Genomic DNA, 57671 nt, shown 5'->3' with positions numbered 1-57671 from the left:
ACTGTGTCTTAATTATTGAACTCTAACGGAAAAAATAAAAACCGACAATGTACCCAAATGAATTTCTGCTTCTTGTGCGGCTTTTACACTTACATCTAGCAGTAATTAAAGAATGTCATTCACTTTTTCCTGCGAAAATAATTGGAGGAGAACCTCATCAACATTATAAATATGTTTACACATTGGAATCCCTTGCTGGACTATGTCGTTGGTCCGAGAAGTTCATCCAATTTTTCCTGAATGCTTTCATTTTTTCTACAAATAAATCTTGGAGCTAAGCTGTGCAATGAAATGTGTCTGGTACATATGGTTCTAGAGTAGATTGTTCTAATAGGTTATAGAGATCCTTGGTTTGTTCTGGGCGTGGAGAAAGAAAAAGCCAATGTGGTCAGTTGCAGCTTTTAGAATTTCTTTGTACAAATATCTAGTCTTATTGATTTAATTCTTTACCACACATCATATAAAGAGTATAATCTGTATTCGAACAAATGTTCTTATGAGGGTGTGAGGAAATGAGATTTAGTGTAAATCGAGAGAATGAAAAATTAGCAATAGTTCTTAGTGAAGCTTTTCAAGACCAGAAATTTGTTATTCTAAAGATATATGATGAAAACGGTGACAGGCAAATTACGGGTCTAGTCACTACAATTGATCAAGAATTTAGAAGATTAAAGGTATCTCACGAAGAGGGGATCGATTGGATTCGACTTGATGATCTACTCAGTGCTGAGATTGTAGTAAACTGCAGAGGAAGCTTCAATTAACATTTTCCGTTAAATGAAGCTTTTTGTTATTGTAACGGCAAGGATCTGAGATTAGATTATGCTTTGTAGAAATAAAAACCACGGGCACTTGTTCGGAGCGAAAGGAGCAATCGATCTTGGTTTTAACAATAATAATATTCATCATCGCGGGGCTCGCAGAAATTGGTGGCGGTTATATGGTATGGCTGTGGCTCCGTGAATCCAAACCTCTGTGGTACGGCATGGTAGGAGGTATAATACTCGTCATTTACGGCATTATTCCAACACTACAAAGTTTTCCATCGTTTGGTCGTGTTTACGCGGCATATGGCGGTGTATTTATTGTCATGGCAGTCCTGTGGGGATGGTTCGTAGATAAAAAAACACCTGATATGTACGATTGGATCGGTGCTGCTGTTTGCGTTACCGGTGTCTCCATTATGCTCTGGGCTCCTAGAGGTTAATACTTCGATTGTACTAAGAATAATAGCAACCGCCTTGCGAAAATCGTAAGGCGGTTTTTCTCTTAGTATGAAGTCCCGATGTCAGTTTTTTAGCGGTTTAGCAGGAGGATCGCAAGAATTTGTTAATGAGGTGAAGAAATATCAGGTCTATAGTGGAAATGAGATCATCGTGATTTAAGATCATGTGTTTCATTTTGGGAGGAGGCTTATAAAGATGTGGAAATATGCAATCGAAGATGCAGTGCGCATTACGAAAGAGAATATCGAACGGTTTGGGAATCAATTTCCTCATGTTAGCAATAACACCAGCAGGCAATATGAAGTGAACGATAATAATGAATGGACGAACGGCTTCTGGTCAGGGATGCTGTGGCTCTGCTATGAATATTCGGGAGATAGCGCTTTTCGCGAGGCGGCGGTTCGTACGGTAGATAGTTTTCGTCATCGAATGGAGAATAACATTGCTCTCGATCACCACGATATCGGTTTTCTATATTCGCTGTCTTCAAAAGCACAATGGATCGTGGAGAAGGATGAAGACGCCAAACGTATGACCCTTGAAGCAGCTGATGTTCTAATGAAACGCTGGAGAGAGAATACACAGATTCTGCAGGCGTGGGGTCCTCAGGATGACCCTACGAATGGCGGGCGTATGATCATTGATTGTATGATGAATTTACCTTTATTACATTGGGCCTATCTGCACACAGGTAAAGAACGGTACCATGAAGTCGCATTGAAACATACGGAGATGAGCAGACGATTCCTCATTCGAGGTGATGATTCTTCGTACCATACGTTCTACATGGATCAACATACAGGTGATTCAGAGCGTGGAGGAACGGGGCAAGGTTACCAAGATGGATCAACATGGACAAGGGGGCAAGCCTGGGGTATCTATGGATTTGCGCTAGCCTATCGGTATCTGAAACGTCCTGAATTTTTGGAAACGGCCAAACGGTTAGCCTTATATTTTGCAGCTAGATTGCCTGAGGATAGTGTTGTTTATTGGGACTTTGATGTGCTTCAGCTACCAGAGACCAAGAGAGACAGCTCCGCATCGGCCATTGCAGCAGCAGGCATGCTTGAAATCCTCTCGTTTCTGCAAGAGGGGGATCCTGTCCATGAAATTCTGCTAAATGCAGTACATGAATCAATGAAATCACTGATAGATAACTACGCCACAATTGGTGAGAGTAACGCGCAGGGATTACTGAACCGAGGCTCGTATGCGGTAAGAAGTAATGTTTCGCCAGACGACTATGTCATCTGGGGGGATTATTTCTATTTGGAAGCCTTACTCCGATTGGAAAAAGGCATTTCTGGCTACTGGTATGAGCGATAAAGACAAGGAGGTGTCTGTTGTGAAGAATAGTAACTTGATACCAGAACAATCACCGCTTTTTGCGCCCTGGATGGACCCTTTGACAGGCATTACGAGTTATCTGTTGAAGGAGCATCATGCTCCCTTTCAGCAAGCTTTTTATTTTACCAATTCAAATGTAACCGCTGATGGTACTTATATCTGGTTTTATGCTTCTTACCCACCTTCACCTGGGCAATGTTTAGGCGCCATAGATTTGGTCAAAGGGGAGGTTCGTATTTATCCAGAGACGCGATTTGTTTCGGAATCTCCGTGTATCGATCCAGAAACTGGTGAAGTGTATTGGGCGATGGATGCCAATATATACCGAAGAGGCCCCGAAGCGGAAGATAAGCCACAATTGTTGGGCTATTTTCCCAAATCGACTTTTGGCAGCAGCATCCGCAGAATCACGACACATCTCACACGCTCCGCAGATAGCAAATCGCTGAATCTCGATGTAATTGCAGGAGACACGTGGCATCTGAGTACGATGGATATTGAGACAGGTAAGCTGGATCTGTGGCAATCTTTCTCCGAGTGTTATAAACATGCTAAATTCAGCCCTGTAGATTCGGATATGATCATGATCGCACAAGATCATTGGGAAGATATCAAAACGGGTGAGTCTTTCGGCTACAAGAACCGGATTTGGCTTATTCGCAAAGGTGAGAAGGCACAGCCCCTATTTAAGGATGATGTAGGCAAAAATGTACACAGACATTGCCACGAATGGTGGGCTCATGATGGAAAGGGTGTCTGGTTTGTGGACTATGACCATGGTACGGAATATTACAATTTAACGACTGGTGAGCATGTTAATATATGGCCGAACGGAACCTGTCATTCCCATTCTTCGACAGATGATAAATATCTGACAGGGGATATCGGGACTTATCAGTGGGAAGAGAGCCCTGTTAGAGTCGCTTTTTATAATACGTTAACGAAAAAAGAAATCGCTATTGTAAGTCACATGCCAGCACCACCTGAAGTCACGAAGCGGGGTTTCTTTCATGCGCATCCCCATCCACAATTTGTATTAAATGATACGTACATTGCTTATACAACGACGGTCAGGGGAACTTTGGATTATGCTATGGTACCCGTAGCGGATCTGATTGCAAGAACTTTATAACGGTGCTGCTGGTTCAGCATCAGCTAAGGAAGCCTTTCATACCAACCGGTATGGGAGGTTTTTTTTGTCATTAGGGGCAGAAGTAAGATGAGGGTTAAAAACTACCTAGTTGTGCTGATTTCCCAGTAAAAATCAAGAATTTACAAGCTTATAACAAGGAATTGCAAGATTGTTTTAATGCTTTCAAAACCTGGTGGGGGTAAAGTAAGGGTGCACAGAGATGGCAACTAGAGAAAATAGATAGGAGCGTGAGAACATTTGAAACTTGCTGCTAAATTACCTAAGCATATGCAGGTTAAGCCAGAACGAAGATCGCTTACTAGGCGTATTTGGAGCCCCATTCGTCAGGATCTCTTTTTATACCTTCTGATTTTACCAGGGGTCTTGTACTTTTTGATTTTCAAGTATGTGCCCATGTGGGGGGTGCTGATTTCCTTTCAGAATTATTCTCCTTTCACAGGCTTACTTCATAGTGAATGGGTAGGCCTTGAACACTTTCAGCGTTTCTTCTCTAACGATGATTTCGGAATTCTTTTTAGAAATACAATGGCGATTAACTTACTAAGCTTAATCTTTTTCTTTCCACTACCGATTCTTGTTTCCCTCCTCTTAAATGAGCTAAAGGTGGAATGGTTTAAGAAAACACTTCAATCCATTATATACTTACCTCATTTTCTGTCGTGGGTCATTATAGTCGGGCTTAGTTTTCTCATGCTGTCCAAGGATCAGGGAATTATTAATCAAGTCTTGGTGAGCTTGGGTTACAACAAAGTGGATTTTCTAACGGAGCCGAAATTTTTCTGGGGACTGCTAACACTGCAATCGATATGGAAAGAACTTGGCTGGGGAACGGTTATTTTTCTGGCGGCTATGTCAGGTGTGGATCCTCAACTCTATGAGGCTGCGCGAATGGACGGCGCCGGGCGGTTTCGGCAGATGTGGAATGTGACGCTTCCTGGGATTCGGAATGTCATCATTATTTTATTGATTCTACGAATTGGCCATATCATGGACGTAGGTTTCGAGCAAGTGTACTTGATGATGAATGGTGCAGTAGCGAGTGTTGCGGATGTCTTTGATACTTATGTATATCGCGTAGGCATACAGCAAGGAGATTTTAGCTACAGTACGGCTGTAGGGTTATTCAAATCTGTTGTGGGTTTACTCCTTGTTATTGGGGCGAATCGGCTTGCCAAAAAATTTGGGGAGGAGGGCATCTACTAAATGGTCAGCGATAAAATGTTTCGAATTTTCAATGTTGTGGTGCTTTCCCTCCTAGGTGTATTGTGTTTGTTTCCGTTCTACTATGTGTTTGTCGTCTCGTTCGCGACACCGTCTGAATTCAGGGGGGGAGGGTTAATTTTATTCCCTCATAAATGGACATTGGTATCATATCAGTACATTCTGGCTACCAAAACCTTTATGAAATCGGCTGGCGTCAGCTTATTCTTAGCCATCGTTGGAACGGCAGCGAGCTTGGTAGTAACCTCATCGCTTGCTTATGGGTTATCACGCAAACGATTGAAAGGAAGAAGGGCGATCCTGCTGCTCATTATGCTGACAACCTTATTCAATCCAGGAATTATTCCTGGTTACTTGGTAGTCAAGGAACTTGGCATGATCAACAGTTTATCATCCCTTATTATCCCTGTTCTCACTAGCGGGTGGTATGTGCTGCTCATGAAAGGCTTCTTTGATTCGATCCCACCAAGCTTGGAAGAATCGGCTAAGATTGACGGCTGCAATGATATCAGTGTTTGGTTCCGAATTATTTTACCGCTATCCATGTCTTCACTTGCGGCATTTGGCTTATTTTATGCAGTAGGTTACTGGAATACCTTTTTCACAGCTGTCTTGTATATTAACGATACGGAAAAATGGCCGTTGCAAATATTTTTGCAAAATTTATTGATTGATTCGTCCACCTCACTCGGTGTTGATTCGATTGTTGATCTCAATCTGCAAAATATTCCGCCGGAAACGAAAAAGATGGCAGCCATCGTACTATCAACGCTGCCCATTCTCTTGGTGTACCCATTCCTTCAAAAGCACTTTGCAAAAGGTACCATGGTTGGTTCTGTGAAGGAATGATAACATATGTATATGAAAACAGGGAGGAAAACACATGTCTAGACTAAAAAAATGGTCGCTTCCGCTTACCTTAACGGTTGCTACTGCCTTGGTTGTATCCGGCTGTGGAAGTGAAAGCTCAGCAGGAAGCAGTACGACGCCTGGGGCCTCAACAAGCCCAAAAGGGGATGTAAAGCCCACAGAAATCAGCATCATGTCGATCTACTATCAGAAGGAACCGCCGGCAGCTGACAATCCAGTGATTAAGGAGCTAGAGAAACGGACGAATACCAAGCTGAAGTTCACTTGGGTTACACCGAACAGCTTTACGGATAAGGCGAATGTTACGCTTGCTTCCGGTGATTTGCCCGACTTGATGCTGGTGACTGATATTGGTGGGGCTACCTACCGCAATATGGCTAAGCAAGGGGGATTCTGGGATTTGACAGAGATGATCAAGAGCTATCCAAATCTAATGAAATTCCCGGACATAACCTTCCTCAATAACAAAATTGAAGGCAAGCTCTATGGCGTGCCAAGGGTTAGAGCAACAGATGGAAATGCGCAGCCGCTGATTCGAGCTGATTGGCTTCAAGCTGTTAACATGAAGATGCCGGAAACAACGGATGACTTGTATAATGTTCTGAAAGCGTTTAAGACTAGCGCGCCAGATGGTCAAAAGGACACTATTGGCATGTCAGGTTATGTGAATGCGAATGACATGGGACAATTCGGGTTCATTGAGAATGCATTCACAGGCGTAGGTGGTAAATATAAAGCTGTCAACGGCAAGCTTGAGAATGTGTTGTACCTTCCAGAGATGAAGAAATCGCTAGAGTGGTTTCAGAACGCATATAAGGATGGATTAATTCCACAGGATTTCGCACTATTGAAGCATAATCAGGCGAAGGATTTAGTGTATGCAGGTAAAGCGGGAATTTTCCCAGATAAACCGAATCAAGGTTCACTGAATAACAAGCAAGTGACAGAAATTAATCCAAAGGCTAAACCGGATTTCGTTTGGATGCCGTATCTGACAGGTCCAACGGGTAAATTTGCTTTCAAAGGAAACGGACACTTCGGTGTATTCGTTATACCTAAGAAAGTACCGGAAGATAAAGTGAAGAAGTTGCTAGCCTTCCTTGATTATGGAGCAACGGATGACGGCTATGAGCTCACTAATTACGGGATTAAGGATGTACATTTCACGAAGCAAGATACTAATTACGTCTTGACGGATACAGCTAAAAATGATCCAAGCTTTCAATTTTTGCAAAATATTTTCTCGAAATATGATAAATACGCAAATGTATCCACCGTTGGTTTAACACCTGAACAGACCGCTCGGGATAAGAAGCTTATTGATCAAGCTGCAGAGGTGAGCATTCCGAATCCAACAGATGGTCTTGTTTCCGAAACAGCGACCAAAATGGGCAGCGACTACGATAAGAAAATTCAAGATATGAAAACCAAGGTCATCATGGGTAAATCCTCTATGGCAGATTGGGACAAATTTGTAAACGAGTTGAAGGCAGATACGAATTATCAAAAGATACTAGATGAATACAACGCAGAGTATCAAAAAAGAACAGGAGCTAAGTAATCGGCATAATGCCATGATATAAAGATTACCCTCATCGGTCTGCCCCTGACTAATGAGGGTAATTTCCTTTTAAGGGAAGGCTGAGTATAATGGGTGCTATGGGGGGATTAGAGTGAAAGGCATACGTTCAGTCTTCAAAATTAAGCAAAACTGGCTTCTAAAAGGTAACTATTTTCGAAAAAGTCTCATCTTGGTTTTACTAATTACGAGTATTCCATCTGCTTTAATAGCATTAAGTAATTATATAATTGGTACCGGACAAATCGAGAAGGAAGTATTTAAGCAGCATAAGCTTAAAATTGAACAGTTTTCCAATTCGTTGAGCGAGCAATTTAATCAGATTGAACTGGTGATGAGCCGATGGTCGACCAATTCTATGTTTGGTGATCAGCTTGAAAAATTGGTTTTTATTAACCAAATTCCGCAAACACAGGATTTAATGCAGGCTTTGCTCGTTGTTGGCGGATCTAATTCCTTGATTGATGACGCCCAATTATTTCTGGCACGACAGAAAGCTGTGCTTGGTTGGGACGGAATTCATTATGTAGAAGAGGGACAGCTGCACCGCTATCAGACCATCATGCAGAATCCGAAAGGAATCGTTTGGGAATATGGTATGCCCGATTTCTCAGCAAGAAACAGCACTCACAAGGCATCTATTATACTAAAGCTTCCTTGGCAGTCACCGGAACCATTTGGCGCTTTCGTGCTTCATTTAAGCGAAACCGCTTTGGCAGAAACGATGAATCATTTTGTGACAGATGGGCAAGGCACTGCGCTTCTCATGCGTCCTTCCGGGGATTGGGTGGTCGAACCGGATGAACGCAAGATGAACTTTCAAGATAAGGTCAGAGCTCAAATTTTAGAGCGGGTCGGGCAAGATGCGGCTTCTTTTCAAATAAAATGGCAAGGCGGCACCTATGTTGTTTCTTCGGGGCAAGTCGCAGCTACGGGTTGGATTTTCGCAACAGCCAGTCCCTTGACAGAACTTACGAAACCCGTGGTGCTAACGTCCAAATTGATTCTTGGAGCAGGAGTCCTGGGGATTCTTGCTTCTTTGATACTAGCCTGGTATGCCTCCAATCGGTTATATCGGCCAATCAAGCGATTGGTTTCTGTATTCCAAGCCAATCGGCATGATGTGGATACGAATGTGAAGCATGAGATGGAATTCATCGAGGAATCTTGGGCGTATTTAACGGAAGAAAGTCAGACACTTCAACATAAGCTGACGGAATCGCTTCCACTATTAAGGGAGAGTTTCCTACTTCAGCTTGTCCAGGGGCATCTCTATGCACTGCGGGAAAGTGAATTAAAGATGCGTATGCAGCAATTGGGTTGGCAGGCAGATGATCGAATCTTCTCGCTGCTGTTTATCCGACTTTCAGGGTTAGGCGGGGAATCGGGCCGTTTCCAGGAAAATGATACACAGCTCATTACCTTTGCGGCAGCAAATATCATTGAAGAAATATCAGGGGGATTGGCTTACCCATCGTATACAATTAATTTCCAAGATCTCTCGGTTGGACTATTGAGTTTCTATCCCCAGGAGCGATCCCACCAAGATATTCGCAATGAGCTATTTGGGCTATCTAAGGAACTTATGGCTATGTTGCACAAAGTATTAGGGATGAATGTTACGGTAATCGTCGGAAAGCTGGTTCATCAAGCTAGTAGTATTCCTGGCATTCTGGAAGGAGCTAGAGGGGCTGCACGATTCAGAGATCCTCAAGAAGATAGGCAAATTATCGATATGGAGGAAGTGACTTCCGCGCAATTGCCCCAAACCTTTTACCCCTTCTCGGAGGAAAAAGAACTGCTTCAAGTGATGAGGCTCGGCATGGAAGAGGAAGCGTATAGCCGACTAGATGCTTTTTTGGAGGAACTGGCGCATAAAGCAGACAGAGAAATGATGATTCAGCAGTCCATCTTTCAACTGGTAGCTAGTATGCGACATATGTTCATAGAAACGGGTTTTCTTCAACATCCTGTATTTACGGAAGCTAATCTGTTGGAAGAACTATTCATGCAGAGAGAACCTTCCGTTCTGAAGAAATGGATTAAGCTCAAAATCATAGCGCCCTATTTGGAAGAGTTTCATACTCAGCAAAATGGTAGAGCTAAGCAACTCATCGGACAAGTTATTGCCTTATTGAACGAGCAATACATGAAAGATTTATCTTTGGATGAATGTGCACAAATTTTCGCGACCAATCCTTTTTCGCTAAGTCGTTCTTTTAAACAAATCACAGGTATTAATTATGTTGATTACATAGCCAAGCTGCGGATAGATAAGGCGAAAGAGCTTCTCAGTACGACGTATCTAAAAGTAAGTGACATTGCGGAACGAGTCGGCTATCAGCACTCGTATTTTAATAAAATTTTCAAAGGCAGCGAAGGCATTACGCCTACGCAATATCGGGAAAAGTTCAAAAAATAATGAACAAATGGGAGGCTATTGTACCATGCTTCGATTATTTCAAACCCATCAGATTCGTCCAGTCACTGACTTGGAGGGAACCTGGGATTTTGCCACTGTGGATGCGGACATACATACTGTGGAGAAATACCCTTACAAACTGGCTGTTCCTGGTTGTTGGGAGATGCATCCCGATCTTCTAACTTACCGCGGTCGCGGTGTGTACCGGAAGAAGATTCGAATCGAGCGTCCAACTTCGCTGCGCTTGGAATTCAAAGGGGTTAGTCATACAGCAAAGGTCTATTTCGATGGTCATTTAATTGCTGAGCATTACAATGCTTACACAGCTTTCACTGCCAAAGTGGGGCATGTGTCTCCTGGCGAGCATGAGCTGACAGTATGGGTCGACAATTCATTCGGTGAGCATTCTGCCCTGCATATTCCAAATGACTATTATACGTATGGGGGAATAATTAGGCCCGTAGCGCTCGAAGAAATCGGTGATATCTATATCGAAAATATACGGCTAACGCCAATCCTTGCAGGAAATGATTGGCAAGGAGAAGTGCGCGCTACCCTCTGCAATGATTCTAACCATAGGCAGTCCATTGAATTGCGAGGAAAGTTGGCAGACAATCTTATTTCATTTGGCAGCATCGAACTGAAGCCTAATGAGACTAAGGTTGTTACTCAGACATTTCGTTTCCAGGATGTCCAGCCATGGTCAGCTAGCTCGCCTAAGCTTTATGAATTGCGGATGGAGCTATATCTGAATGGAACTGATCAGCCGATTGATGATCTCATAGAACGAGTTGGTTTCCGTGTTATCGAAACCGAAGATGGCTTCGTACGCGTAAATGGGGAAGCCATCGTCATGAAGGGCTTTAATCGGCATGAGGATCATCCATTGGTCGGCGCAGCTTTTCCGTTAGCGCTCATGGTTCAGGATCTCGATCTCATGCAGGATATGGGTGCAAATGCGGTACGTACAAGCCATTACCCGAATGATGAACGCTTTCTGGATCTTTGCGACGAGAGAGGCATTTATGTGTGGGAAGAGAATCATGCACGGGGTCTCAGCTTAGTGCAGATGCAGAATCCTCATTTTATCAAGCAATGTGAGGATGTTAACCGAGAAATGGTGGAGCAGCATGCGAATCACCCCTCTATTATTATCTGGGCTATACTGAATGAGTGTGCGAGTGATACAGTAGAGGGACGAGTACATTATAAGCGGCAATTGGAGCAGATTCGTTCCATGGATCAGAGTCGTCCATTGACCTTTGCATCCCACCATCGCGATCGAGAACTCTGTTTTGATTTGGCTGATATTGTTTCCTTCAATTTATATCCACTCTGGTATGGTAATGAAAATCCAGGCGAGCTCTGCGATGCAGCTAGAGGATGGGCGGATGCCGCTGGTGGCTTAGGAAAGCCTATGATCATGAGTGAATTTGGAGGGGATGGCTTCTACGGCCACCGCAGTCCAGCGAAAGTGAAAGGTTCGGAGGAGCGGCAAGCGGATATTATTGAGCAAAATCTAGCAGCATATACGTCCCGTCCGTATCTCTCGGGCATGTTTATCTGGCAATTTTGTGATTGCAGGGTAGTAGAAGCACTAGGTTGGCTAATGACGAGGTCAGGCACCAAGAACAGCAAAGGCATTGTGGACGAATATCGTCGTCCTAAGCTAGCGTACTCCATTGTGCAAAAATATTATAAGAACAAGTGAGGTAGACGATGTTACGAATCGGGCTTATCGGTACGGGTGGGTTCAGTAAGATGCACACGGGAATTCTATCTGGGATGAATGACGTGCAGGTGGTGGCGGTATGCGGGACGAGTCTAACAAAGACAGAAGCATTTGCAGCGGCATATGGAATTCCATCCAGCTATGAAAGCTTAGATAAAATGTTGGATGGAGAACGCTTGGATGCCGTATACATCTTAGTACCACCTATGTCACATGGCGAATATGAAATGAAGCTCATTGAGAGAGGTATTCCTTTCTTTGTTGAAAAACCGCTAGGTCTGAATACAGACCAGCCAGAGCAGATTCGAAATGAGATAAGGAAAAAATCATTGATTACATCCGTAGGTTATCATTTCCGTTATACAGATACCGTAATTCTAATGAAACAACTGTTGAAAGAGCAGTCCATCGGTATGTTGACTGGTTATTGGATGGGGAGTATGCCACAGGTTGCCTGGTGGCGAGACCAAAGTAGATCAGGTGGTCAATTTATTGAACAAAGTACACATTTGGTTGATATTATGCGTTATTGCGTAGGGGAAATTGATGAAATCTACGCGATGTATAGCCATCAAGTGATGCATAAGCAATTTGAAGGTGTTACAGTGCCTGACGTGGGGACGGTTACTCTTAAATTTAAGAGCGGAGTCATTGCGAATATTTCGAATACATGCGTACTGCCTAATGGTGTTGGGAAGACGGGGATTACCTGCTTCACGCAACAAGGTATACTGGAGTGGGATTCGGAAAAATTGACAAGGATTGAAGCGCATGAAACCACGATTAAGAGCAAAAAGGTTAACCCTTATCTAGCAGAGAATGAAGCCTTTATTTATGCGCTGAAAACGGGTGATACGGGACTTATTCTTTCGGACTACGAGGATGCCTTCAAGACACAGCAGGTGACGGTTGCTGCTTTGGAGTCGGCAAAATCGGGATTGCCAATTCGCTTAACATGAAAACAGCTGACCCTTTTGTTAGTAACAAGGGTCAGCTGTTTTTTAATTTTACAACCTTATGGCCATTTGTGTTCCAGCAGCTTCAGGTGTAAGCACGATACCAATGGAAGAATCGGTCCAAGAAGCACCTTCTACTGTAGTGAGTTGATGTATGCCTCTTAGCACGATAGTGTAAGGTTTTGATGATTCACCTTGAATGGCAATGTGAATGAGATCCTCATGTCGAGTAGCTTGAACACTTAACTGTAATTTCGTGTGAGTATCATATACCTGTGATTCCGCAGCAGCGCCATCCTCTAACTCAAATAAATGAAGTGAAACACCGTCTACATAATCATAATCGGGCTTTTGATCATTAGCTCCAATGGCCAGCAGCGTATTGGGTTTAACCAACAAGGGAATGGACAGGTAGCCATGTGTTTCTTGGTACCATTTACCGCCTTCAACGACACGCTCACTGAAGAAATCACTCCACCGTCCTTCAGGAACATAGTACTGAACATACCCTTGTTCATTAAAGATAGGGGCAACGAGTAAACTGTCACCGAGCATGTATTGCGTATCCAAGTGATGCGTAGTCGGATCCGCAGGGAAATCCAATACCATGGCTCGCATCATGGGAATCCCGATTTCTGTCGACTGTATGGCACTTCCAAACAGATAGGGCATTAAAGTGCTTTTTAGCTTTGTAAAATAGCGGAGCACATCTACTGCCTCTTCATCAAACAGCCATGGTACACGATAGGATTCATTACCGTGGAGGCGACTATGAGAAGATAATAGACCAAAGGCTACCCAGCGTTTGTAGATATCTGGCGGTGCAGTTTTCTCAAAGCCACTAATATCATGGCTCCAGAAACCGAAGCCGGATAAGCCCAGGGAAAGTCCACCGCGAAGTGATTCCGCCATGGAGTCGTAATTGGCAGAGCAGTCACCGCCCCAATGAACTGGAAATTGTTGTCCTCCTGCTGTAGCGGAGCGGGCAAATAACATCGCTTCGTTCTTACCTAGCTTTTCCTCTAACACTTCAAATACGGCTTTATTGTAAAGGAATGTGTAGTAGTTATGCATTTTATACGGATCGGAACCATCATAATATTTGACATCTGTTGGGATCCGCTCGCCAAAATCTGTTTTGAAGCAATCCACTCCCATATCTACAAGCCGTCTTAAATGACTCTTGTACCATTCTGTCGCATCTGGATTTGTAAAATCGACGAGACCCATACCTGCTTGCCAAAGATCCCATTGCCAAACGTGATCATCCAGCGTTTTAACCAAATAACCCTTCTCCATACCTTCTTTAAAAAGCGGTGACTTCTGACCGATGTACGAATTAATCCAAACACAAATTTTAAGTCCCTTGTCTTTCAGCCGTTTGAGCATGCCAACTGGATCTGGGAACATATCTGCATCCCACTCAAAGTTGGTCCATTGATATTCTTTCATCCAAAAACAATCAAAATGGAAGACATGTAACGGAAGGTCACGCTCGAACATACCGTTAATAAAACTATTGACTGTTGCTTCGTCATAATCCGTTGTGAAAGAGGTCGTTAGCCATAGTCCGAAGGACCACGCGGGTGGCAGCGCAGGTTTACCGGTAAGCTTCGTGTAATTATTCAAAACATCTTTAAGCGTCCTACCGCCTATGATGAAATACTCCAGTGTTTCACCAGGTACGCTGAACTGGACTTTAGATACAACTTCAGAGCCGACTTCGAACGAGACATGCTCAGGATGGTTAACGAACACACCATACCCTTTGCTGGATAAGTAGAAGGGAACATTTTTGTAGGATTGCTCCGAACTCGTGCCGCCATCTTCGTTCCAAATATCTATGGTTTGTCCGTTCTTCACGAGATTCGTAAAGCGCTCGCCAAGTCCGTAGATATGCTCACCAATGCCTAATTCAAGCTGTTCACGAACAAATACTTCTTTGTTATCTGTTGTAATATGACCTGCACCTTTGCTGTTAGTGCCTGTTAGCCGACGATCTTCAAAAAAGAATTCAGTCCCCCATGCACTATGGTTGTTAACTTTCACGCTTAGGTTACCAGATGATAAAGTCACATGGTCGCTGCTATTTTGGATAGAAAGAGGCGTATGTGGATTGGCAAAGAGTGTAAAGGCAGGTCCTGTCGAAACCCTCCCAGCATGATGAGTCCAGCTTACCCGAATAATATCAGGCAGGGGAGAACTCAATTCACAGGTTAACATCGCACCATTTAGCGTATCTCCTTTTCGCTGGATTTTTCGTGTGGCTGTATAGACAGTCAGCTTATCTTCATCTTGATGAATATCGCGAACATCGATCGGATTTTGAACGTTATATCCTTCCTTTGCCATCCAATAACCATTTGAAAATTTCATTGCCAACATCCTCTCAACATTTATAATATAAGTATATTGATATGAATAATTGTTTTCTTTCGTTATTTTATTAATAAATATCAGTATTTTGACATTTTATTCAAAGTTGTTCATTAAGGAGAAGACCGTCATGCAGCATGCTAATTTAAAAGAAGACCGCATACACGGTGATCCGCTGTACCCAATACGCGTGTACGAAATCTGCTGCCAACCAGGAGAAGAACTCCTTGAGCTCCATTGGCATGATGAGTTAGAGTTTCTTATGGTAACCAAAGGCAAAGCGGTATTCCGTGTTTCAATGGATGACTATGCCTTGGAAACCGGCGAAGCGATTTTTGTAAATACAGAAGAGCTGCATTCCGGTCAAATTGTGGCTGATGAGCCTTGTTCCTTCACGGCTGTGGTGTTTCACGCGGATGTCCTAGGAGGCGGGCAATTCGACATTGTCCGTGAGAAATATATAATCCCATTGCTTCACCAGAATTTTGCTATTCCTGTTCACATCACTCGGTGTACCGAAGGGGAACGGGAACTGTTGGCGTTGTTACTTCAGGTGTTTCAGTTAAATGTGAGCGAAGACCCCTTGTATGAATTGTCGACAAAAGGATTACTGCAAATGATCATTTCAAAGCTTATCCTGCTAGGGGGACCAGCCTTTCGTGAACTTCCGTTATCGGTTAATCCTACGCACATAGATCGATTAAAAATAATCATTGCACATATGCAAGAGAATTTTAGTCTTCCTATTCGTTTGGAGGAGTTAGCAGCGTTAGTCTCATTTAGTGAGTCCTATTTCTGCCGATATTTCAAGAGCTTCACAGGAAAAAGTCCACTGGAGTACTTAAATTATCTGCGCGTGCAACGAGCGGCAATTCAACTCCGGGATACCGATCGTAAAATTACAGAGATTTCGTTGGATGTCGGATTCAATACCTTAAGTTATTTTATTGGTGTATTTAAAAAGCATTTTGGTCAGACTCCTTCTGAATATAGGAAAAAGGATAGAAAAGAGGAGAAGGAATCCACTAGAAAAGTATCCCTTTGATACATACTCATTAGCAACGTTCTTGATCTGGAGGTTAGGTTCCTCAAAAGAATTTCCACCAGAGAAATAGAACGGAAATCTCGTTAAGCTAATGGGTAGATTAGTTCGGTACTATATCTTGTATAACGATGTACTATGTATTATATTAAGTTTAGATCATCAACTCGGAGGTGAGTATGTCATGGACAAAGAAATGATGAAAGGAAGTATTGATATTTTACTGTTAGCAGAGTTAAATAGAGGCGATTCTTATGGATATGAAATCGTTAAAAACTTAAAACAAAGAAGTAACAATTTGTATGATATGAGTGAAGGGACATTATACCCTGCTTTAAAACGTTTGGAGGGAAAGGACTTTGTGGTTTCATATTGGGGAGAATCTAATGATGGGGGGAGAAGAAAGTATTATCGCATTACGGAAAGCGGCAAAACCGAACTTAATCGGAAACTTAGGTATTGGAACGAACTTAACATTATGATATTAAATGTTACGAAGGGGGCATTATGAGTCATATCCAACGGTATTTACAACAGGTTTCTTCAGATCTTAATTGTAATACAAGGGTAAAGGAAGAACTCATTGAGGAGTTTCAAGAGCACTTGATGTTATTAAAAAAAGAATACATAAACAAAGGAATTCCAGAGGATATTTCTGAAAAATGTGCTGTTTTTGACTTTGGAGATTATAAATTATTGCAAAAGAAATTAAATCAGACACTAAATCCTTTTAGAGGAATTATAAAAACTATGCAATGGTTATTATTTATTGCATATATATGGTTCGCATCAATGACTCTTTTTATAGGCAAATTTGATAATTTATCGTATTTAAACAATGCAGATAGGGGAGTTACGTTAAGGTTCGATTGGGGAATTTATACAGACTATAACGTAATTCCATTTAAAGATATAAAACGAGAAATCGTTCAATCGGTATTTTGGGTCGCCAATAGAAATGCTTTTGATATTACCTTTTTTAGAACTGCATTAGGTGTTGCTTTACTGTTTATTCTTTTCAGCATTATTATTCAGATATTATTTAACGTCAACACTTTAAAGAGAATAATATTTTTTTCTGTTGTTACGGGTATAATTATTGAATTGGTTCAGTACATCACAAATACTGGAGTATTAAATGTGAATGATATTTTATTTTATGTTGCTGGTTCAGTTTTTGGCTGGTTAATAAATACTTCAATAAGAAAAATAAACGTTCCACGATTAAGAAAAATCAAAGCCTGATTGTTGAAATAACTTGGAACGATAGTGAAATAAGTAGGAGCAGATTGCCTCGACCGGCAACTGTTTTTTTTTTCTATATGAATTAACAGAAAGTTGACAGTTAATCATGGGATTAACTTAATTAGAAGGATGATCACCATGCATGAGCTGACCGAATATACAGTATAAAGAAATCCTTGAGGTGTTTTTTGATGCTGTTTTCTGTAATGCAACTTATTGGCGGCGTTATTCTTTCTTTAGGTTGGATTCCTCAAATAATTCAAATTTTGAAAACTAAATCAGTTTCAGACTTAAGTTTAAAAGCATACTTACTTATGTTTTTAGGAATTAGCCTAATGGAGGTTTATGCTATTAGTTTGGCTGTCACTGGTGCTGGCTTAGCTTTTTTGGTAACAAACACGCTATCTTTATGTGTTGTGTTATTCGTTATCACTTTAATTTTACGGTATCGATAACTCTTAATGAATCGACGTGGGTTCTATTATACTACCGAGAACAATTTAAGAAGGCAACTGACCCATTGGATCGGCTGCCTTCTTAAGTAATTGGAATCTCACTTGGAAGTATTTCAGTGATTGGGGTTGTCTGAAAAAATAGTCTCTAACCTAGAGTTGCTACAAGCTTTCCCAAAATTACTTCTAAGCATTTTAAGGAAAAAGGAATGCAAGCAGAAATTGTTAAACTAAATAGCGGACTAGAATTAGCTCTCCTTTCTGGCTTAGTTGATTACATTGTTGAAGCAGTATACGAAGGTACAATTTCGAAGTTTAATTTTATTGAAATAGAGAAAGTATGTAATATTTCTTGTCGTTTTATTGCAAATAGAGTAAGTTTTCATATAAACAATATTCATGTAGAAAAAATTTGTGAAAATATATACCGTCATTCGTTAAACTCTAACGGGTAACGTTAATTCAATAAAAATTAGCAAGGCTGCCGGCAAATTTGATCCGGCAGCCTTGTTGTTGTTAACAGGCAGATTTGTTTCATTCCCTACGATTAAAACATGGTATTATATGGATATCAATTTGAAGTGTGGAGGACTAAACAAGGAACTGGGGGAGATCGGTAATGATAAATAAAGCACGTCTTTTTAATATAATAGTTCCATTCTTCATTGCGATAGTAACTATTTCCATTGTAGTTGCAGGCATTATTTTATTAAATACGGAGGGAACTACACATAAGTTTTTATTGCCAAAAGGGTTTACGGGATGGGTTGAGGTTACATACGAACAACCTGGTTCTCCTGCTTTAAAAAAAGAGGACCATACTTTTATCTATGAGGTCCCACCTTCTGGAAAACTAATGACAACAAGCAAAAATGTTTCAGGAACAATGGTGTTAAGTTATGTTGAGCAAGATGGTCGGCTAATTGAGTTACCAAATGATGTGCCAATGATCCATGGGCAGGGCACATCAGGGGGCGGGCAGGGTGTATCCCATGGACAAATTGAAAAGTTCCCTGAAAAACTCACTTTTTTTGTAGGAACCGAAGAACAATGGCGAGCGGCGATGGAAAACAACCAGTTTCATGAATAGAAGAAGGCCTAGCATATCGCAGCGGCTGGCAAATTTAACTGTGATAAAACGCTTATATTAGAATGGAACATCAGTTTGCTATGCTAACGGGACACGATATTTCAATAACGCAGCCTGCTGGAGTGCAGAAATCACGTGTCTTGAACTATCCCGAGAAACGGCGACTTGCTAGCCGTTAAAAAAATCATACAAGGGGTGGCGAATATGAGGAAGAAATATCTTTGGGTCATTTTTTCAGTATTGCTCATTATTTATATAGTGTTTTTTCCATCAGCAACCGCAGAATTAGCAGTTCGTAAAGATTTATTTTTTACTTTCCATCCAATAAAGGCATTCAGCAATTCAATTTATGAAGGAAAAATTAAAAATGATGCAAGATATGGCGACTTATACGAAGTAGAAGGGATTAATTCTTCTTTTATATATGTAAAGAAAAGTGCACTAGGTTGGAGAGTAACTTCTAATGGGTCAGCTCCCTAAACTCACAGTGAAGAATGATTACGCTAACTATTTTTATTATAAACATAGCCTTAATAACTGTAGGAATAACTATTATTCATCGATTGAGTCAGCCTCTAATAACTGTTATTTGGGTGTTGATTTTACTATCAACTTTGGTAGTTACCATTTTGATTTACCCTCAAGAATATGGTCCAAGTGTGATTAGTCAATTGTGGAGTATGATGCCCTTCGTGCGTTGATCTCTAAAGGGACACGTTTGTTCAATACATAGCAATGGGAGGCTTCCGGCACGATCGGCAGCCTTTCGCTCACCTAAAGGGCAGGAAAGCTCCAGTATTCAAGTCCTGCCGTGAGGTATTGCGAAAAGAACAAAACTAATCATCGCGAAGAAGACGCCGGGGAGGATGCCCGGCGTCTTTCTTTTTGAACCCTAGTACGTGCGTGTTCTCCGTTAGCCTTAACCTTGTGCCGCATCCATGTTCATGTAGTTAATAGCCCACAGATGGCCGTCCAAGTCCACGAAACCCCAATGATACATGGACCCATAATCTTCAGGTTCCGCATGCAATTTCCCGCCCAAGGAGACCGCGGTATTCACAATTTCATCGACCTTTTCCCGGCTCTCGAAGGCCAATGCGATCGTCATCTGCGCGTACTTGCTCGTATCGACGGATTCCTTCTCCGTGAGCGTATTAAAGAATGCTTGATTGATCAGCATGACTTGCAGGTTGTCGCCGATCACGATGGCTACCGAATTCTCGTTATCGGGGAATTGCGGGTTGAGCTCGAATCCGAGTCCGGTGAAGAACGCTTTCGATTGTTCTACGTTTTTTACAGGCAGGTTGAAGCTCGTGAATGCGGATGTTAATGCCATTTTCAAAACACCTCTTCGTCAAATTAGTTTGTGTTCATTTATGCCTTCGTTTAAATAGACGACAGCCGATCCGGGAATTCATCGGTTTCATGGATTCGGAAGGCCGTAAATTCTGAAAAATAACTTTCAGTATTAGGTTAAATGTCTTTTCATGCGTACATTTCTCCTGTTCTCTTCACTAATCGTACGTTTTGCTTATCTACAGTTCGTCGAGAGTCCGAGTCTCTAGGAACACCAGACACGCATGATCACGAAGGGCGTATCCATCCAGCCCATCCTCGGCAATATTTAAGATTCGGCAGGACAGCAGATCGCATATTCGATCTCAACTCAGTCTCTTAATTTTACTTTCAAAAAAGGCTTTGAGCAAGAAGCGGCGGAGACGCTGGGTGCAAAACTCGTGCAGCTGTTAAACGAAAAAGGCGAAGTGAATTCCAAGCCGTTGACGAGTTAGGAAGTTATCAAGGCTATGGACATCAAAGGCAGATCGCATCTCCCATTCCAATAACGACAGATCAAATCGGGACTGGTAAAAGAAGAAATCGCCTATCTTAGCGAGCACCGCGACGAATATCCGGACATGGAGATCGTTGATGAGCGCATCCGCCAATACAGAGTAATAGTTGAAGAGAAAAAACATAACTTCTCTCAAATTAAATGTGATATTATACAAAATAATCCATTTAAATTTAATGAATTAGGACGTAATACACTTACTTGAAGATACATTCAAAACTAGGATCGGAGGTACAGCATTTTTGAAAACAGATAAGCTAATTAAAGATTTTGGTGAGGTTAATATATCAAGAGCATTAGTAGAGGATTTACCAAATGTATTGAGATTATGGCTAGAAGCAGCAGAATGGCTGTCGAATAAGGGGATTTACCAATGGAAACCAAATTCTTTTACTCAGGATAATGTACAAGAACATTTTCGAAAAACTGAACTGTATGTGGCAAAATTGAATGATGTATTATTAGGGAGTTTTTCAATTCAATGGTCTGACGAATTCATTTGGCAGGATTGTAACGATGATAACTCAGGCTACATCCATAAGTTAGTAGTAGGGAGAGAATATAAAGGGTGGAATTTAGGAATTGATTTACTTGCTATCGCTGAGGAGTACATAAAACTTGCTGGGAAAAAATCAGCGAAGCTTGATTGTATGGCAGATAATGATCGACTTAATAATTTTTATTTGGACGCAGGGTACAACTTAATCTCAAGGATTGATAGAAAGAATTGGAGTGCAAGTTTATTTGAGAAAATTTTAACATAAAGAGAAATCACGTACTTAACTAACGAATAACTAGTAGAACGAATTCAAATTAGAATTAAAATTGTGTGAAATTATGGAATTTTTATGGATAGTGAACGTCTAAAGGATTAGTAGTAATTATAGGAAGATGTTTCATTAATATTGTGTTGGGTTGGTGATTAACCTCTTCTTCAATCTTCAAATGCGCAATCCAGTTTAGTGTTTTGCAAAGTTATTACTATAACCACTTTCAAGAGTTTTAACGATTTAACTATTCTTTGTAGATTTCGCGACTTCCAGATTATTTGCAAGTTGAATTTTTTGTCGAAGGATTAAGGCTGGAAATGTCGAATGAGATAAGCATAAACGAATAAATGGAGATCTCATGAAATCAATTCAGAGTAATGACATTTCAGCTTTCACCCTTTTTACGATGCCTGCGAATCGTTCGCAGCAGCGGTTTGCTCTTCTCATAGGAGCTATAATCGCACTCATTACGCTGTTGTCTGTGCCTTTCGCACAAATTGAAATGCCGAGACTTAACACGACTTTACCAACTTTGCTTGGGGCGATGTTCTGCTTCGAGATGTTTACAGTCTTCATCCTTTATAATCAGTTTCGGATTGGTCGGTCACCTCAGATTCTGGTCTTATGTGCGGGCTATTTCTATTCCGCTCTTATGACATTAGCCTATATGTTAACTTTCCCCGGCTATTTTCCTCCGAACATCTACCGCCCCGGGACTCAGACAGCGGAGTATTTATATGCGCTCTGGCATGCCGGGTTTCCTGTTGCCATCCTTGTATTTACCGCAATGTCAAAGCGGTATGCACATGCAAAACTGAGTAGAATGCAGTCGCTGTTGGCGACGATAATTGTGTGCCTAGGTGTCATAGGTATTGTTGTCCTCTTCGTTTATGGAACGACGGTCTACGAACGAGAACTGCCCCTTCTCATGTCTTTCGGTTATGTGACACGGTTATTCAATTACGGAATTGCCCTTCCGATTCTGTTGCTTAGCTTAGCTGCTCTAATATGTTATTATCGGCTAACCCGCGGGAATACCGTCACTTCGATCTGGCTTTGCGTTGCCTTGTTTGCGAACATGTTAGATGTGGCTATCACATTGTGCGGAGGGAATCGCTTCAGTTTGGGATGGTACATATCCAAGTTTGACTCGTTTATTTTTGCCAATATTGTTCTAGCTGGATTGATCTATGAATTTACCCAAATGTATGTCAAGATGACTAATCTGTATGATGAGAGTCGAAGAGATCAGCGGACAATTGCGGAGAAAAAGAAAATTATTGAACGTATGCTTACATCCAGTGATGAAGCCATCGCGATGTGTGACAGTCATGGGATGATTGTGTTTGCCAATGGCAGATTCGAGGAGTTGTTCGGAAGGGCGCTGTCCGAGGGTGAGTCACTCGCTTCCTATTGCGAGGGCATGAAGTTGTTCAATGGGGGATCGCTTGACGGATTGATTCGTAAGTATTTTGAACAACAGCAATCTGCATTTAGGGAGATGGTTTCTCTCTATGGGGCGCAGGATGAGATACGACACTATGAATGCTATGTGAATCCAATTGCCAGCGAGGATGGGGACGCTTCATATGGACATTTGTTTGTCTTTGGTAATCGGACGGAAGCTGTTCGCAAGGCGCATTATGATGAGTTAACAGGCTTGCCAAACCGCCGTTATGTGCAGGAGTGGTTGGAACGCCGCGCTACACCGCAGGAGTCCAACGACTTGGACATTTATGGATTGCTCTTCTTAGACCTAGACGGGTTCAAACAGGTGAATGATACGTATGGGCACGAAATCGGAGATAGGCTGCTCAAAGAGATAGCACTTGTTCTCAATCGATGTATGAACGAGCAGAGTACTGGAGCCCGTTGGGCAGGCGATGAATTCGTGATCATGGTTGAACAAGTAAGGGATGCCAAACAATTAGAAAAGATCGCCGGAAATGTCATAGCCGCTGTTCGGCAGATCAAGGAGATAGATGGCTTGCCTATCCATATTTCTGGCAGCATCGGAATTGCGATTGCTCCCCAGAATGGAGTGTCTGATGCCAAAACACTGCTTCAACACGCGGATGAAGCAATGTACAAGGCAAAATCGAGTGGTAAGAACTGTTATTGTTTATATGGGAAGAGTTCAATTGTTTCATAAATCCATAAATGGTTTGTTCCAGAATTTATAAGAAAACAGGATTTATGTACGTGAATGTATGAATATACAAAAAAATGCCAAGACGGATTTCAATAGTCTTGGCATATTTTTTTTGAGGTGGAGTATATGGATGTATCGTCCATTTTGTTCCGTAACTGAGTCTGTTGAAGGTTATTTCTATAAATCACTAATATGACATTATTAATACTTATTACAAAGAAAAGATAAGCGATTAAGAGTGAGTAATGTTATGGGAAAATGACGAAAATGTGCACATTTATTATATAAATTCAATTAATCTTTAGTGAATTTTATGCAAGGAGGATAATGAATGGAGCTATCTGAAGAAATACTAAATTCATTTCATCTTAGTGGGGATATTGTTCCATTGAGTGGTGGACAAAATACGTCAGTAAGAGTTCGTAATGCTGTATTAAAACCTGTGGATGATATAAATCTTTCCGAATGGATGCTAAATATTATTTATCATATAACCCCTCAAGGTTATAGGGTATCAAAACCTATTAGAAGTAAATATGGGACTTTTGTAAGTAGAGGATGGGCTTGCACTCAGTATGAGGTTGGTAAGGATGTAATAGGACGAATAGAAGAAAAACTTAGGGTATCGAGGATGTTTCACCGTGATCTTTCTACCATTCATTTTTCGGACTTCCCTTATACTGATAATCCTTGGACCAAGGGTCACCGTATAGCATGGCAAATAGATGAATTACCAGTGGAATTTCCAAAAGAAGCACGAGAAATAATTAATGATTTGCTTAGAAGGGTAAGCCTAAAAGAGCGCTATAAGGTCCAGATAGTACATGGCGATTTGTCAGGAAACATTCTTTTTGACCAAGCTTTGAGTCCTTTAGTAATTGATTTTTCACCAACAGTTGCCCCTATAGAATATTCAGAAGCCATTTTAGTTTGTGATTGTATAGCATGGCAAGGAAGCAATGTATCTGAGATAGACCTGCTTCCAGATAATGAACTATATAAAGAAATGATTATACGAGCTATTGTTTTCCGTTTAGCGGTTTCCGCTATATTTTCAAAAGGTAATAACAAGGTTTTTTCCCAAGAGTATCAGGCATACAAACCAATAATAAAGTATATAACGTAGCAGTCTTTTTGAAGTAACAGGCAGGATACTTGCAAGAACATGCAGAATTGAAACATGTAATTTATGGATGAGAAGTGCTAGTTGAATGTATTAAGTAGGTGGCAGAGTGGGAGTATTCGATTTTCTAAAAAAACAAAAAAATTCGGAGCTGGAAGTAAGAAACGTAGATCTACATGATATTGAGAATTTTTCATCGTTGCAAGAATTATTAGAGCGATATAGTGGTATTGCTCTCGAGAAACAACTAGCAATTAACGATTCAATCGGCAACCTTGATTGGAATGTTGATATGCGTGCAGGAACAGCGACTTTTGGTAATGATTTAACTTTCCCTATTCAAATGTTGGGTAGTGTTTCGCATCAATCAAACACTTGGTTATGGGCTTGGGGAAACGATCAAGCACAGATTTCCTCAGATAGTTTGACACAAGCCATGCAATTGAAAGCTTATGGCATAAAGAACAACATTCCTGAACTGAGAGAAAAAACAATCTCTGCGACCGATAATGAAGGACATGTAATTGCATGTATTGCTTCTGGAATGTTTAAAAAACGTTTTTATTATGCTGGCAACTATGGTGTAGGTACAGCATTTTTTACTATTGATATAGCAGAAGAGGGGTTATTGGAAAAACCCGAATCGGTTTTAACTGTATTTCCTCAACTGATTACGGCATTTGAACTCAATCACAGAAAAGCATTACTCTTTTATCTGAAAGACAAAGGGTTTAATGTTTCTGAATCGCATGACAGTTTAACGGGTGTTTCTGCTAAGCTAATGGTTACAGCACATTTCGATGAGCTGAACCGAATGACCAACCTAGAGGCAACTAATAAATAAAAGTGTTGGTCATTGGGCTAACGGATAACTATACCATAATAAACAGGGAGCAAACTGCCATGACAGTTGCTCCCTGATTTCATTCAAGCAGTATCCTATGAGATCGGTAAACTGCAATTAGAGGGCTGGGAATTGGCGAAAATGAATGAACGATCTGGTCTATACTATTCGTTATTCCTGTTCCTATATGCTTTCGGGCTTATCCCATAAGTCTTTTTAAATAATCGACTATAATACGATAAGCTTGAAAGGCCTGTTGTGAATGCAATTTCTTGTATAGGTTGGTCAGTGCTACACAGCAATTCTAACGAGCGTTCTAACCGAATTTGATTCATCCGGTCCATGATGGTATGACCGCTTAGTTTCTTGTATTTTCGAGCCAAGTGACCATAGCTCATATGCAGGGATGCAGCCAGTCGATGAACGTCCACCTCATAGCTTTGATCATCATTTAAATAGATTTCAACTTTACGGAGCAAGGAATAATCAGAATTGGATTCGGTTTCAATCCAGTGTTTTCTTTCTGGTGACAGCTCTGTTATAGCGAAAATGACTTGCACGACTTGCAGCAATGTGGCAACGGAGGGGCCATACTTTTTGGCATTTTCAAAGGATGACGCAAGTAGTTGACCGAGCCCGAACTCATCAGCGTAGACCCCAGGCTTCCAAGTCGATAGGACGTTAAGTTGTTCGAAGGTTGACAACGTTTCTTCCGAGCTAATCGTTGTGCCACGATCCACCTTCCACCTCAAGCATACGCCTGTATGCGGATCATCGGGTTCATAGGCATGCGCATGTTCCATTCCCGGAGGGATGAGGAAAAACTCACCTGCGTGAATATCCAACATCGATCCCCCGAAGCTCGTTTTCATGTGTCCCTTAAACACATAGTTAAGCTCATACCATGTGTGTAGGTGTGCTGGACACTGAGCGAAACCAGCAGGTACTTCTAGTAAAAGATCAATGATTTCAATGACAGCATCATTGAGCATGATGTTTCCACTAAGCATGGTTTGATAAGGGGGGATGTCGGGTAATGGACTTTCTTGCGGATTCAATGGACTCATTAGGATCACCTATATCGATAGTTAAGAAGTATGCTCTTAGTATAGCACAGCCCTCTTGGCATGTTATTTTTGTTCAAAAACATGTGATTTCAGTGAATATACGCTGAGGTGAGATTTTGAGAAAATGGATGCAGATGATATCGATTCATGACCAAAGAGGAGAGATTATTTTGCGGAAATTCCATTTGTTAAGCAATGCTCATTTGGATCCTGTATGGCAATGGGAGTGGGAAGAAGGAGCTGCAGCTGCGGTATCCACCTTCCGGGCTGCGGCAGCATTTTGTGATGAATATGAAGGGTATATATTCAATCATAATGAAGCCTTGCTGTACAAATGGATCGAGGAGTACGAGCCTTCGCTGTTCATGAAAATCCAGGGACTTGTTCAAGCCGGTAAATGGCACATCATGGGAGGATGGTATTTACAACCGGATTGCAATATGCCTTCCGGGGAGTCGGTGGTCAGACAAATTTTGCTTGGAAAGACTTATTTCAAAGACAAATTTGGTGTAATACCAACCACAGCGATCAATTTTGACGCCTTCGGGCACTCTAGGGGGCTTGTACAGATCATGCGAAAAGCTGGTTTCGATTCCTATTTATTTATGCGTCCTGAGGATAGAGTAGCGGGCCCTGCACAAGAGTTCGTTTGGGTTGGTTTCGATGGCTCTGAAGTACTTGCCCATCAAATACAAGACGGATATAACACGCTGCTTGGTCAAGCGCATATCAAGGTGGAAGAGAGAATCAATAAGCAGACAACTCAGGATGTTGAGCTAGTGCTTTGGGGCGTCGGCAATCACGGTGGAGGGCCATCTCGTTTAGATCTAAACCATATTGGCGCCTTGATTGAATCAACGCAGGGAAAAGATGAGGTCTTACATTCAACGCCAGAGGCTTATTTTGCGGATCTCGCAAAGAATGCGGATGCTCTGCCACGCCATAGGGATGATCTGAATCCACGTTTTGTGGGATGCTACACCTCGATGATTCGAATCAAGCAAAAGCATCGTCAGCTTGAGAATGAGCTGTATCAAACAGAAAAAATGCTGTCATCCGCTGGTATCCAAGGTTACCTTCGCTATCCCAAAGAAGAGTTGAACGATGCGTTACATGATCTAATGATGGCTGAATTCCATGATATTTTACCAGGAACCTCTATACAGCCCGCGGAAGAAGCTTCCCTTCGCTTAATTGATCATGGTTTGGAAATTGTCTCAAGGTTGAAAGCACGAGCCTTCTTCGCATTATCGAGCGGTCAACGAGTGGCAGCTGAAGGCGAGTATCCAATTCTCGTTTATAACCCGCATCCTTATCCTGTTCGTGGTGTTTTTGAATGTGAATTTATGCTTGCAGATCAGAATTGGAAAAATGAATTCTCGATGCCTATCGTCTTTCAGGATGGTGTGCGCCTGCCATCTCAAGCTGAGAAGGAACATAGCAATATCAATTTGGATTGGCGCAAAAGGGTAGTGTTTGAAGCGCAATTAATACCATCTTCCATGAATCGATTCAATTGCCGAATGGAGTTGCTGCCTTCGAAGCCTAAACCGCAGGTAGATCTTGAAGATGGTAATATTCATTTCCGATCTCATGCCTTACATGTGGTGATTAATACACAAACTGGACTTATTGATCAGTATGTTGTAGGTGGTATTCCTTATCTAAAAGGGGGGGCATTCCAACCCTTGGTCATTGCCGATAATGGGGATCCTTGGAGAATGGATAAGGATGGATTTGAGAAGGTAAAAGGGCGTTTTCGACTCATGCTGCCGGAAGAGGGGACAGCCTTCTCGGGTATTAACGAAGGGATTCTTCCTTCAGTTAGAGTCATTGAAGACGGTGAAGTTCGTACTGTCATTGAATCCCTATTGATGTATGAACATTCGGTGGTCATCATCACGTATAAACTACCCAAGAGAGGGACGGAAATAGAGATTCATGTTCGTGTATATTGGCAAGAGAAGGATACCATGCTGAAGCTCGCCATTCCAACCGTATTGAAAGAAAGCAGTTATGCAGGGCAGACGGTCTACGGCGTGCAATCACTTGCGACGGATGGAACGGAAGTTGTTGCACAAAAATGGACAGCACTTATGTCCGAGACTGACGCTGTTACATTAATTAATGATGGGATTTATGGATCAGATAGTTCGAATGGTGTCATGAGACCTTCCTTATTACGAGGGGCAGCTTACACAGCACATCCAATTCTTGAGCGACCTTTGATGCCAACGGATCGTTTCTCTCCACGCATTGATCAGGGCGAACGTATTTTTAGATTCTGGTTGAACGCAGGTTCGAGGGTGGAGAGACTTGCACATATTGACCGTGAGGCGCTGCAATGGAATGAGAATCCATATGCACTTTCGTTCTTCCCCCATGGTGAGGGGCAAATACCTGCAGCTGCTATCCAACTAGAAGATGATGTGATCCAACTGACAGGATTTAAGCGTGCCGAAAATAGTGAAGACTCTTATATCTTGCGTTTTTTTGAGCCAACTGGGCTAGCTAGATCAACTGTGGTTAAGATTCCGAGCATGGACATCGAACTGCCCATTGGTTTCAATGGTTTTGAACTAAAGACATACAAGTTAGATAAGCAAATGAGAACTTTACTCGAATGTGAACTCATGGAAGGGTAAGTGAGATTTATTTTACCTGCCTGCAGCCTTACGATAACTCGTAGGGCTTTTTGTATGTAAGGAGTGACGAGGGCATTTCCAAGTACCATATTTATAGGAAATGACTTATATTAGAGTGTACATTCGAGCAGAGAACAACTACATTTAGATGACATTCTATAGAAAAAATTGAATTGAACATGTACATCTCAGTAATTTCAATGATGCTGTTTCACCAGAAATTGATGTATACTTGGTGAAGATATGCTTGTATAAAGGAGAACATAAATGTATGAAGATCAAATCTCTTTTAGGAGCAAAAGCTTACTTTATTAAAATGGTGCTATGGATAAGTGCGGCAATTCTGCTTCTTGTTGTTGTTCTTTCCTTTGTTGTTTATATCAATTCACAAAATCTCTTGGTCAAAAATGAATATGCATCCAATCAAAAAATACTGTATCAAGTCAAGTATAATATGTCGTTCATGGATCAAACGATTTCCAATTTATCGAAGTTTCTTTACTTAAATAGCGATGTAACCGCTATCATGTATGCGAAGCAGGAAGATATGATTGCAGTGTCAAGCCACTTATCGAAAGTCGTGAGTTCTGTCACTTCAGCAAATCCTTATATTCATTCCATTGGCATTTATAATCGGAATTTGGATCAATCCTATAGTTCGGGCTTTCCATTGTTTTTTAAAGATCAGATGCTCTACGATTTTATTAATTCGAATCAAGCCCTGCCAAAGTTAAAGCCGATATTTCGCGATATCAAAAAACTGGTAAACGGGGTAACCGAGCCCGAGTATGTATTCTCCTATTTCATATACGAAACTACAGCGAGTGAAGCTAAGCCGGACGGCGTTGTCGTCATTAACGTTAAACCGCAGTGGTTGCTAGAGAATATTAATCAAATTAATATGATTGATAAGAAAAAAGGCGATAATGTATTCATTTTGGACCAGTATGGTAAGTACTTGGATGATGGCACCAATGACCCGACGATTAAGGAGTGGCTGAAAAGTGACTTTTTGGGGTATAAAACGGAACATCCACAAGCAGAACGAGATGGTTTTTTTCAAAGCAAGCATGGCGGAACGCAATATTTAGTGACGTACACCAATGTCGATAACACGGGGATGACGCTGCTAAAAACACAGCCAATCCTTGAAATCTATACCTATATTAATAGCTTAAGAAATAGTATTATCATCATCACGCTCATTTTTCTTGTCATGGCCATTGTGATATCCATTGGTATTTCCCGGAAAATATATGGGCCAGTGGGGAAACTGGTGAATTCGATCATGTTGGATCGGATCCGGAGATCGGACAAAGACGAGGTCGTCGATGAGATCTCTTATTTAAACACCGTCTACAGACAATCTATGGAGATGCTTGATCATTTTGATCAGGAAAAGGTTCAGTTCAAAGATGTTATGAAGCATTATTGGCTAAGCAGGCTGCTCACAGAGAGTTTATCCATCGGCAGATCTGAATTAGAAAGTATTTTTAAAGAAATGAGAATTTCATTATCCTTGGAAGGTTCATATGCCATATGTGTATTGAAAATCGATAATTATAAGGAATTTCAGCGTTCGTTCCATGCCAAGGATAAAGATACGATTCGCTTTGCTATGATCAATATTGCTTCTGAAATTATGGCCAAAAAGTTCCCTAACGAAGGACTGGATATGAAAGACGATCATGTCGTATTGATTGTAAGTATTCCAGAGGGGGATGACCAGTTCCCTCATCATATTGTTCCTCTCCTTAAAGAAGCTCAGGAGAACGTTTCCCGATACTTTAAAGTTTCCTTCACGGCATCGATCAGTGAGAAGACGACTCACATGCAGGAACTACACGGATTGTATAATAAGGCGCTTGATCAAGCGATGTACCGCTTATTATTAGGGCACTCAGCTGTCCTGACATATGAAACGGTTAAGAAAAATGTGGAGAGTAAAAAAACAGGGCATCCCAAAAGTCTGGAGGATCAGTTTCTGGAAACGATGAAAACGAGTGATATCACCGCGATGGAGGGGGTATTGGCACATATATTTGAAGAGTTGGGCACGCTAAACTATCACAATGCGTTAGTTTCTATCATCAGACTCGTGGATGCCGTCATAGATACGCTCGAAGAAATGAAAGTGACGGTAGCGCCATCTTTGCATATTTCATCCATTAGCCGCAATATTTTAGAGAAAGAGACGATTGTCGATATCCACCTAATTATTTTAGGTGCCCTGCAAGATTCGTTCAAAAAAGATCACGAGGGAAATACCAATAAACTCAACTACTTCTTAGTGGATGCGGTTACGGAATACATTCAAATTCATTTCCAAGATCCTTCTTTAAGCCTGACTTCGATCGCTTCGATCATGAAAATTTCCACAAGAAATCTAAGCAAAATATATAAGGAAGCTACGCAGATATCGATTCCTGATTATATTAATGAGTTTCGATTAGCCAAAGCGGCAGAGCTGCTTATCCAAGATAACCTGAGTGTATATGAAATTGTTGAAAAGGTCGGCATCATGAATGAAACCTATTTTTTCAGTATGTTCAAAAAGAAATACAAGGTCACACCGAAGGAGTATGCCTTGCGCAGAAATATGACGAAATTGAATCAGTAGAACAAAAGAGAGGATATCGGATAGGTCACATCACCTGATATTCGGCAACAGATAGACTGGCGTAATCACCTACATGTTCGCCTAAACCTGATGGAACTACGCGGCATACACGATGAGCATGAGGGAGCGCTTCCCTCTGAAGTTCCTGAAGTGTGTGAACTTCAAGCAGGTCGCGCTGTCTGGCATAAATGCTGCCAATGACGATTAACTCAGGGTTGAGAAGGTCCACCAGGACAGATAGCCCTCTTCCAAGCTGTTGGCCAACGATACGAAACACTTCTAAGGCTAAAATATCGCCCGATTGCGCGGCCTCCGCTATGTGCTGTGCCGTAATGGATGCCAATTGCGACTCGTATCGGCAATAGCAGGGGGGCTGCCCAAGTGCCAAAGCCTCCTTGGCTTTCATTTGTCCCAATTGGACGATGCCGCCTCCGCTGCAGAAGCCTTCGAAGGACCCTGGTTTGCCAAAACCGATGGGGCCGGTAGGCTCAAGCCGCATATGACCAATTTCACCAGCCATATCATTCGTACCCGCATACAATTTGCTATCCAAAATAATCCCAGCGCCCATGCCCGTACCGAAAGTTAGGAAGATCATATTTCGTGTCCCCACGCCAGCACCCCAGCTCCATTCTGCCAAAGCACAAGCATTCGCATCATTCTGCAAGCCAACAGGCACACCAAAGTGTTCCTTGATTAGCGTAACAATAGGGATGTGATCCCACCCAGGCAAATTCGGGGGTGAGAGAATGATCCCTTGTTTGCTGTCCAGCGGCCCCCCGCAGCTGATACCAATTGCTGCGAGTGAACCACCTTGCTCAAGCAATAATTGCTCTAAGACAGAAATGAGCTTCGTGATCGTCTGATACGGATCTTGGGGCGTTGGAAATTGATCTTTTCCAAGCAGGGTAATCTTCTGATGATCCATCCGTCTTCCAATCGTAACGGCACACTTCGTACCTCCAATATCAATGCCGGCTAGAATTGTCATCATCCGAAAAACTCCTTTTCCAGCAGTGTACATAGGACATGGTAAATCGGCAGGTGGCGCTCCTGAATATCTGGTGTTCGATCCCAAGGTACGGTTATCGTCACGTCGCATAGCTCTTTTAATCGGCCACCGTGTTTCCCAGTTAATCCGATGGTACGCAGGTCTATTGCTCTCGCGGTTTGAACAGCCCGAATCACATTCGTGGAATTACCGGAAGTCGAGAGCGCCAGGAGGACATCGCCCTTTTTACCATAGCCATACACTTGTTGCGCAAAGATCATTTCCGGTTCTACATCGTTGGCAAAGGCGGTTATCAGCGCAGAGTGATTGGTTAAGGATATGGCGGGGAGCGCCTGTTGCAGATGATCGGCTAAATAATCTCCTTCCTGTTCATCCCATTCTATGACTAACGAATTACGAAAAGAGGAGGGGACAGGCCTTTTGGATAGAAAGCCTTTCATGAGCTCACCGACAATATGATCACAATCAGAGGCGCTCCCCCCATTGCCGCATAGCAGCATTTTTCCATCGGAATGGAACGCTTCCGCACATAATTGGAATGCCGCTATAATATCATGCGTACATATGTCTAAGTCTGGATAACGGGCTACAAGCTGCTGTATATGGTTTTCCAGTGCCATTTTCTCCATCGTAAAAGTACCCCTATCTGCCGATCTCATCGGCTCGAAAATCATTAGAAATAGCGGCAATTTGAGGCAGCCAGCTCTTATAAGTTTCCAAAGAGAATGCGGGAAAGCCAAGCAGGTAGTGATTGCCATAGGTTCGTCCCTGAATGATCCATTCAATGAGCAGTAATTGCTGCTTGGCGTGTGAAATCGGGATTTTCCCAAGCTCGGAAGTACCGTTAGCCTCGACCTCAAAGCTCCCTGCCAAAAGCGTTTCTTTGGAATCTGCATCCCATATGCGATAAGAACCAAAAGCGGATTGCCGGGAGTCATTGCCTGCGGCTACTCGCACATGCCAATTCTCAGGCTCATCGATCATGATGCAGACAGGGACTTGGCTTCTTTGAATATAATGAAAAGCCAACTTTTTGCCATAGTAATAATCAACGACGCTATCCGAGAATTGCGGCCAGCCGTCAATCATATTCCACCAGATGATACCTGTTTTCCGCCATTTTTTGAGCCGAGCCGTCTCGATAAAAAACTTTTTCGCCTCAGCTTGGGAAATTTGCGAAGCAAGTATAAAGTCTTCAATAGATTCGGGAATGGCACCGAACAGTTCCTTAATTTGATTCGCCATTAACTGAATACGCGTTGCGTTATGTCCCTGTGAGCCGCTAACTTCCGTTGCATGGGCGATCCATTGCTCATTCTGATTATCAAATGGCCATAAATGCTCAGGCTCTATGAACTTCTGGATCGAAGATAAATTCGGGCAGCCATGATAGCCAATTTCACTAATAAAATGGTCCATACTCGTCTTATAAAAGGAGCTTTTATAGTAATCCCGCGGGCCCCAAAGATGCCGTTCGGGAGCTAGGTTCATGTTGCCTGATCGGATAACCTCAGGTGACAGATAAGGAGAGCTCGGCAAATAAGCCCGGTGAGGATCGTATTGCTGGATAACTTGCGGAAGCAAGCTTCGTGTGATCTGATTCACGCCAGGATCAGGCAGACCATACCACCCATAAGCCTCGTCACATTCGTTATCTCCGCACCAAAGAACAAGCGAAGCGTGGTTCCGTAATTTCTTGACAACGGAGCGAGCTTCAAGCTGCATAGACTCGCTGAATTCCGGCGTTTGCGGATAGACCGCGCAGGCCATTGCAAAATCCTGCCAAACCATTAACCCATGACTGTCGCAGAAGTCAAAAAAAGCGTGGTCCTCGTAGACATTGCCTCCCCAGCAGCGAACGATATTGCAACCAGTATCACAGAACAGCTGAAGAGCTTTCTCGTAGCGGCTGGAGTCTCGGCTATGAAACGCATCCATCGGCACCCAATTTGAGCCTTTGCACATGATCGGCGTGTGGTTGACTTTGAAAAGAAATTCGCCTCCGGCTTCTACGGTGGTTGTTTCTGTGCGAATCAATTCCACTAGACGAACGCCGATCTGCTCCGTACGTGAAGCGAGGACACGTCCCTGATGGAGCAATTCGGTCGTAACCTCATAGAGAGGGGCATCCCCATAACCATGCGGCCACCAGAGCCGCGGATTCGTAATGGTTATCGTTAAGGAGCCTGTGTTGAATAAGACAGGCCTACTCATCTGAAATTCGGATGCACCTGATTTGCCTGTGACCCGAATCTCCAATCCATGATAAAAATACGCAGGATTTGTGGCCACTCGGTAAAATAATCCGATTTGAGCAGCTGAAAGATTTTTATCTACAGATAAGGTATAGAAATAAAGGTCCGTCAAAGCATGATCCTCACATGAGACTAAGGATACAGATCGCCAAATGCCTGCAGAAACCGCGCGGGGCATAATATCCCATCCGAAGCTATGAGCGGCCTTACGTACGAATAACTGCTCGCCATTGGTAATTGGTCCATAACAAATGGCGTCGGTGCTACGCTCCATGGCTTCAATAATGGGAGAACGCAATCGTACGAACAGCTTGTTCACACCCTGGCAGAGCAACGAATTCGTTGTCTCGAGCCTAACCTCAATAAACATATTATCGCTGGAGCCAAGTTCCTCCCCATTCAGCCAATAGGTTGCAAAGCAATCGACACCTTGGAACACCAGTTCGGTTCGTTTTCCTTCCATCTGGGGCGGAGCGATGAACTCTAGACTGTACCACCACTCATAAAGCTCGTAAGGACGGAGTTCATTGATATTCGTTCCGAGAAAGGGCTCAGGAAGTAGACCGATGCTTACCAAATCGAGCTCCACATTTCCTGGCACAGATGCGTGTATAGAATGCAAATCGTAGTTACTCAATTCATCTGGATGGTGGACTTGCCATTCTCCTTGAGGAAAATAAACGAGCTGCCATTGTCCATCTAGGCACAATTCATTTGTCATCTGAAAACCTCCTCGATTAAGTACCAATGAACTCATTGTAAAAGGGAGGCTAGGATAAAACTTGCCGTATGTTCAGAAAAATTGCACGATTTTCGGATTAATTTGAAGGAAAGCGCCTAATGTGCAATATACTTTACCGTAACCAACGCCTAAAGTTGAAGTGTGACGTCAGATAAATATGATTTTACAATTGAAGGAGTTGCGAGCCCATGAATCCAGAGAGCTGCCGACAGACGGCAGAAGCATTCATTTTTGTCCAAGAAGAGAACATGTCGATCCGATACCGTCCTTTAGCCAAGCAGGGTATGGTATTGCGGAGTCATGCGGATGAGGATCATCCGGACAATATCCTTTACACAGAGGGAATCGATTATGTCGTGGATTACGATCGCGGTGTCATTCGCCGGACGACGCAAAGCGGAATCCCAGATTGGTCTCGTCACGAATTATATAGCCAATCGGAGTTTGATCATACCGTGTTCAAAAACTGCAGCAATCGTGAATTTACCGTGTATGGGGATTATGTGTATGAGAGCGATCCGTTGGCAGACGGCTTCGTTGCCCACGATAATAGCGGAAATCGAGCTAGAGTGGAGCGCTGGCTTTCCAAATTGCGAACCAGCGAGGAGAGTTCAATCGTTGTTTTTGGCGACAGCATTAGTGCAGGCGGGGAGGCGAGCGAAGAAAAGTTTATGTACTTCAACCGAGTTCATCAATTTCTCAATGATCACTATCCGCGCAGCCGAATCCGTCTGTTGAATAAATCAGTCGGAGGTGAAACGAGCAAAGATGGAAAGAATCGCCTAGAGCGCGATGTCATTCCTTTGCGGCCTGATCTCGTAATCATCGGATTCGGGATGAACGATCAGAACAAATATGGGGAAGGAGTAGGTGTTTCGCCGGCGGATTTTGAAAGCAATCTACGTCAAATGATCGAGGCCATTAAGAAGTTGGGCAACAGCGATATTGTGCTCGTTACGCCTTGCCTGCCGAATCCGAAATGGTGGTATGCCAGCGGATGGACTGGCCGGTATGCGGAAGTCATCCGCCGGCTGGGCCGGGAATATGGTGTCGGCGTAGCTGACGTCACTGCGCTTTGGGAGCAGGAACTGGCAGCCGGCAAATCACCGGAAAGTCTGCTCCTGAACAACATCAATCATCCGAATGATTATGGGCACTGGCTGTATTTCCAAGCTTTTGTCCCGCTGCTGAAAGCTTGAGAAATCAAGCTTTTTTGTCATTGGCCTCCTTCACAAAACCCGCCGTCCAGCACTCGGAGAAAACCCATACTTCTTTTTAAAACAACGAATAAAATAAGGCAAAGAATTAAAGCCCGACGCCAGAGCTATTTCCGTAACAGGTAAGCTGGAATTATGAAGCAGCCTATGAGCATATTGTAGTCTGTGCTCCTGCACATATTGCTGAAACGATTGACCGATGATGGTACTGAATTTTTCGCTAAAATAGTTCGGGCTCCATGTTGTGTATGCTGCTGCTTGTTTCAATGTAATGGGTTCACGAAAATGGAAATCGATATAGTTCAAAGCTTTGCGCAGCTTGACACGTTCAGGGACATCGCTGGAAGAACTCTCTATGGTAGTGTGGAGATCAGTCGGAATCATACGCAACAGATCAACAAGCAATCTGTCCAATGTGGCACGGATGGCTTGTTTTTTGCCGATTCTGGATGCTGTGCACTCCGCTAATAATCGGCGGCATTCCTTCTCTACGTAAACCAAATGTTCACCCTCGCAGCGGACGGATAAACGATTAGGCTGCCTAAAGAGAAAGAGTCGCAGCTCCTCATCGAGCCATTCCTCGGTAAATTTCAAATTGATTAAACGAAGCGGGAAACCTGGGTCAGGAATAATGGTATGGAAATCAACAGGGGTTAAAAGGTAAATCGAGCCTGGGACGAGTTGGGACGACTCACCGTTTAAGATTTGCGTACCTCTTCCAGATAGAATAATCTCCATCTCAAAAAATTCATGGCCATGCAAATCGTGAAATCGACTTACCTCATACTCGGAGATGCTGAAATGAAAGGATGGTGTGAGAAATTCATCGATCATATACCGATAGGGTGCTGGCACTTTTCGCATAACTACGCTCCTCTCCTTACTTCCCATGTGTGTAGTATACAATATCAACCGTATTCGTAGGTGGGGACAAGCCTGTTTTCCTGTGAAGCTTACCAAGGTTAGAGGAAAACACGTGATTTGAAGGATTCTAGCTCAATGGAACTTACACAATTTTGGAGGAAAATACCTAGTTTATAATATACATTCACTGGGGCATCCCCTAAAGTTGGGGTATCGACCAAGATGGCAGTCAAAATTACAAAGCTAGGATGTGTTGGATGGATGGTAAGAATTTTCAAGAAAAATTTCGGAGTGACCCTACTGGCACTACCAGGATTCCTGTTGATTTTACTATTTAATTATGTGCCGCTTTACGGATTACTGCTTCCTTTTAAAAATTATAAGTACAATTTGGGGATTTGGAATAGCCCTTGGGTTGGGTTAGACAATTTCGGTTTCTTATTTCATGGCAATGTGCTGTACAGGGTTCTGCGCAATACGCTCCTGTATAACACGGTTTTCATTATTTTGGGGACGTTCCTCTCCATCGTCATTGCCCTATTGCTTTTCGAGTTGAGTCGCAAATTTGTGAAGGTGTATCAAACGATTCTGTTTATTCCTTACTTTATTTCCTGGGTCGTTGCTGGATTTGCCTTTCGGGCCCTGTTTGATATGGATCATGGCGTTATCAACTCCCTCTTGGTTGCTATGGGCAAAGCGCCGATCCTCTGGTACAGCGAACCTCAGTATTGGCCGTACATTTTAGTGGCAGCTGCTGTTTGGAAGGGACTTGGGTATGGATCGGTCATCTATTATGCTGCTCTCATGGGGATTGATGCCGAGTATTATGATGCAGCAAAAATCGATGGTGCCAGTAAGTTTCGCCAAGCATTTTCCATCTCCATTCCGATGATCAAACCGATGATTACCATGTTGGTAATCCTGCAAATCGGAAGTATTTGTTACAGTGATTTCGGTTTGTTCTACAATGTCACGTTGAATTCATCCTTGATTTATCAGACGACAGACGTCATTGATACTTTCGTGTATCGCTCTCTGATTGATATGGGGGATATTGGGATGGCATCAGCAGCAGGCTTCTTTCAATCGATCGTCGGGTTTTGCCTGGTTCTGTTAACCAATACGATCGTAAGACGGATTAATCCTGAAAATTCACTTTTCTAAGGAGCATCGACTATGAATTCTTACAAAGCAATTCGGTTACGACCTACATTGACCATAGGAAAATTAGTGATTCATATCTCATTTATCTTGTTGTGTGCGGTGTGTGTGTTTCCTTTTCTTGTCATTATCGGCACCTCATTTCAAACGGAAAATGACATTATCAAATTTGGCTACTCCATGATCCCCAAAAATTTTACGTTAGATGCGTATAAGGTGATTCTGCGTGAGCCAACTGTTCTGCTGAATTCGTATCTGGTTACAATCGGTACGACGATCATCGGTTCTTTGATTGGGATGTGGGTAACCACGACCTACGCCTATGCGATTTCGCGCAAAGATTATTCCTATCGTACGTTCCTTGCCTTTTTCATCTTCTTCACGATGCTCTTTCATGGCGGGATGGTTCCTTCTTATATCCTGATGGTGAAGTGGTTAGGACTCCGTAACAACATCTTGGCACTCATTTTGCCATATCTGATTAGCGGTTGGTTCGTGCTGTTGATGAAAGGTTTCTTGCAGACGATACCAGATGCCATTATTGAATCAGCTAAAATGGATGGCGCAGGCGAGCTGCGCATATTTACCCAAATTGTTTTGCAAATATCCAAACCAGCACTGGCAACATTAGGCCTGTTCTTTGCTCTCCAATACTGGAATGATTGGTGGCTGACCTTGCTTTACATGGATCAGAGCAATTTAATGAAGCTGCAATATTTACTTATTCGTGTTCTAAAAAATATGGAGTATTTGAATTCGGCTGAGGCCATTCAATATGGACTTGTGAAACCAGGGATGCAAGTACCTTCATTAACGGCTCGCATGGCGATGTGTATTTTGGCTGCAGGACCGATGCTGCTTGTTTTCCCACTGTTTCAGAAGTATTTCGTTCAGGGATTAACGGTAGGTTCTGTCAAAGGTTAATAGTTTCAGGTGCAGGAAAACCACGCTGCATCTGTAAATTATATAAAGACAAGATAAGGGAGGCAATCCACGTGAAAGGTCAAAAAACAAAAGCTTCAAAATGGTTTGGACCAGGAACATCCGTCTTGCTTGCAACAACGATTGTGATTAGCGGCTGCTCCACAACTGAAAAAGCAAGTGAAAGCGCAAGCCCAGCTGCTAGTACGGCAGCAAGTACGACAAGTACGAGTCCGACGAAAGATTATGTGGAAATTAGCTGGTTCATGCCCAAACCGATCGACAATATGAAAGATCAGGAAGCGGTTGAAGCGGCAGCGAACAAACTCATTAAGGAAAAATTGAATGCCAATGTAAAATTTAACTTAATTGATAATGCGGGATGGGAAGATAAGATCAAGCTGAAGTCCGCTGCCGGCGAGCCCTATGATCTCGTATTTACGTCCAATTCCTCTAATAACTTGAATGCGAATGTGCAAAAGGGTGCCTTTATGCCCCTCGATGACTTATTGCAGAAGTATGGTCAAAATATTTTGAAGAAAGTAGATCCTCGCGCTTGGAAAGCTGTTACTTACAAAGGGAAGATCATGGCGATACCTGCACAGACCCCTTATAGTCCGGCATCTGCTTATGTATTTAAGAAGGATTTAGTTGAGAAATATAAATTTGATTATAAGAACGTCAAGAGCCTTAGTGACTTAGAGCCATTCCTGAAAACGATTAAAGAAAATGAGCCAAACATGATTCCAGTTATTGCAACCGCTAATGGCGCGACTTCTGGCGTAGGATTACCTGACTATACTACCGTTGTAGGTGGGATATCTTTTAGCGAGAAGGATGGTAAATTCGTCAAGACCCTTGATATTCCGCAGAATTATGAAAATTATCGCGTTATGAATGATTTTTATAAGAAAGGCTACATTGCCAAGGATGCAGCGATCAAAACGGATTATCTAGCTGAAGCGAAATCCGGGAAATATGCCGTACTGCGCGATTCAGGCGGTTATACCGAGGATGGGTCGAAATCGACGAGCACGTATGGATTCCCAACGGTTGAAACATTCAGCTCCCAGCCGACCATTTCAACTGCTTCTATGACTGCTGCTGCGACAGCGATTAGTGCAACGTCGAAGAATCCAGAAAGAGCGATGATGCTGCTCGATTATATTTGGAGTGACAAGTACTTATTGAATACACTTGCTTATGGCGTTGAAGGTAAAAATTACACGGTTAAATCGGGTACGGTGAAAGATCCTAACCCAACGATTGAAGCTAAAAGCGGTGCTGAACAAACATGGGCGATTTGGCACAACTGGCTTGGGCCGCTTTGGGATCAATGGGATTCCAACTGGAATTCAACGAAAGCTTTGGAAGCGATGAGAAAAACAAACGACAACGGTAAGGCATCAGGTCTGCTCGGATTCGTCTTTAATAACGAGCCGGTCAAAACGGAAATTGCACAAATCAATGCCGTCAATAAAGAGGCAAACCCGATCTTTACGACGGGATCCATGCCGGACTACGCGAAGTATGTTGAGGATACGAAGAAGAAACTGGTTGATGCAGGTATAGATAAAATAATGGCTGAGATTCAGAAGCAATATGATGCTTGGAAGGCAGGTAAGTAACTAACTAACGACATGTTCTTGTGACAACAATGACGCTGCTGGACCTAGGCAGTGTCATTGTTTTCAAGAAGCCAATTAATCCACTAGGAAAAGGAGTTTAATGATGATTAAAAAGCTTTTAGGCATGATCGTAACAGCTTTAATTGTATACGCTTTCAATTCTGCGTTTCTGCCATCGGATGCTCGTGCGGAAGGAGCAACTCCTGAAGTTGGGTATGTAATCGATGAGGATTTCTCGTTCTTATCAGCCTTGACGCCAGGGAATAGTCAGCCATCCGGGTGGGATGTTCGCGCTGCAGGAGGGGCGCTGGTCTCCCTGTACAATACGAATTTCAAAATCAGCGACACGAGCACGGTGCTGCCCGTTTCTATGAATAAGAAATTCGTTTCGCAAAGCGAAGGTAGTTTGACGATGGAATTTCGAATTAAGCCTTTATCTGTTATCGACGGCTTGAAGTGGCAACTGCTCAGCAATGACGTCGCAGGCGTGAGTTTAATTACGCAAAACAATACGCTTAGTCTGGAGACCGGCGCCAACTCCGTTATTCCTCTGCAAACCTATACGGCAAACATTGAATATGGCATCAAGGTCGTTATCAACCTGAACACGCACACGACAGATGTGTATATCAATGGTGTGAGGAAGGCGAACGGTGCACCCTTCAAAAATGCCGTAACGAATCTGAATCAGTTTCAAGTGAAAACAGGCGACGCCTCCATGGGTGAGTTCTTCTTTGGTCCTTTGAAAATTTATAAAGGGTATGTCGTCAATGAGAGACTGATTTCAGTTGTTGACGGTGGTGCAATTCCACAAGATTGGACTGCGGTAACGTCAGGCGGCGCAATTACCGTCGGCAGCATGCTTAGTTCCCCGCAACCGGATATCAATAGTATGAAGCTGAACGCAAGCACGGCTACAGGCAGTATGAGCCTGACTAAAACCATCTCGCCAATGTCGGATAATTTTACCTACGATTTCAAGGTTCTTTACAAGCAGAAGGCGGATGGATTGGAAGCTGAGTTAAAAAGCGGCACGACGAGCGTCATCAAATTAACGACGGCTGGCGATAAATTGGCTTATGTTAACGGCAGCGGGCAACCTGTCTCGTTGGATTATTTAGCGAATCTGTGGACGCATATTCAGATCAAAGTGAACTGGGCGACGGCTACAGCGGATATTTATATCAATGATAAGCTTCAAGAGGGAGGCTTGGCGCTCGCTTCAGGCGTGACAACTGTTGACAGTATAAAATTTACAACACCCGGTTCGTATCGGGGAGAGATGTGGCTCGATGATATTCTCTTGTATAAAATGGTGCCCCTCCCGGTCGATTATGTACCTGCTCCTGTTGCAGTCAGTAAGAGCGTGGGCGCACCGCTTGTGGGCGTTCAGAGCTGCCCGATGTGGCGAGAAGGCCATCATCTGGGGTGGGATATGATTCAGCCTTACCCGGATCGGACGCCTCTTCTTGGATTCTACGACGAAGGCAACCCGGAAACGGCGGATTGGGAGTCGAAATGGCTGGAAGAGCATGGCATTGATTTCCAGATGTCCTGCTGGTTCAGACCCCTTGGCGGAGACACCAATCGGATGCCGATTAAAGATTCTTATTTATCCCATGCTTTGGATAACGGTTATTTTAATGGCGCGTATAGCGATCAAACCAAATTCGCGATTATGTTTGAAAACCTCAATTCCAAAGTTAAAGATGCTGCAGATTTCCGAACAAATCTGATTCCGTACTGGATTGAATATTATTTTAAAGATCCGCGTTATTTGAAGATCGACGGTAAACCTGTATTCACGATCTACAATTATGAAGAGTTATTCAATGCTTTTAAAGACAGCAATGGCAACGATCATGTGAAGGAGGAGCTGGATAACTTTCGGCTCGAAGTGCGCAACGCAGGGTTGGGGGATATGATCCTGCTGAACGTATATAACGGGACGGACTCCGCGCAGTTGGCTAAACGCAAAGCGGCTGGCTTTGATGGCGTGTATGCGTATTCCTGGGGCTCCTTTGGCGGACATCCGGAATTTCAGAAATTGAAAATGACGCAGGAGAAAGATGCTGGCGCCATCGATATTATCCCCGGTTTGAGCATGGGCAGAGATGATACGGCTTGGGGACTGAACTTCGGCTATTATGCGACGCCGTCGGAATTCGAGTCTTTGGCGCAGTGGACGAAAGATAGCTTTATGCCATCGCTTCCTGCGGGCAGCCTTGGCAAGAAGTTGGTGATGCTAGATAACTGGAATGAGTTTGGAGAAGGTCACTTTATTATGCCTGCGGGGCTAGCCGGTTTCGGGTATGTGGATGCCATTCGCAATGTGTTTGGAAGCAGTGCTCCGCATACGGACAGTGTGCCAACGCAAACGCAGAAAGAACGAATCAATACCCTGTATCCCGCAGGGAGAGTCGTTCCTAATTTGAACCAACCCCAGCCAGTGATGGCCAATGTCTACGGGAATATGTGGGAATTCAATACGCCGGGCGATGCAGAGGGTTGGACTGTTGAGAAGCAGATTGTGGGCGTGACCGTACAGGACGGCACCTTTTCGGGGGTAACGAATAATACCGATCCCGGCATACGTTCTGCTGATCACCTTGGAATCAAGGCAGAGGATATTCCTTATATCGTGATTCGAATGAAGAACAGCGCGAATGATATCGACGGCCGCTTCTTCTTTACGACAGAGGCAGATGGCACTTGGAATGAGGCTAAGGCTGTCGGCTTCTATGTAAATCCGTTGGATAGTAATTATACGGAATATGTCATTGAGGCGTGGAGAAACAAGAACTGGACGGGGACGATTCGGCAAATGCGGATCGATCCGATTTCCGCTGTAGGACCTATTAGCATCGATTACATTCGAACCATTTATTCCCCGCAGCCTGGTATTCGGACTTACGTCGACGGCGTATACAAACCGTTCAGCCAGCCAGCACTTATGCAAGACGGCGTCGTCATGATGCCTATGAAAGAGACCTACCTGCAAATCGGGGCGAAGCCGGAATGGGATCCTGCGACCAATACCCTGTTGGCAGTGAAAGATAATGTTGTCTATAAAGTGAAGGTTGGCGATAGCATCGCTTACAAAGGAAATCAGGCGATTACGTTAGAGCATGCACCTGTCAAGCTGGCGAACGGAACGGTGATGGTGCCGCTTAGCTATCTTCACCAAGCTTTTGGCGCGATAACGAAGTGGAATGCAGCTGCGCAAAAAGTGGATATATATCCAACGGCGATCACATGGGATTTTACGACGAGCAGCGGTTGGACGGCCAACAGTCAGATTGCGAATCCCGTTGTTGCGAATGGCGTCTTCAGCGGAACTTCAAACGGGGTATCGGGAAGTGTCCAGCCAACGATTCTTTCACCGGATAATTTGGAATTTGCCGCTTCGGATATTAGACGGATCCGCGTCCGAATGAACAACATGACAAGCGGCAACGAGGCGAAAATTTATTTTACGACGACCGCGGATAGCACTTGGAATGAGGCGAAAATGCTCTCGTCTTATATCCTCCCTAACGATGCCGTTTATCGGGAATATGTATTTGATACGTCGAGTCTAGCTGCCTGGACGGGAACCATTAAGCAGATTCAAGTTGTGCCAACGACAGCATCCGGAGCCTTCAGTCTGGATTCTGTTCAATTGGAAATTACGCCGACGGTTGCTGTCAAAGGGGATAATCTGATTGATGATCCAGGGTTTGAAGGAAGTCAATCGTCTCAATTCGGAATGTCGGATGCGACGTTTACCAAAGATACGAGTCAGTTTCATAGCGGTCATCAGTCGGTGAAAATCACGAAAACGACGCGCTACGGAGGCATTAAATTTCCAGTAAGTGTGGAAAAAGGGAAGGCTTATACGTACTCCGCATGGGCGAAATTGGCGACTGGTGCGACAACGAACGAACCGCTGAGGCTCGGTCTCCAATATAATCTGGACGGGGGACCTCCCAAGCAATTCATTATGTTTACAAGTCCTGGCTTGAAGGCGGGAGACTGGACGCAGGTCGAAGGCACTTACACTATTCAGGAATCAGGAGTTGTATCGAACGTTCTGATGTTCCTCTACACGGAGTACAGTAATCCGAATAGTCCTGGCAGCATTTATTATGTCGATGACGTATCGGTTAAACCGATGACGGATTCGGGAAGTTCGGCTTGGATTCATCCTACAGATGTGAGCTTGAATGCGACGGCAACCACGGTAGGTCAAGGTAAAACCAAGGCATTCGTTCCGCAATTTACACCAGTGAATGTAAGTAACAAAGAAGTGATCTGGCGTTCGAGCCATCCAAGTGTAGCGACTGTGGATGTGAACGGCATGGTGTATGGCGCGAGCTTAGGCACAGCAACGATAACGGCAACGACGGTAGATGGCGGAAAAGTCGCATCTGTGCTCGTCACCGTAGATGCTACGGTTTCAGTTACGGGAGTGTCGCTAACACCAACTTCACTCAGCTTGTCGCTCGGCACTCAGCAAACGCTTGTCCCGACGGTAACACCGGCCAATGCAACCAATAAGCTCATCAAATGGGAATCCGTGAATCCCGTTGTGGCGGCCGTCGATACCAATGGGATCGTTACAGGCGTGGGTACGGGCATAACCCAAATTAAAGCAACCTCGGATGATTCCGGTAAGCAAGCTATCGTTACGGTTACGGTAACAGCACTGACGAACGTTGTAAAAGGCTCAAACCTGATTGTAGATCCTGGCATGGAAGGCAGTATATTAGCGACTCCTAACTACGCTTATCAGGCCGTACCTTCCCTGACTTCGGCGGAACAACATTCGGGCCAGCAGTCCTTACTGTTGACGAAGACAGATCAATACGGAGGCGTTAAATTTCCTGTCCCACTCGTAAAGGGCAAACCCTATTACTATTCAACCTGGGCGAAACTAGCATCTGCTCCTACTTCCACCGAGACGATTAGGATCGGCTTGCAGTATAAACTAGACGGTAATCCTATAGTTAAGCAGTATATTATGTTCATCAGTCCATCTCTAAATGCTACAGAATGGAAACAAGTGCAAGGGAGTCTCATTATTAACGAAACGGGTGTTGTAACCGAAACGACCATGTTTTTATACACCCAAACTCCGAATATCGGCACGCCGTTCTATGTGGATGACGTGGAAATCAGACCATTGACCGTCGATGATGTGCCTCCCGTTACGGTCAGTGACGCGCCGTCCGGCTGGCAGACAACGGCTCAGGTTGTTCACTTGACGGCGAGTGACTCGGAAAGTGGCGTCGCAGGCACGTTCTACAGCTTGGATCACGGCGCTTACGTGGCTGGGAATACGATCTCCATCGCTGCCGAAGGTGCGCACACGCTGGATTTTTACAGCAAGGATTTGGCTGGTAATCAGGAAGCGACGCAAACCGTCACTGTCCGAATCGACAGTACGGTTCCAACGACAACGGCTGTCGTTGTCCCATCAGCGCCAGACGGACCGAGCGGCAGTTATCTCAATCCTGTTACGGTCACGCTAAATGGTTCTGATAACTTGTCTAGCGTTGGTCAGGTCGTCTATAGCGTGAATAACGGAGTGACATGGACGCCTTACACAGCTGCGCTTACCTTTGATAAGCAGGGGGCCTATACACTCCAGTACCGTGCGACCGACTTAGCGGGCAATAGCGAGACAGCCAAGAGCATAAGCTTCAATCTCGCCGCTACAGCGGTGAAGGTTCAGCTCAAAGACAGCACCGGCAATCTGTTAAGCGGCGGAGTAGTTAAATACTACGACGGCGGATGGAAAGATTTTGGCGTAACGGATGTCTTGGGAAATGCCAGCAAGTCGTTACAGGATAAAGGCTATACCTTTGGCATCACGTATGAGGGAACGTATAAGGAAATTGTACAACATACAGGAACGGACGCTGTCGTCGTATTTCAGACCGTCAAGGCCAAGGTACAGTTAAAGGATAGTCTGGGGAATCCGCTCGATAGTGGTACGGTGAAGTATTATGCAGGAACCTGGCGGACTATCGGCAATACAAGCGGAGGCGAGATCAGCAAGGAGGTACTGCCTAGCTCCTATACCTTTGGCATGACGTATGGGGGAAGATATAAGGAAATCGTACAAAATATAGGAACAGACCCCGTAGTCATATTCCAGACGGTCAAGGTCACTGTACAGCTTAAGGACAGCCAAGGGAATCTGTTAGACGGTGGTGTGGCAACCTACTATGCGGGAAGTTGGCAGACGATTGGCACTACAACAAGCGATGGCGTTAGAAAGGAATTATTGCCTGGTTCTTATACCTTTGGCATGACTTACAATGGCACTTACAGAGAGATCGTCAGAGACATCTCCACAGATCCCACAGTTATTTTTCAACTATAGAAGGAGTTATGAAGCCTCCCCTTCCGGGGGGAGGTACTTCTCACAAACAAAGGAGCTTATCATCGTGACCAAAATAAAAGTAGGTATTATCGGTTTAGGAGAAGTTGCGCAAATGGTTCATTTGCCGATACTGGAGTCCCTGTCTGAGCTTTATGAGATCGAGGCAATTTGTGATATTTCCCCCCAACTGTTAGCCAAGATTGGGGAGAAGTATCGCGTGAAACAGCTATATCTGAACATGGCTGATATGCTTGAACAGTCTGATCTTGACGCTGTCTTTGTACTGAATAATATGGAATATCACACGGAATGTACAATTGCAGCATTGAATAAGAACATTCACGTATTTGTAGAAAAGCCCATGTGCATTACGCAAGGTGAGGCGAACGCCATTATTCAAGCGCGCGACGCCTCACGCGCACATGTCATGGTAGGTTACATGCGGCGTTTTGCTCCGGCCTATCTTCAGGCGCTCGAGGAGGTTAAGACATTAGGACCGATCATTTATGCTCGTGTACGGGACATCATTGGTCCTAATCAATTTTTCACGCGTCAATCTAGCCCTATTTATCGTTTTAATGATATCCCTGCCCAAGCCGCACAGGATCGCAAAGAGCGGAATGCCAGACTAATGAGAGAGGCGATAGGCAATTTGCCAGATGAGATGTATGGCGCCTACGGCTTGTTGTTAGGACTCAATAGTCATGACATTTCGGCGATGCGAGAGTTAATTGGCATGCCACTCCGCGTCAAAGCAGCATCCTCATGGTTGGGGGGAAGATTCAAGAATGCGATCTTTGAATATGAGGGTTTTAACGTGACCTTTGAGACAGGTATGGATCAACAAGGCAGATTTGATGGACATATCGAGGTATTTGGCGAGAATAAGTCGATTCTAGTCCAATACGATACCCCGTATATTAGACAGCTGCCAACGACACTGCATGTTAGTGAGACGATTGGAGACAGCTTTGATCGATCAACGGTCCGACCGACCTACAAGGATGCTTATGTGGTTGAGTTGGAATACTTCCATGAAGTCGTAACGAAGGGGATATCCCCTAAAACGACACCTGAGGATTACTTGCAGGATTTAATTATCTTTGGAATGATTATGGATGCCATTCAGCAGTAACTAGGAAAAGACCGAATTCCACCCCATATTAGGTGGTTTCGGTCTTTTATTTAACCATTTTTAGAAGAATCTACGTAATTCAAAGTATACATTTAGGCGCGTATTCGCTACTTTTAAATTAAATATACTCGAAATTCAAGTGGAGATGAATACAACATGGAGACGATACAGGTTCGAAATCATTTATCACAAGTAAGCAAGAAACTGCAAACAGGACATTTGACGTTAGGGTTCATTGGTGGATCTATTACAGAAGATGGCAGCGCGTTGTTGAATTGGCCAGAGCCAGTCTCACGTTGGTTTGTCGAATCGTTTCCCCATGCACGCATTACGGTGGAGAATGCAGCGATTGGTGCGACTGGGAGCGATTTGGCTGTATTTCGTGCAGAGCGAGATTTGATTAACCGCCACTGTGATCTGATTTTTATTGAATTTGCTGTCAATGACTACCTTACACCTTCCGAACAGCGGATGCGTGCCAGAGAGGGATTGATCCGTAAACTGCTGGCAGATGGACGTAGTGAACTTGTGATTATCTATACCTATAGCCAGAAAATGTACGAGGAGATGTCACAGGGTAAGGTTCCTGCTAGTATCGCTGAATTCGAAGAGTTAGCAGTGCATTACGGTATCAGCTCAGTTTGGGTGGGAAAGCACGCTTTGCTGGAAGTGAAGAAAGGCCTTATGACTTGGGAGGAATGGCTGCCTGATGGGCTGCATCCTAGGCACAGAGGCAGTCTGAGTTATGGACAATGTGTAATCTCCTTTTTGGAAAAAGAATTAATAACGGCCTCAGATCTGGATAGCGAAGTGACCTCTAGAACGCTCGCAACGCCGTTAAATGCGCATCATTGGGGGAATGTGAGTACGCTCTCCTTCGAAGAAGTCCAATTGGAAGGCCCTTGGATGATTAGACGAGCAGCAGCTCACATGCCTAGGGTTGATCAGATTTTGACCACAGCAGCAATCGGCGCGAAGCTATCCTTTTCATTTACAGGCATGGGAGTAGCGCTAGCTTTCGATTTTGGCAAAAGGTCCGCTGAATTCACGTATCAACTCGACGGGGGTCCTGCGATCACGACTTGTCGGGATCGGCCTAGCTGGTGCAATGACGGAGGATGGTTCCGCATCTACTGGCTTGCGGATGATCTGGAGGAAGGGCTGCATCATGTTGAGCTGGAGGTTGTTCACGGCAATCGAGAGGAATGCACCGGGACGAATTTTCATTTGGGACTTATTGGAATTGTAAAGAAAGAGGTGCAAGAGGATGAAACTACTTTTAAATGAAGACTGGCAGCTAACGTGGGAACCACTCTATCGCCAGACGGCAGATTATTTACAAGTTAAAAATAAACAACAGAATTGGCTGCGGGCCGATTTGCCCTGTGATGTGCATATGCCGCTCATCGCGCAAGGGATTATCGCGGAGCCGCTAGTAGCGGATCAGTGCTTTTCGAGTGAATGGACGGAGAACCGTTCTTGGTGGTTTAAGAAGAAAGTTGTGCTGACGGAAGAACATATGCGTTCAGAGCGAATACGCCTTCAATTTGATTCTTTGGATGTGGAAGCAGATATCTGGTTGAATGATTGTCATCTTGGCCATCATCGTAGTGCTTTTTATCCGTTTGCTTGTGATGTAAAAGGTAAAGCGCAATTAGGCGTTAATCAACTCTTTGTCCGCGTTACCTCTGGTTTAGAGCTCTATTCAGAGAACGATCTTGCCCTCATTAGCGAGGCGAAAGTGGTGTATGAGAACGAGCAGATCGGGCATAGAGGCGACCATCGCCGTGGCATGCTGCGCAAGCCGCAATATGTATTTGGTTGGGATTGGGGACCAAGGGTTGCGACATGCGGGATCATGGGTGAGGTGAGTATGGAATTTGCCCATGGTGTTCAAATTCGCGACATTCATGTCACAACGACAAGCTTAGATGCTGTGAGCAAAGCTGCACACGTACAGTTTCAATTAGAGCTTGAGAATCTGCACCCTTTTCAAACGTTAGAAACGGAGTTGAAGCTGGAGCTTCTTTTTAATGATAAGGAAGTTCAGCTTATTCAAAAGGATTGTTGTCTTCGGTCTGGGCTGAACTATATCGCCATCCCAATGGAGGTGTCTGACGCTAAGCTTTGGTGGCCTAATGGGATGGGCGAGCAGCCGCTGTATACGATTCGGGCGACTCTCCAGACGACAACGCGCACAGTGGAATATCCCTCTTTTTCATTTGGGATTCGTACATTGCACTTAAACATGGATAAAATTCCGGAGAGTCAGGATGAACGATCATTTACTTTTGAAATCAACGGTGTTGCACTCTTCAGTAAAGGTGGAAATTGGATACCGGCTGATTCCATCTATGCGCGGGTTACGGATGCCAAATATGAGGCATTGCTGAGTGAAGCGAAGGAAGCCAACTTCAACATGCTACGTGTGTGGGGAGGGGGTATCTATGAAAAAGATATTTTCTATAACAAATGTGATGAGTACGGCATTCTGATTTGGCATGATTTCATGTTCACCTGTGCGAAATATCCAGATCACTTGGCATGGTTTCGGGACGAAGTAGAGCGTGAGATGGATTACCAGACGCGGAGGCTCCGCAATCATTGTGCGCTCGCGCTCTGGTGCGGCAACAATGAGAATCATTGGGGATTTGAGGAATGGTGGAATGAGACAGAAGCTGCTGCTTTCTATGGGGGAGCGGCCTGTTACAATGACATCGCGCCACGCATTGTCCAGCAGAATTGCCCGTCGATTCCCTATTGGAACAGCTCGCCTTACGGTGGTGAGCACCCGAATGGCACACAAGCCGGCGATACGCATCATTGGAATGATTGCATGATGCATGTCGACATGGAGAAGCGCATTACACCCGAGGAGTATGACAAGGTGAAGGCTAAGTTTGTCTCGGAATACGGCTACATCGGCCCCTGCCGGAATGCATCCACGGAAATCTACCATCATGGTCAGCAACTGGAGCTAGATAGCAAGCTTTGGCAGCTTCATACGAACATATTTGAAAAAGACACGGTACTTGCCGGCATAAACAAACATTATTTGGCTACTGAACATGTAGAAATTGACGATTACTTGCTTTACGCAGGCTTATGTCAGGGTGTCATGCTGGGGTATTCACTTGAAGCGATGCGCACGAAGTTGTTTTGTTCTGGCGCATTATTTTGGATGTACAACGACTGCTGGGGGGAGGTTGGCTGGTCGATCATTGATTATTACCTAACTCGCAAAATCTCTTATTATTTTGTGAAAAGGGCATTAGCACCGGTAAAACTTATTTTACGTGAGCAAGATGGGATGATTCAGCTTACAGCCATCAATGAAACTAGCTCGGTTATTCGCGAAGTCCTAGAATACGGCCTTATCTACTTTGATGGAAGCGAGAAGCAATCGATGCAGGTAAAGGTTGAACTCCAGCCATTCTCGCGGGAAGTCGTTCTGCAATGGGCAACACCTGCCTATCTTTCAAGAGAGGCGTGTATCTTTGTCAGATCGTTAAGTGAATCCAGCGAAATACTCCCAGCTGTGATAATAAACGAAGTGGTTCGCAATCTGATTTTGTCTGAAGCACACTTACAAGTGTCCAACATCCAAGTCATCGAAGCTGGGCTGATTCGTTGCACGGTTTCAAGCGGAGCATTTGCGCATGCGGTTCATTTTGGATTAGACGAAACGATTCAGTTAAGTGACGAATATTTCGACTTGCTCCCAGGTGAGAAGCGGGATATTACGATACGACACGGGGCGATTTCGCTCACAGCAGATCAGATTCTACCACGATCAATCACACTACATAAGAAAGAAGGCGGCGTATAAAATGAAGCAGAAATTTGCGGTGCAACTGTATACCTTGCGTAACGAATGTGAGCAGGATTTTCCAGGGGTGCTAAGAGAACTGAAACAGATGGGTTGGGCAGGGGTTGAACTGGCAGGTCTGCATAGTTACTCGGCCGAAGAAATTGCTGAAGTGCTGCAAGAAACAGGTTTACAAACGGCGGGGATGCATGTTTCCTTTCAGCGTTTAAGCAGTGAGCTGGAGGGGGTGCTTGAGGAGGCACGATTTTTTAAAACGACTACCTTAATCTGTCCCTCCGTCCCCCATGAGCTTCGGAATGAGGAAGGTTATCAACAATTTCGGCATGGATTGAATGAGATTGCGAAGCAAATACAGCCGGATGGCTTTACACTCAGCTTCCACAACCATGCGTTTGAGTTTGAAACTAGCATAGATGGTACGAACGCTTTGGAATACCTCCTTGATCCTTCGGAGGATAATACCATATTGGCTGAAATTGATGTGTATTGGGTGCAGAAAGCTGGGCAGGATCCGGCTGCATTTATTCGGTCGTACAGCCGTCGGATGCCAACGATGCACTTGAAAGATATGAGCGACGATGAGAGTCGGACGTATGCGGAAATTGGCACGGGAGTGATCGATTTCGACCCTATTTTGCTATGGGGAGAGGGGAATGGCGTTGCCTGGTACGTTGTGGAGCAGGATGTGTGCCCAGGCAATCCAATGGACTGCGTCAAGCTTAGCTTAACGAACTTGCACCGAATAGCGGATAGACTTGGAGAGAACACCTAGTCCCATGAAGAAAGAGATGAAGGCTGCCGAGATCAATTGATCTCGGCAGCCTTCTTAGCTAATGGGCAAAATAATGGAATTTATACCCAATAAATATAGTATAATCGTGTTAGGTGATGATAATGAGGAATATTGAAGTAACTTCACAAACACTAAGGTTATTAAACTCAACTGGCAAAGTGGTAGTCGTGGACTTTGAACAATGTAATGAAAACTGGATTGCATACAACAAAAGAAATAATACATGGACGGAAGAAGAATACAAGCAATTTAGGAGTCAAAGTAAATGCGTTGGGCAAAGGGACATCTGCGCGAAGCCACCTCAGTTTGAATTTTTTACAAGACCATTTACTAAAGTGCAGTTAAAGAATAAAGATGAGTTCATAGAGTTACAGAAGATGATTTGGGACGCTGGGTGGACCACATTTGATTTAAGCTAACAAGAAACTATAGTTGCGGGTAGGGTTGCTTAATTACATCACGGATTAGGGGTGATTGTTGTAAATGCAATTTTAATTACCTTGTTAAAGATATGGAAGACTATAACGTAGCGATGGAACCAATCCATCGCTTGTTTTCGTTTCTGTGCGATCCGCTCAACTATCGGGTAGGATTTGCACAAACAATAGTTGTGCAGCAACCAATTATACAGAGTCAAGATTCCAGTTTTCCTAAAGAGGAAAACTGGAATCTTTCTATTAAACGCCCAAGAATGGTGTTATATTTATGGCAGAATGTTGCTATCACTCGAAAGTGTAGGTGTTGTATAAAGATGAATGATGTTCCAACTCAAGAAAAGGGTGAAAGCAACAGTAGAACCAAGTCATTGCTTGAGGTGTTAGCTGTTTCCACGAAACTAGGACTAACTTCGTTTGGTGGTCCGATTGCTCATCTTGGATATTTTCATAGTGAATATGTTAAACGAAGGAAATGGATGGACGAACGCGGCTATGCTGATCTTGTTTCCCTTTGTCAATTCTTACCGGGTCCTGCCAGCAGTCAGGTGGGAATTGGCATTGGCGTGATACGGGCAGGACTATTGGGAGGTTTTTTTGCGTGGATTGGTTTTACTCTTCCTTCGGTGATTGCTTTAGTTCTTTTTGCTTTTCTTCTTAAAGGATTTGATGTGGGAAATGCTGGGTGGATTCACGGTCTAAAATTAGTGGCTGTTGCAATTGTAGCTCAAGCGGTCTTGGGAATGGGACAAAAACTTACGCCAGATAGACAACGTGTCACTATAGCCATTGTTGCTACAACCATGACACTGCTTTGGCAAACGGCAGTTAGTCAAATCGTAATCATTGTTTTAGCAGGGTTAATTGGTTTGTTCCTATACAAAGGAAACGTGGAATCGAACTTACCTGAAATCAAAGTACCTATTGGTCGTTCTACTGGAATCATTAGTTTAGTCCTTTTTTTGGCTTTATTCATTTTACTGCCCGTCATGCGTAATATAACCTCATTTCATTGGTTAGCCGTCTTTGATAGTTTCTATCGATCCGGTTCTCTTGTATTTGGGGGTGGGCATGTTGTTCTGCCATTACTTGAAAGAGAAGTAGTTCCTGTCGGCTGGCTGACAAAAGAAGAATTTCTTGCTGGATATGGTGCTGCTCAAGCAGTTCCGGGACCGTTATTTACTTTTGCGGGGTATTTGGGTGCGATATTGGGAGGATGGCTTGGTGCAATCGTTGCAACAATTGGCATATTTCTTCCAGCCTTTTTACTCGTAGTCGGAGCACTACCATTTTGGGGTACACTTCGCAGCAAACCCAAAATTCAAGCGGCGTTAGTAGGGATTAACGCTGCTGTTGTTGGAATTTTACTAGCCGCTTTGTATAATCCAATTTGGACGAGTTCCATACTTTCTCCTGTGGATTTTGCTCTTACTGCTATCCTATTTATCATGCTTGTATTCTGGAAATTACCACCTTGGGTAGTGGTCATTAGTGGTGCATTAGGAGGGACACTTGTCTCCTTTTTATAATTATTAAGTATTATGAAGACTAACATAGTCTTCTTTTGTCAATAAGCTTACGGGAAACGATACAAGAGGGGCAATATTCATGTCGGATAACAACCAGGTTTGCGAGTTTGAATTACCCGAAATCAATCTTTTTGGATTGTGTATCACTTCCCCCTTTAAGGTCCATCTTCCTGAAAGAGTAGAAGAAATGAAAAAGGAATTTTTCAGACGCAAAAATGAAATTCGAAGCATAACTCATCCTGAACGTTACGTGAGTCCAAGCTTTTCTTCGGAGATTCTGTTTACTTACATCGTTTGCATGGAAGTGGCTGAAATTACGGATGTACCAGAAGGGATGTTAAGGCTTTACGATACCTCCCCATCGTTATGCAAAAGTAAAATCAACCAGTGACCCCTATCGAGTAATTCACGATTATTTGAAAGCGAACAACAAGCAAAACAATAACAGAGCACTCTCATTCGAAATTTATCATTTTGAAAATCCTGTATGGCCCGATGAAGCTGAGGTATATATCCCAATGAAGGATTAAGCTAACAAATTACGTTTGTTGAATAAACATATTCTGAGAGGCTGCCGTTACGATGGGCAGCTTCATTACGTTAAAGGGCAGAATATCGTAGCGAAACATTAAGTATTTGGCACCGTATAGAGTTATACCTACATCTTTTGGAAAGTCGTTGTATGAGGTGAAACTGTCACAGCAGCAGTAAAGCATTTGGAATGAAATTAAGAAGCGGAGTGATTATTTGAAAATGAAAGATGTCGGAAATGGTGCTTTCATAGGCGTTGGAATTGCTTTAGGTGTCGCATTTGGAGCAGTATTCGGTAATGTAGGTCTTGGAATTGTATTTGGAATTGTAGTCGGATCAGCAATCGCTTTGTTTAGAAATAACAAAAATAAAGATTAATAATTAAGGTAAACTACTCACTTTATTACTAGAAAAAATCATTACTTCACAAACGTATACTATAGTGTGGCGATGGAGTCGATCCATCGCCTGTTTTCTTTCCTGGCGTTCCTCTCAACTATCGGGCAGTTTAGTGAAATAGCAAAGGAGTAAGAATGTTATAGAATGGAAACTTTTTACATGTTCCCTTCGTCTTATTTTTAAAGAACTAAATTTTGGAAGGATGATACAATGATGTCGAAGAAAAAACAGATTTGGATTATATCCATCACATCGTTGTTAGTGATTTATTTACTTTTCTTTCCCAATCTAACGGCAGAATTAGCGGTTAGGAAGCATTTATTCTTCTCTCTCCATCCAATAAAAGCCTTCAGTGTTCAAGTTGAGGGGAAAGGTAGCACTTCTTTTGGGGGAGCAAAATTATACTATGTTAACGAAATATCCAAATCATTTATTTGGGTGAAGAAAAATTGGTTAGGCTATCGTGTGATAGGTGATGGAACTGGACCATGATTTATACGAACGCACTGAGATCCAATGCTTGTTCAACTAACGGATAACGTTGTTCAATAAGAAACCTAGATGAGGCTGCCGGCATTAAGCGGCAGCCTTGTTGAAGTAGCGGGCAGCTTAACGTAACTTCCAAGTAATGGAATCATATAAAGTAAGACGATTCAGGAGGGAAATTCGTGAAATAAGAAACAAAATAGAGGAGAGTGAATAAAAAATGGTTTTTCAACAGTTACTTTTACTAAAGTTATTATTCATGATTAGTCTAAGTTTCTCAATTTTATTAATTATCCTTTATCCACTACTACTAAAATATAGTAAGACATTTGCCTTAATTGCGATCATCTTCGGTGGAATATTTTTACTCTTTAATTTATACTATGGTCTTGTTAACTCAGTTTCACGTCAATGGATATTCGGGTTTTGATAAGTGCCCCAATTAGCTGGAGTGAACCGACTTTATTAACCTCCCTCGGTATGATTTAATTTCCTCACGCAAGCTCGTCTATTCGCAGGATTTCATCCTTTAGATATCAATGACGAATGAAAGATAGCGAGATATATTAGGATGTTTCGTT

43 protein-coding genes and 1 pseudogene are annotated in these 57671 nt (G+C 43.3%); 36 read left to right on the top strand and 8 right to left on the bottom strand.

Going from position 1 to position 57671, the window contains the following annotated elements; all coding sequences use genetic code 11:
- The first annotated feature begins 512 nt into the window (after positions 1 to 512).
- The 10 genes from AC58QM_RS07980 (at position 513) to AC58QM_RS07935 (ending at position 12509) form a co-directional block, all read left to right on the top strand.
- Positions 513 to 764: a YolD-like family protein gene (locus AC58QM_RS07980; RefSeq protein WP_497282873.1), complete on the top strand. Its 252-nt coding sequence runs from the start codon at positions 513 to 515 to the stop codon at positions 762 to 764.
- A 116-nt stretch (positions 765 to 880) separates the two neighbouring features.
- On the top strand, positions 881 to 1207 hold the full coding sequence (locus tag AC58QM_RS07975; protein WP_497282871.1) for a YnfA family protein: 327 nt from the start codon (positions 881 to 883) through the stop codon (positions 1205 to 1207).
- Between the two features lie 214 nt (positions 1208 to 1421).
- Positions 1422 to 2552: a glycoside hydrolase family 88 protein gene (locus tag AC58QM_RS07970; protein ID WP_497282869.1), complete on the top strand. Its 1131-nt coding sequence runs from the start codon at positions 1422 to 1424 to the stop codon at positions 2550 to 2552.
- Between the two features lie 19 nt (positions 2553 to 2571).
- Positions 2572 to 3705 (top strand): hypothetical protein, encoded by a 1134-nt coding sequence (locus AC58QM_RS07965; protein WP_497282867.1) that lies wholly within the window; start codon positions 2572 to 2574, stop codon positions 3703 to 3705.
- 288 nt (positions 3706 to 3993) lie between these two features.
- Complete coding sequence (locus tag AC58QM_RS07960; RefSeq protein ID WP_497283613.1) at positions 3994 to 4929, top strand: ABC transporter permease; 936 nt, start codon at positions 3994 to 3996, stop codon at positions 4927 to 4929.
- A complete protein-coding gene (locus AC58QM_RS07955) occupies positions 4930 to 5796 on the top strand; it encodes a carbohydrate ABC transporter permease (RefSeq protein WP_497282865.1) in 867 nt (288 codons plus the stop codon). It abuts the gene before it with no gap.
- A 34-nt stretch (positions 5797 to 5830) separates the two neighbouring features.
- Entirely contained in the window at positions 5831 to 7378 is a 1548-nt protein-coding gene (locus AC58QM_RS07950; RefSeq protein ID WP_497282863.1) for an extracellular solute-binding protein, read from the top strand.
- Between the two features lie 112 nt (positions 7379 to 7490).
- Positions 7491 to 9818: an AraC family transcriptional regulator gene (locus AC58QM_RS07945; RefSeq protein ID WP_497282861.1), complete on the top strand. Its 2328-nt coding sequence runs from the start codon at positions 7491 to 7493 to the stop codon at positions 9816 to 9818.
- A 25-nt stretch (positions 9819 to 9843) separates the two neighbouring features.
- Positions 9844 to 11529, top strand: a complete 1686-nt coding sequence (locus AC58QM_RS07940; protein WP_497282860.1) for a glycoside hydrolase family 2 protein — start codon at positions 9844 to 9846, stop codon at positions 11527 to 11529.
- Positions 11530 to 11537: 8 nt separating this feature from the next.
- The gene (locus tag AC58QM_RS07935; protein WP_497282858.1) at positions 11538 to 12509 is read left to right on the top strand and encodes a Gfo/Idh/MocA family protein; all 972 of its coding nucleotides are present in this window, start codon (positions 11538 to 11540) and stop codon (positions 12507 to 12509) included.
- A 48-nt stretch (positions 12510 to 12557) separates the two neighbouring features.
- On the opposite strand, the gene yicI is transcribed toward AC58QM_RS07935, so the two are convergent.
- Positions 12558 to 14882, bottom strand: a complete 2325-nt coding sequence (yicI, locus tag AC58QM_RS07930; protein ID WP_497282857.1) for an alpha-xylosidase — start codon at positions 14880 to 14882, stop codon at positions 12558 to 12560.
- 130 nt (positions 14883 to 15012) lie between these two features.
- Between yicI and AC58QM_RS07925 the strand changes: the two genes are divergently transcribed.
- From AC58QM_RS07925 to AC58QM_RS07895, 7 genes and pseudogenes are all read left to right on the top strand, one after another.
- Positions 15013 to 15927: an AraC family transcriptional regulator gene (locus AC58QM_RS07925; protein ID WP_497282855.1), complete on the top strand. Its 915-nt coding sequence runs from the start codon at positions 15013 to 15015 to the stop codon at positions 15925 to 15927.
- Positions 15928 to 16108: 181 nt separating this feature from the next.
- Entirely contained in the window at positions 16109 to 16435 is a 327-nt protein-coding gene (locus AC58QM_RS07920; protein WP_497282853.1) for a PadR family transcriptional regulator, read from the top strand.
- Complete coding sequence (locus AC58QM_RS07915) at positions 16432 to 17169, top strand: VanZ family protein (RefSeq protein WP_497282851.1); 738 nt, start codon at positions 16432 to 16434, stop codon at positions 17167 to 17169. Before AC58QM_RS07920 ends, AC58QM_RS07915 begins: the two co-directional genes overlap by 4 nt.
- A gap of 191 nt (positions 17170 to 17360) precedes the next feature.
- Positions 17361 to 17624, top strand: coding sequence for a PQ-loop domain-containing transporter (locus AC58QM_RS07910; protein WP_497282850.1), 264 nt, complete (start codon positions 17361 to 17363; stop codon positions 17622 to 17624).
- Positions 17625 to 17788: 164 nt separating this feature from the next.
- A pseudogene (locus AC58QM_RS07905) lies at positions 17789 to 18076 on the top strand (type 2 periplasmic-binding domain-containing protein); the annotation flags it as partial.
- Between the two features lie 164 nt (positions 18077 to 18240).
- Positions 18241 to 18711: a DUF6843 domain-containing protein gene (locus AC58QM_RS07900; RefSeq protein ID WP_497282848.1), complete on the top strand. Its 471-nt coding sequence runs from the start codon at positions 18241 to 18243 to the stop codon at positions 18709 to 18711.
- Between the two features lie 204 nt (positions 18712 to 18915).
- Positions 18916 to 19191 (top strand): YjcN family protein, encoded by a 276-nt coding sequence (locus AC58QM_RS07895; protein WP_497282846.1) that lies wholly within the window; start codon positions 18916 to 18918, stop codon positions 19189 to 19191.
- Positions 19192 to 19630: 439 nt separating this feature from the next.
- Here AC58QM_RS07895 and AC58QM_RS07890 read toward each other — a convergent pair whose 3' ends face one another.
- Together AC58QM_RS07890 and AC58QM_RS07885 are read right to left on the bottom strand one after the other, a co-directional pair.
- The gene (locus AC58QM_RS07890) at positions 19631 to 20047 is read right to left on the bottom strand and encodes a VOC family protein (RefSeq protein WP_497282844.1); all 417 of its coding nucleotides are present in this window, start codon (positions 20045 to 20047) and stop codon (positions 19631 to 19633) included.
- A gap of 409 nt (positions 20048 to 20456) precedes the next feature.
- Positions 20457 to 20687 (bottom strand): hypothetical protein, encoded by a 231-nt coding sequence (locus AC58QM_RS07885; protein ID WP_497282842.1) that lies wholly within the window; start codon positions 20685 to 20687, stop codon positions 20457 to 20459.
- A 118-nt stretch (positions 20688 to 20805) separates the two neighbouring features.
- Here AC58QM_RS07885 and AC58QM_RS07880 point away from each other — a divergent pair, with 118 nt between their 5' ends.
- From AC58QM_RS07880 to AC58QM_RS07865, 4 genes are all read left to right on the top strand, one after another.
- Entirely contained in the window at positions 20806 to 21327 is a 522-nt protein-coding gene (locus AC58QM_RS07880) for a GNAT family N-acetyltransferase (RefSeq protein ID WP_497282840.1), read from the top strand.
- A gap of 364 nt (positions 21328 to 21691) precedes the next feature.
- The gene (locus AC58QM_RS07875; protein ID WP_497282838.1) at positions 21692 to 23485 is read left to right on the top strand and encodes a diguanylate cyclase domain-containing protein; all 1794 of its coding nucleotides are present in this window, start codon (positions 21692 to 21694) and stop codon (positions 23483 to 23485) included.
- A gap of 331 nt (positions 23486 to 23816) precedes the next feature.
- Positions 23817 to 24611, top strand: coding sequence for an RIO1 family regulatory kinase/ATPase domain-containing protein (locus AC58QM_RS07870; RefSeq protein WP_497282836.1), 795 nt, complete (start codon positions 23817 to 23819; stop codon positions 24609 to 24611).
- A gap of 106 nt (positions 24612 to 24717) precedes the next feature.
- Positions 24718 to 25452: a DUF6882 domain-containing protein gene (locus AC58QM_RS07865; RefSeq protein ID WP_497282834.1), complete on the top strand. Its 735-nt coding sequence runs from the start codon at positions 24718 to 24720 to the stop codon at positions 25450 to 25452.
- A 164-nt stretch (positions 25453 to 25616) separates the two neighbouring features.
- Here AC58QM_RS07865 and AC58QM_RS07860 read toward each other — a convergent pair whose 3' ends face one another.
- Entirely contained in the window at positions 25617 to 26519 is a 903-nt protein-coding gene (locus tag AC58QM_RS07860; protein ID WP_497282832.1) for an AraC family transcriptional regulator, read from the bottom strand.
- Between the two features lie 170 nt (positions 26520 to 26689).
- On the opposite strand from AC58QM_RS07860, the gene AC58QM_RS07855 reads away from it, so the two are divergent.
- Both AC58QM_RS07855 and AC58QM_RS07850 read left to right on the top strand, forming a co-directional pair.
- Entirely contained in the window at positions 26690 to 29164 is a 2475-nt protein-coding gene (locus AC58QM_RS07855; protein WP_497282830.1) for a glycoside hydrolase family 38 N-terminal domain-containing protein, read from the top strand.
- Positions 29165 to 29435: 271 nt separating this feature from the next.
- Entirely contained in the window at positions 29436 to 31784 is a 2349-nt protein-coding gene (locus AC58QM_RS07850) for an AraC family transcriptional regulator (protein WP_497282829.1), read from the top strand.
- Positions 31785 to 31809: 25 nt separating this feature from the next.
- Here AC58QM_RS07850 and AC58QM_RS07845 read toward each other — a convergent pair whose 3' ends face one another.
- Genes AC58QM_RS07845 through AC58QM_RS07835 form a run of 3 tightly spaced genes read right to left on the bottom strand, consistent with a single transcriptional unit; the run spans position 31810 to position 35772 of the window.
- Complete coding sequence (locus AC58QM_RS07845) at positions 31810 to 32778, bottom strand: ROK family protein (RefSeq protein WP_497282827.1); 969 nt, start codon at positions 32776 to 32778, stop codon at positions 31810 to 31812.
- Positions 32775 to 33425: a D-sedoheptulose-7-phosphate isomerase gene (locus AC58QM_RS07840; protein ID WP_497282825.1), complete on the bottom strand. Its 651-nt coding sequence runs from the start codon at positions 33423 to 33425 to the stop codon at positions 32775 to 32777. Before AC58QM_RS07840 ends, AC58QM_RS07845 begins: the two co-directional genes overlap by 4 nt.
- Positions 33426 to 33438: 13 nt before the next feature.
- Positions 33439 to 35772 carry a glycoside hydrolase family 2 protein gene (locus AC58QM_RS07835; protein ID WP_497282823.1) on the bottom strand — a complete coding sequence of 778 codons (2334 nt, stop codon included), beginning with the start codon at positions 35770 to 35772 and terminating at the stop codon, positions 33439 to 33441.
- Positions 35773 to 35981: 209 nt separating this feature from the next.
- Between AC58QM_RS07835 and AC58QM_RS07830 the strand changes: the two genes are divergently transcribed.
- Positions 35982 to 36992, top strand: coding sequence for an SGNH/GDSL hydrolase family protein (locus tag AC58QM_RS07830; protein ID WP_497282822.1), 1011 nt, complete (start codon positions 35982 to 35984; stop codon positions 36990 to 36992).
- A gap of 30 nt (positions 36993 to 37022) precedes the next feature.
- On the opposite strand, the gene AC58QM_RS07825 is transcribed toward AC58QM_RS07830, so the two are convergent.
- Positions 37023 to 37874: an AraC family transcriptional regulator gene (locus AC58QM_RS07825; RefSeq protein WP_497282820.1), complete on the bottom strand. Its 852-nt coding sequence runs from the start codon at positions 37872 to 37874 to the stop codon at positions 37023 to 37025.
- Positions 37875 to 38135: 261 nt separating this feature from the next.
- Here AC58QM_RS07825 and AC58QM_RS07820 point away from each other — a divergent pair, with 261 nt between their 5' ends.
- The 12 genes from AC58QM_RS07820 to AC58QM_RS07765 all read left to right on the top strand — a co-directional run bounded on the left by AC58QM_RS07820 (position 38136) and on the right by AC58QM_RS07765 (position 57096).
- Positions 38136 to 39038, top strand: coding sequence for an ABC transporter permease (locus AC58QM_RS07820; protein ID WP_497282818.1), 903 nt, complete (start codon positions 38136 to 38138; stop codon positions 39036 to 39038).
- A 12-nt stretch (positions 39039 to 39050) separates the two neighbouring features.
- Complete coding sequence (locus tag AC58QM_RS07815; protein ID WP_173117801.1) at positions 39051 to 39959, top strand: carbohydrate ABC transporter permease; 909 nt, start codon at positions 39051 to 39053, stop codon at positions 39957 to 39959.
- A 71-nt stretch (positions 39960 to 40030) separates the two neighbouring features.
- Positions 40031 to 41584 carry an ABC transporter substrate-binding protein gene (locus tag AC58QM_RS07810; RefSeq protein ID WP_497282816.1) on the top strand — a complete coding sequence of 518 codons (1554 nt, stop codon included), beginning with the start codon at positions 40031 to 40033 and terminating at the stop codon, positions 41582 to 41584.
- 103 nt (positions 41585 to 41687) lie between these two features.
- Positions 41688 to 47954: an OmpL47-type beta-barrel domain-containing protein gene (locus AC58QM_RS07805; RefSeq protein ID WP_497282814.1), complete on the top strand. Its 6267-nt coding sequence runs from the start codon at positions 41688 to 41690 to the stop codon at positions 47952 to 47954.
- Positions 47955 to 48018: 64 nt separating this feature from the next.
- Complete coding sequence (locus tag AC58QM_RS07800) at positions 48019 to 49089, top strand: Gfo/Idh/MocA family protein (protein WP_497282813.1); 1071 nt, start codon at positions 48019 to 48021, stop codon at positions 49087 to 49089.
- A gap of 156 nt (positions 49090 to 49245) precedes the next feature.
- Positions 49246 to 50376, top strand: a complete 1131-nt coding sequence (locus tag AC58QM_RS07795) for an SGNH/GDSL hydrolase family protein (protein ID WP_497282811.1) — start codon at positions 49246 to 49248, stop codon at positions 50374 to 50376.
- Complete coding sequence (locus AC58QM_RS07790) at positions 50357 to 52918, top strand: glycoside hydrolase family 2 protein (RefSeq protein WP_497282809.1); 2562 nt, start codon at positions 50357 to 50359, stop codon at positions 52916 to 52918. The genes AC58QM_RS07795 and AC58QM_RS07790 overlap by 20 nt, the downstream gene beginning before the upstream one ends.
- Position 52919: 1 nt before the next feature.
- A complete protein-coding gene (locus tag AC58QM_RS07785) occupies positions 52920 to 53690 on the top strand; it encodes a sugar phosphate isomerase/epimerase family protein (RefSeq protein WP_497282808.1) in 771 nt (256 codons plus the stop codon).
- 772 nt (positions 53691 to 54462) lie between these two features.
- On the top strand, positions 54463 to 55674 hold the full coding sequence (locus AC58QM_RS07780; RefSeq protein ID WP_497282806.1) for a chromate transporter: 1212 nt from the start codon (positions 54463 to 54465) through the stop codon (positions 55672 to 55674).
- A gap of 79 nt (positions 55675 to 55753) precedes the next feature.
- Positions 55754 to 56065 carry a hypothetical protein gene (locus AC58QM_RS07775; RefSeq protein WP_497282805.1) on the top strand — a complete coding sequence of 104 codons (312 nt, stop codon included), beginning with the start codon at positions 55754 to 55756 and terminating at the stop codon, positions 56063 to 56065.
- A gap of 356 nt (positions 56066 to 56421) precedes the next feature.
- A complete protein-coding gene (locus AC58QM_RS07770) occupies positions 56422 to 56583 on the top strand; it encodes a hypothetical protein (RefSeq protein WP_497282803.1) in 162 nt (53 codons plus the stop codon).
- A gap of 231 nt (positions 56584 to 56814) precedes the next feature.
- Positions 56815 to 57096 carry a YjcN family protein gene (locus AC58QM_RS07765; RefSeq protein WP_497282801.1) on the top strand — a complete coding sequence of 94 codons (282 nt, stop codon included), beginning with the start codon at positions 56815 to 56817 and terminating at the stop codon, positions 57094 to 57096.
- The last annotated feature ends 575 nt before the right edge of the window (positions 57097 to 57671 follow it).

The organism is Paenibacillus sp. J22P165 (assembly GCF_059692015.1).
Note: the sequence above shows the minus strand (reverse complement) of the source record. Positions and strands in the feature narration are given on the sequence as shown.

Bases quoted from the DNA above. Each gene is read 5' to 3' on its own strand.
- AC58QM_RS07980 (WP_497282873.1), top strand. From the start codon at position 513: ATGAGATTTAGTGTAAATCGAGAGAATGAAAAATTAGCAATAGTTCTT.
- AC58QM_RS07970 (WP_497282869.1), top strand. From the start codon at position 1,422: ATGTGGAAATATGCAATCGAAGATGCAGTGCGCATTACGAAAGAGAAT.
- AC58QM_RS07960 (WP_497283613.1), top strand. From the start codon at position 3,994: ATGCAGGTTAAGCCAGAACGAAGATCGCTTACTAGGCGTATTTGGAGC.
- AC58QM_RS07955 (WP_497282865.1), top strand. From the start codon at position 4,930: ATGGTCAGCGATAAAATGTTTCGAATTTTCAATGTTGTGGTGCTTTCC.
- AC58QM_RS07950 (WP_497282863.1), top strand. From the start codon at position 5,831: ATGTCTAGACTAAAAAAATGGTCGCTTCCGCTTACCTTAACGGTTGCT.
- AC58QM_RS07940 (WP_497282860.1), top strand. From the start codon at position 9,844: ATGCTTCGATTATTTCAAACCCATCAGATTCGTCCAGTCACTGACTTG.
- AC58QM_RS07935 (WP_497282858.1), top strand. From the start codon at position 11,538: ATGTTACGAATCGGGCTTATCGGTACGGGTGGGTTCAGTAAGATGCAC.
- yicI (WP_497282857.1), bottom strand. From the start codon at position 14,882: ATGAAATTTTCAAATGGTTATTGGATGGCAAAGGAAGGATATAACGTT.
- AC58QM_RS07925 (WP_497282855.1), top strand. From the start codon at position 15,013: ATGCAGCATGCTAATTTAAAAGAAGACCGCATACACGGTGATCCGCTG.
- AC58QM_RS07920 (WP_497282853.1), top strand. From the start codon at position 16,109: ATGGACAAAGAAATGATGAAAGGAAGTATTGATATTTTACTGTTAGCA.
- AC58QM_RS07915 (WP_497282851.1), top strand. From the start codon at position 16,432: ATGAGTCATATCCAACGGTATTTACAACAGGTTTCTTCAGATCTTAAT.
- AC58QM_RS07910 (WP_497282850.1), top strand. From the start codon at position 17,361: ATGCTGTTTTCTGTAATGCAACTTATTGGCGGCGTTATTCTTTCTTTA.
- AC58QM_RS07900 (WP_497282848.1), top strand. From the start codon at position 18,241: ATGATAAATAAAGCACGTCTTTTTAATATAATAGTTCCATTCTTCATT.
- AC58QM_RS07895 (WP_497282846.1), top strand. From the start codon at position 18,916: ATGAGGAAGAAATATCTTTGGGTCATTTTTTCAGTATTGCTCATTATT.
- AC58QM_RS07890 (WP_497282844.1), bottom strand. From the start codon at position 20,047: ATGGCATTAACATCCGCATTCACGAGCTTCAACCTGCCTGTAAAAAAC.
- AC58QM_RS07885 (WP_497282842.1), bottom strand. From the start codon at position 20,687: ATGTTTTTTCTCTTCAACTATTACTCTGTATTGGCGGATGCGCTCATC.
- AC58QM_RS07875 (WP_497282838.1), top strand. From the start codon at position 21,692: ATGAAATCAATTCAGAGTAATGACATTTCAGCTTTCACCCTTTTTACG.
- AC58QM_RS07870 (WP_497282836.1), top strand. From the start codon at position 23,817: ATGGAGCTATCTGAAGAAATACTAAATTCATTTCATCTTAGTGGGGAT.
- AC58QM_RS07860 (WP_497282832.1), bottom strand. From the start codon at position 26,519: ATGAGTCCATTGAATCCGCAAGAAAGTCCATTACCCGACATCCCCCCT.
- AC58QM_RS07850 (WP_497282829.1), top strand. From the start codon at position 29,436: ATGAAGATCAAATCTCTTTTAGGAGCAAAAGCTTACTTTATTAAAATG.
- AC58QM_RS07845 (WP_497282827.1), bottom strand. From the start codon at position 32,778: ATGATGACAATTCTAGCCGGCATTGATATTGGAGGTACGAAGTGTGCC.
- AC58QM_RS07840 (WP_497282825.1), bottom strand. From the start codon at position 33,425: ATGGAGAAAATGGCACTGGAAAACCATATACAGCAGCTTGTAGCCCGT.
- AC58QM_RS07835 (WP_497282823.1), bottom strand. From the start codon at position 35,772: ATGACAAATGAATTGTGCCTAGATGGACAATGGCAGCTCGTTTATTTT.
- AC58QM_RS07830 (WP_497282822.1), top strand. From the start codon at position 35,982: ATGAATCCAGAGAGCTGCCGACAGACGGCAGAAGCATTCATTTTTGTC.
- AC58QM_RS07825 (WP_497282820.1), bottom strand. From the start codon at position 37,874: ATGCGAAAAGTGCCAGCACCCTATCGGTATATGATCGATGAATTTCTC.
- AC58QM_RS07820 (WP_497282818.1), top strand. From the start codon at position 38,136: ATGGTAAGAATTTTCAAGAAAAATTTCGGAGTGACCCTACTGGCACTA.
- AC58QM_RS07815 (WP_173117801.1), top strand. From the start codon at position 39,051: ATGAATTCTTACAAAGCAATTCGGTTACGACCTACATTGACCATAGGA.
- AC58QM_RS07805 (WP_497282814.1), top strand. From the start codon at position 41,688: ATGATTAAAAAGCTTTTAGGCATGATCGTAACAGCTTTAATTGTATAC.
- AC58QM_RS07795 (WP_497282811.1), top strand. From the start codon at position 49,246: ATGGAGACGATACAGGTTCGAAATCATTTATCACAAGTAAGCAAGAAA.
- AC58QM_RS07790 (WP_497282809.1), top strand. From the start codon at position 50,357: ATGAAACTACTTTTAAATGAAGACTGGCAGCTAACGTGGGAACCACTC.
- AC58QM_RS07785 (WP_497282808.1), top strand. From the start codon at position 52,920: ATGAAGCAGAAATTTGCGGTGCAACTGTATACCTTGCGTAACGAATGT.
- AC58QM_RS07780 (WP_497282806.1), top strand. From the start codon at position 54,463: ATGAATGATGTTCCAACTCAAGAAAAGGGTGAAAGCAACAGTAGAACC.
- AC58QM_RS07775 (WP_497282805.1), top strand. From the start codon at position 55,754: ATGTCGGATAACAACCAGGTTTGCGAGTTTGAATTACCCGAAATCAAT.
- AC58QM_RS07765 (WP_497282801.1), top strand. From the start codon at position 56,815: ATGATGTCGAAGAAAAAACAGATTTGGATTATATCCATCACATCGTTG.